Raw genomic sequence first — 55,641 nt, forward strand, 5'->3', positions numbered from 1 at the left:
GCATAGTCGGCGTTGTGGTCTGAGTGGTGATGCGTGACGAAGATCGCTTTCACATCCGCCGGCCGCAGCCCCGCCTCGACCATCCGCAGGATCGTGCCATAGCCGCAATCGACCAGATAGACCGCGCCATCGACGATCACCGCCTGGCTGGCCATCATCCGGCGCGGATCGAGGACCGGCCCGGCCATCGTGCCCAGCAGCAGCAGATGCGTGCCGGTGGCGGGAACCCGAACCGGCTCCGCCGGACCGGCAGGGGCGGGTTGCGCGCGCGCCGCCCCGCCAGCCAGCAGCGCCCCGCCCGCCAGTCCAAGCGCGGCGGTCAGGATCGTGCGTCGTTGCGGTGCCATGACGATGCCCTTCCTCGCGATCAGGCCGATTCCGTGGATTCCGCCAGCGGCACGTTCCACGCGTCATAGCCATAGACCCAGTCGGCGTTGCCCTGACCCTTCATCCAGTCATTGGCCAGCGAACCCGCCTGAATCCTGGCGGTGCGCTCGCGCCGCGTGTCCTCATACCGGCGCAGCGCGGCGGGCACATCAGCGGGGCTAACCCCCTCAAGCGCACGCGACAGAACGACGGCGTCCTCGATCGCCATGCAGGCGCCCTGCGCCATGAACGGCACCATCGGATGCGCCGCATCGCCCAGCAGCGTGGCGTGGTCCGACGACCAGCGCGGCATCGGATCGCGCACATACAGCGCCGATTTGGTCACCGTCTCGCAGGCAGCCAGCAGCGCGCGCACATCGGGGTGAAAGTCGCTATAGACCTCGCGCAGTTCCTCGACATCGCCGGGCATGGTCCAGCTTTCCTCGCGCCAGTCGTCCTGCGGGGTGGTCGCGAAGATGAAGATCTCTTCGCCGCGGGTCAGCGGGAAGACGACCACCTGCACATCGGGCTGCGGCCCCCACCATTTGGTAAAGCTGTCAAGGTTTTCCGCCTCGACCGAGCTGCGCGGCACCACCGCCCGATAGGATACGAGGCCGGTGAAGCGCGGGCTGTCCGGCCCGAAGATCGCCGTCCGCACCGCCGAATGGATGCCGTCCGCGCCGATCACCACGTCATAGGTTTCGGTGCTGCCATCGGCAAAGGTGACGGTGCCGCCGGAAATCGTCTCGGCCTTGCGCCCCAGCTTGATGGACGATTCCGGCACCTGCGCCTCAAGCGCCTGCAGCAGATCGCCCCGGTGGATGGTCAGTTGCGGCGAGCCATAGCGTTCCTCGGCGGTGTCGCCCATCGGCAGGCGAGAGGTTTCCTCGCCGGTGTCCCAGGTCCGGCTGATCCGGAAGGCCGGCCGCGCCGCCGTCTCGCGCAGCGTCTCGCCCACCCCCAGCCGGTCCAGCGCACGCACGGCGTTGGGCGTCAGGTTGACATCCGCCCCGATGCGGGCGAACGCGCGGGCCTGTTCGTTCACGGTGACCTCATGCCCCTGACGCGCAAGGGCAATGGCTGCCGTCAACCCGCCGACGCCGCCGCCGCAGATACCGATTTCAAGGCTCATCTTGATACTCCTGTCATGTATATGCATAGCCATGGGACAGGGGAAACCTGTCGGCGTTAAGGCGCGCACCCTGAACCTGCGCGCCGCGAAGCCAGAGCCGTCCGTGGATCTGGATTCCGGTAAAGTCGGTGTCGGCGGCAGACCGGGTCCGGTCGCACCAGATGCCGCCGGAATGTCCCGCGTCAGGGAAATTCGCCGGCAGTCGGCGATCTTGCGGCACCGGCAGGCGGTCGATCAGACCGACGCGCAGATCGGGCCGCGCCTTCAGCAGTGCCTGCGCCCGGCAGCAGCCCGACGGGCCGGTGCCGACCATGGCGACCGGGGCAGGCATCACGCAGCCCCCCCGGCCCAGGCCAGCGGGCGGCCGGTCAGGTCGGTGTAGATCGACTTCTGCGCCATATAGGCGCGGACGCCGTCGCGGCCCTTTTCGCGGCCCATGCCGCTGTCCTTCTCGCCCCCGAACGGCGTCGAGATGGAAAACTGCTTGTAGGTGTTGATCCAGACGGTGCCGGTGCGGATTGCCCGGCCGACGCGCCATGCCTTGGGGAAATCGCGGGTCCAGATGCCGCAGGCCAGACCGTAATCGTTGTCGTTGCCCTGCGCGATCACGTCGGCCTCGTCCTCGAAGGGCAGCACGACCAGCACCGGGCCGAAGACCTCCTCGCGGCAGATGCGGGCGGTGTTGTCGACGCCGGCCAGGATCGTCGGCAGGTAATAGGCGCCGCGGTCGTAATCCTCGCCCGCGGGCGCGTTGCCGCCGGTCAGCAGTTCCGCGCCTTCGGACAGGGCCGATCTGACGTGACCGGCCACGGCGTCGCGATGGTCGACATGGATCATCGGCGCGACCTGCGTCGCGGCATCGAAGGGGTGCCCCACGCGCAGCCGCTCGGCGGCAGAGACAAGGCGCGACACGAACTCGTCATGGATCGCGCGCTGCACGAACAGCCGCGCACCCGCGATGCAGCTTTGCCCGGTCGAGGAAAACACCCCATACAGCACCCCCGCCACCGCCTGATCCAGATCGGCGTCGGCAAAGACGACGGTCGGGGATTTGCCGCCAAGCTCCAGCGAGATGGGCATCAGCTTTTCCGCCGCCTTGCGCGCCAGCGTGCGGCCGGTCGAGGTGCCACCGGTGAAGCTGACCTTGGCGATGTCGGGATGTTCGACCAGCAGGTTGCCGATCTCGCGCCCCGCGCCGGGCAGGACCGAGAACAGCCCCTTGGGCAGGCCAGACTCCTCGATGATGCGCGCCAGTTCCAGACTGACCAGCGGCGACCACGAGGCGGGCTTGAGCAGCACGGCGTTCCCGGCGGCAAGCGCGGGCGCGACCTTCTGCGCGTCCGAGGCGATGGGCGAGTTCCACGGCGTGATCGCGGCCACGACGCCCAGCGGTTCATGGACCGACGCCGTCAGCGCGTCGCCGCGTTGCGTGGTCAGCGTCTCGTCCAGCGTCTCGACCACGGCGCCGAAATACCGGAACGTGCCCGCCGCCGAGGCGGCCAGTGCACTGGTTTCCCGCAGCGTCTTGCCGGTATCGCGGGTCTGGATCTGCGAGATGCGGTCGATATTCGCCTCGATCCCGTCGGCGATGCGATACAGGAACCGCGCGCGTTCATGCGGGCGCAGGTTCAGCCATGCCGGGTCGGCCTGCGCCTGTTTCGCGCGTTCGATGGCCCGCAGACCGTCGCTTTCCGATGCGCCGTTCAGCACGCGGTTGACAGACCCGTCCGCCGGAAAGATCGAGGCGATCTCGGCCCCGCCGCCCTGCTCCCATTCGCCGGCAACGAACAGCTTGCCCTCTGGCAGATCGGTCATGACGTCTCCCCTCATGGTGAAAGCACCTTCTTCACAGTGCGACCGGGTCGCCATATTGCCAAAGACGATCGGGACCCGGACGCATGGCCTCAGTCCGTTTTGCCGGCGGCACCGGCGGGCGGGCCGGCAAAGGATTCCGCGAAGGGTCCGATGCTGCACATGTCGACCTCGACCAGTTGCGGGCCGTCGGCTGCCAGCGCGGCATCCAGCGCGGCGGCGAATTCGTCGGGCGAGCGGACCACCCGATGCGGCATCCCGATCGAGCGGCAGAACATGTCGAAATCCGGCACCGCGACCTTGGAATAATGCCGGCGGCTGTCGTATTGGGCGTCCTGGATGTTCTGGATCACGCCATACGCCTGATCGTTCATCAGCACATAGACCAGCGGCGCGTTCTCATCGACGGCGGTGATCATCTCGGCCAGTCCCAGCATCGCGCCGCCATCGCCCAGCAGCGTCACCGCCTTCGGCCCCGGCGATCCCAGCGCCGCGCCGATGCCCATGGCGATCCCCTGCCCGATGCCGCCGCCCAGCGCGTGGACACCGTCGCGCGGCGCGGCGATGCGGACATAGCGGTTGCCGAAGGTCGAGTTCGAGATGGTGACGTCGCGCACCCATGGATGTCCGCCGGCGGCCACACGCTCGGTCAGCGCCTCGGCGATGGCGCCATAGGGGCCCAGCAGGTCGCGCATCCCGCCCTCGGCCTGCGCCCTGACGCGGGCGATGTCGAAACGCAGGTTCGGATCGGTGTCCAGCTTCTGGGGCAGCCGGTCCAGCAGCCGTTGCAGCGTGTCGGCGGCATCGCCATGCGCGAACAGATCGACCGGATAGTTGCGCCCGCCCTGCGCCGGGTCGGCGTCGATCTGCGCCACACGCTGCGCCAGCGGCATCTGGTTGTTGCGCGTCTCGTTCCCCCGCAGCCGCGAACCCACGACGATCATCAGGTCGCAGCTTTGGTAAAGCTCGGCCGCTTCGGGCGTCATGTTGAACGCGCCCAGGTTGCCCGGCTCTTCCTCGGACACAACGGCGCGGCCATTGGTCGAGGTGACGACGCCGAAGCCGCGATGCAGCAGTTCGGTCGCCTGGCTGCCCGCGCCGCGCGCGCCGCCGCCCAGCCACAGCAGCGGCCGGCGCGCCTGTTTGACCAGTTCGGCCAGCTCGTCGATCACCGCGTCGGGGGCCAGCGGCCGCACCGGCTGCGGCACATGGATGCGGGCGGGGCCGCGCGCCTGCGAGCGTTGGACATCGACCGGGATTTCCAGGCTGACCGGCCCGGTGGGCGCGGACAGCGCGGCGGACACGGCGGCGGTCAGTGCGCCGATGGCACCGTTGGCGTCCCACATCCGGAACACGGCCTTGGAAACGCCGTGCAGCATCTGGGGCTGGCGCGGCACGTCGTGGATCGCGGCACGGTCGCGGTCGGCAAATTCGCGGTCGACCTGCGTGGTGATGTGCAGGACGGGCGATCCGGCGGTCAGCGCCTCGGCCTGCGCGCCCGCGGCGTTGCCCGCGGCGGTCCCGGTCGAGGTCATGCAGACCCCCAGCGCCCCGGTGACGCGGGCATAGGCATCGGCCATGTTCATCGCCCCGGCCTCGCCCCGCGCGGGGACAAAGCGGATCTTGCCCTGTCGCGCCACGGCATCCAGGATCGGCATGTTGTGGATGGAAATCACGCCGAAGATCGTCTTGACGCCGATCCCGGCAAGATAGCGCGCGATGAAATCGCCCACGGTTTCGGTCTGGGCCGCGGTGTCGTCGATCGGCTGAAGCAGCATGGTCATTGTCCTTCACATATGGCGGGCAAGGCCGCCCGACACGTCGAGCTGGGCACCGGTGATATAGCTGGCGGCCTTCGAGCCGAGAAAGGCGATGGCCGCAGCGGCCTCGGTCGGATCGCCCAGACGGCCAAGCGGGATGTCCTTTTCCGCGGCAAGATTGCCATACCATTCGGCACGGCTCTGGCTCTGGTCCGCGCGTTCGGCGAAGCGGCGGGTCCATTGGCCGGATTCGATCAGGCCCAGAAGGACCGAATTGACCCGAACCTCGGGGGCGAGTTCCCGGCTGAGCGACTTCAGCAGGTTCTGCACCCCTGCCCGCGCCGACGAGGTGCAGACCATGTGCGGTTCGGGCTGATAGGCCAGCAGAGAGTTGACGGCGACGATGGCGCCGTTGCTGTCGCGCAGCAGCGGCAGGAAGGCGCGGATCGGATGGATCTGGCTGAACAGTTTCAGTTCGTATTCCGCGCGCCAGTCCTCGTCGCCGGTGTCGGCGAAGTTCGAGACGCGGCCCTGACCCGCATTGTTGACCAGAAGATCGCAGGATCCCCAACGATCCTTCACGGTCGCGGCAAACCCCTTGACCGCATCCGCGTCCAGCACCGAAAGAGGCGCGGCGAGAACCCGATCCTCGTCGTGGTCGCGCACGAGGACGCGGCGAATATCCTCAAGCCGCCCTTCCTTGCGGGCGCAGAATGCGACCTTGGCGCCCTGCGCCAGCAGCAACCGGACGGTTGCCAGACCGATGCCCGACGTGCCGCCGGTGATGACCGCGACCTTGCCCTGATAGCCGTAATCCATCACTCGCTCCTCAACTCGGGGAAGCCCGGATCGGGGCGGCCCTGCATGACGGCGCGCTGCGCCGGGGTGGGCGGGCCCGCGGTCATCCAGCGGTCCATCGCCTCGGGATCGGCGCGCGACCAGACCTTGGGTTCATGCGTCGCCTCGTCGATCTGCTGCAACTCGGACGTGAACTCGATCACGAAGCCCGAGGGCGACACGAAATAGGCGAACGGGTTGTTGCCGGGTCCGTGCCGGCCCGGACCCCAGGTCGGGACATGGCCCTTTTGCTTCATCCGGCCGATGCCGCGCATGAATTCGTCCAGCGTCGGCATCTCGAAGGCGACGTGATTGACGCTGGCGTAATTGGCTCGGACAAGCGCGATGGAATGGTGGTCCGAATTGCAGCGCAGGAACACCATCTGGTCGGCGGAATAGTCCGACGGACGGAACCCCAGCACGTCTTCATAGAATTTCTGCGTGCCTTCCATGTCGGGCGTGTTCAGCACGACATGGCTGACCTTTTTCGGCTTGGCCCAGTCCTTCTGGTCGTCCAGCACGCGGGCATCGGTGCGGAACCGCAGGCGGCGGTTGTCAGGGTCCAGCGTCTCGAACCCATAGCCGCCGACCCAATCGTCGAACTCGGCCGGCTCGCCCAAGGGGGTGTGGCCGCGGGCGACGATCTGCGCGTGCAGGGCGTCCATCGACTCGCGGTCGGGCATGGCGAAATGGACATATTCGATCCCGTAGACCGGGCCGTCCTTCAGCCCGTACAGGAACGGCTCGGTCCCGGTCCCGCGCAGCAGGGCCAGACCGTCTTCCTGATGGGACAGGCTCAGCCCCCACATATCCTGATAGAACGGCAGCGTGGCGCTGACATCCGGGCCGCGCATCATGATGCCGCGCAGCGATCCGACTCGGACGGGCTCAGTCATGGCGTATGTCCTCCTTGGTTCGGGCCGGTCACTGGACCGGTGTGATCTGGGCCGCCATCGCCTGAGCGAAGGCGAAAGGCGCTTGCGTGGCCAGCGCGTGCCCGGCGGCGGGCACCTGGGTCAGCTGGCCGCGAAAGGGCGCGGGGAGGGCCGCGTGAAGCCGGCGCGCGCCCTCGGGCGGCGTCACGGCATCCTCGGCGCCGACGATGACGTCGGTGGGAACCGCAAGCCGCGCGGCGTCGTCCAGCAGCCGGCCCGAGGCCAGCATCCGCGATGCCTGCGCATAGCCGGGGCTTGTGACCTGCGCCATCCCGGCCTCGACGGCGGCGACGAGGTCGGGGTTGTCCTGCGGACGAAAGACCAGGCGCGGCGCGCGGGCTTTCGCGAATGCCTGCGGGCCAAGCCGCGCCAACTCGTCGATCCGGTCCTGCGCGGCGGGGCTGAGGGTCGCGCCCTGCGCGATGCCATGGCCAAGCGCGGGCGAGGCCAGCACCAGACGGCTGACCCGGTCCGGGTGGCCCACCGCGTAAGCCGTGGCCATCAGCGCCCCCAGCGAATGCCCCGCCAGCGTCACCCGGTCCAGATCCAGCCGATCCAGAAACCCGGCCAGCGCCTGCGCGTAATCGGCAGCAGTGGGCCACTCCACCTCAAGCGGGACCGAACCGAGATAGCCGGGCGCGTTCCACGCGATCACGCGCCAGTCCGCAGGCAGGAACGGCAGCAGGCCGGCGAATGACTCGGCGTTCGATCCGATGCCATGCAGCAGCACCAGCGCCGGGCCGGTCCCGGCCCGTTCGCGATAGTCGATCTGCAAGGAATGGCGCGGCGTGAACATCACAAATCCTCAGGCAAAGACAAAGCCAAGGGGGCGGGCGTTGCCGCCCTGCCCCGCGGTGTCAGGCGGCGTCGGGCTTCTTGTCGCGCTTGATCTTCGAGACCGGGTGATCGGGCGGATAGGTCGGCGTGACCGGCTTGGGGTTGCCGATCAGCACGCACATCAGCGCCTCTTCGATGCCCTCGTTGCGCAGGCCGCGATAGACGCCGGGCGGCACTGAAACCAGATCGCGTTCGGTCAGAACCGTCTCGACCATCTCGCCCTTGTGCTCGATGAAGAAGCGGATCTTGTGGCCCTTGAGGATGAAGAACACCTCTTCGGCGTCGCGGTGGATGTGCAGCGGCCCCTCGCAGCCGGCCGGCAGCACCATGGTCGAGAAGGTGAAGTTCTCGGCCGGGACGACATTCTCGTCATCCGTCACGCCGGTCGCGCCGGTGCCGATATAGCGCATCTGCGCGCGGCGATAGATCGGGTCGTAATCGGCCTGGAACTTCAGCGCGTCCCAGTCCAGCGTCCGGGTTTCATAGCGGGCGGTCCGGCTTTCGACCCATTCGCCCAGGGTCTTGCCCTCGGGGATCACCACGTCGTCGGGTTCGATCGACGGAAACTTCTTTGGCGCGGCAGACATTGACTTCTCCTTCTGATGTGACGGTTGGGGTGGAACGACCGGTCAGACCTGGGCGCGCGGCAGATAGTGCAGCAGGCGCGTTTCGACCCGGACGATGGCGAAATAAAGCAGGATGCCGATGACGGTCAGCAGGATGATCGCGTCGAAGACCATCGCGGCATTGGCCTGCCCCCCGCCATAGGAAATCAGGAAGCCCAGGCCGGTATTGCCGCCGACCAGCTCGCCCACGGTCACGCCGATCACCGCAAGGGTCGAGGCGATGCGCAGGCCGGCCATCAGGTTGGGCAGGGTCGAGGGCATCTCGACCTTCAGGAAGATGCTCCAGCGCGACAGGTTATAGGCGCGGGCAAGGTTGACCAGATCGCGGTCGATGGTCCGCATCGCCTGCAACACGTTCACCAGCACCGGGAAGAACACGATCAGCACCGTGACCAGCAGCTTGGGCATGGCGTTATAGCCGAACCACATGATGAACAGCGGCGCGAAGGCGACCTTGGGCGCGATCTGCAGGGCCAGGATATAGGGCGACAGCACCTTTTCCCAGAACTCGGACATGCCCAGCAGATAGCCCAGCATCGCGCCCAGCGCGCTGCCGATGGCAAAGCCCAGGATCGCGTACAGCGCCGTGGACAGCGTGTGCATCAGCAGGCCCTCGGTCGCCCACATGCGCCTGAACTCGGCGAGGCAGTCAGAGAGGGTCGGGATGATGTATTTCGGGATTTCAAGGACCGGCGGCAGGACCTGCCATGCAACCAGAAGTGCGACCAGAAGCGCCAGACTGACATATGTCGCCGTGCGGGGCTTGCGAGGGCGCACGACAGCCGGAGCGGTGGCGTCCGAGACGGCGGCGCTGCTCATTGCACGAACTCGTTGGTATAGAGATCCTCGACCGGAACGGCGCTCTGCACGATGCCTGCTTCGAGATAGAAGTCCTGCACCGCCTTCATCCGCGCAGGATCGAAGGTGCCCAGGGGATGACCTTCGGCCGGCGGATAGACCAGTGTGGCATAGTCTTCCAGGATCTTTCTGACCTCGTCTTCCCGGTCCTGATATTGCGGCACCACGGCCGCGAACTCCTGCGCCGCCGCTGCCGGATCGGCGGAAATGTCCTCGACCGCACGAAGGACCGCTGCGACAAACGCCCTGATCATTTCGGGTCGTTCAGCAATCGTCTCGCCCGAGGCGATGATTGCCTGCGCCATCGAGGGAAAGAGAGTATCGACAGGGACCTGGTCGATCTCGATCCCGGCTTCCTGAACACCCACGGTCGCGTCGGGTGAATCCGCGATCGCGTCCAGGCGGCCTGCGGCCATCAGCTGGATCAGCCCGCCCGCCCCGACCGACTGGATGCTGACATCGTTCTCGTCCAGCCCTTCCGACGCAAGAGCCCCCCGCAGCGCATAGTAGGTCGATGCCTGATATGAGATCACGCCAACCGTCTTGCCCTCAAGATCGGCAGGTCCGGTTATGCCGGTATCCGTGCGCCAGGCAAGTTGGGTCAGACCATGGCCGCCAAGCAGCGCGACACCGCGCACGTCAAGGCCATTGGGCCGAACGATGATCGGCGTGTCGCCGATGGCGCCGCCGAGGTCGGCATTGCCGGCAGCGACCTGGGTCGCGACATCGGCGCCGCCCTTGCCGATGCGGAACGTCACGTCAAGCCCGGCCTCCTCGAAATAGCCTTTCGACTTGGCAAGTTGCAACGGCGCGAAGGCCGGCAGGAAGTCGGGCGCGGGGAACAGGTAGGTGACGTTTTCGGCTGCCTGGGCAGACATGGCGCCCAATGCGAACGCGGCGGCTGCGGCAGTCATAAGCAGGCGGTTCATATCGTCGTCCTCGGTTGCAAGTGGAAATCTTCAGATGGCTTTTTCTTCAAGTTTCAGATGCCGGAACAGTTGCGCGGCGTAATCCGCAACCTCGGGCATGACCCGCCGCTTCAACGGATGGTCGCGGTTGGGCAGATCGACGCGGATCTCGGCGACGATCTGGCCGGGCCGTTCGGACAGAACGAAGATCCGGTCCGACATCAGCACCGCCTCGGCAAGATCGTGGGTGATCAGCAGCGTGGTCTTGCCGCTTTCCGCGATGGTCTCGGCAAAGCTGTTCTGCAACAGCAGCTTGGTCTGCGCATCCAGCGCCGAGAAAGGCTCGTCCAGCAGGATGATCTCGGGGTCGATGGCCAGGGTCCGGGCCAGGGCCGCGCGCTGGCGCATGCCGCCCGAAAGCTGATAGGGATACTGGTTCTCGAACCCGTCCAGATGGCAGCGGCGCAATTCGAACATCGCCCGCTCGCGCCGCTCGGCCTTCGATCCGGGTCGGGATTCCAGCCCGAACTCGATATTCGACACGATGTTGCGCCAGGGCAGCAGCAGATCCTTTTGCAGCATGAAGCCGACGTGATCGTTGGGACCGTTCACCGGCTCTCCGCTGACCAGCACCTCGCCCGAGGTCGGCTGATACAGACCGGCGGTCATCGACAGCAGGGTGGATTTGCCGCATCCGGACGGCCCCACGACCGACACGAATTCCCCGGCATTCACGGTGAAGGTGACATCGCGGATGGCGGTCAGCGGCGCGCCCGAATTGGTCGCGAACTGCTTGGTCAGGTTCCGGAACTCAAGCGCCATGGCCATGCTCGGCACAGGCCGCCTTAAGCGACGCGTTGATGTCCGCAAGCGCATGGGCCGGCAGCGCCGCGGTCAACGCAGCCTCGGCCGGTTCGATCTCTCGCCCGCAGCACTGATGGGCCAGTGCCGGTTGCGCGGAAACGCAGCCTCGCTGCGCCAGTCGGTCTTTGAAAACGTCCACCCTTGGTCTCCTCCATCCCGCAGGTGTGTTCATATAAGAACACTATGTTCATAAAATGATCGGGGATACAGCGCGACCTGTCAACGAAAAGTTTTTCGTCGGATTTTGCGGCGCTCAAGCCGCTGATATGACTGGATGTATGGACGGGAAGACGGGCACAGCCACCCGGCCCTGCTTGCGCGAATCGGCAGGGCGAGGTGCCTTTCTCGCCGGCACGTCGCAGGCGCTCCCCCGACTCAGCGCACCCGCGATGTCCGTAAGGGCGATGCGGCGCGTGGGGCGGTTTTGGGGCGCACCAGCATCGGACCATAGATCGCCACGAACCCGGCAAACGCCGCGATCCACAGCCCTGCCGACAGGTGCATCATCCATCCAGGCGCCGCCGCCAGCCCGGCCAGCAGGCGCGCCGCGACCGATCCGGTCAGCGCCAGATAGATCGCCGTCGTGCCCGCACCCGCATGCAGCGCGCGCCCCGTGTGGCCCAGCGTGGCGCGCGACATCACCGCCATCGTCATCGTCCCGATCGCCCCGGCCAGCCAGACATGGCGCGCCGCCGCAGGTGACAGCGCGCCCAGGCCCGCCGCCGCCTCGGCCAGAAAGCCCAGTGCCAGCATCGCGTATCCCAGATGCAGCACCCACAGCAAAGGCTCGGCCAGGACGCGGTGCCCGCACCAGCGCGACATGCGCCACAGATGCGCGGCCCCCGTCGCCAGCATCAGCACCGGCAGCACCGCCAGATCGGGCGACAGCACGAACAGCAGCAGAACCAGCCCGGTGCCGATCAGAACCGCGGCGTCAGCGCGGCCGAAGGCCACGGGCAGCGTCGTGCGGTCGCGCGCCGCCAGCCAGTTGCGGGTAAAGCTGGGAACGATGCGCCCGCCGATCAGCGCGATCAGCATCAGCGCCCCGGCCAGCCCAAGCCGCATCCCCGCGCCCTCGAAGGCGATGCCGGCGCGTTCGGCCTGGATGTGGAACATCGCGTTGCCCAGCCCGTACACCGCGACCAGCCCCAGAACCGGCAGGTTGCGCCAGTTCCGGCCCCGCACCACCTCGGGCAGCAGACAGGCCAGCAGCGCGACGATCATCGCCAGATCGGCCAGCATCACGGCCTGCCACGGCAGCAGCGCCGACACCGACACCGCGATCCGGCCCAGCACCCACAGCCCGGCCAGCGCGCCAAGCCCCCAGCCCATGACCGGCAGACGCCCGGTCCAGTTGGGCACGGCGGTCAGGACGAACCCGCCGATGACCGCCGCAAGATAGCCGAACAGGAATTCATGCGCGTGCCAGGTGATCGGATCGAAGCGCATCGGCAGCGGCGCGGCCCCCGCCAGCATCGCGATCCACAGGATCATCGCCAGCGCCGCCCAGATCGCGGCCAGCAGGAAGAAGGGCCGGAACCCGAAGCTGAGCAGCGCCGGCCCCCGATAGCTGCGCATCCGTTCCGCGGTTCCGGCCATCCGATCCCTCCTGTCAGGCGGCAAGCTGTTCGTCGGCGGGGCCGAAGAACTCGTAATGGATGCGGTCGGACGACACGCCCGCCGCCGTCAGATCCGTGACCAGCGCCCGCAGGAACGGCCGGGGGCCGCACAGATAGATGTCGGCCTGCGAAAGCGGCGTGTTCCGGCGCAGCCAGTCGACCGAGACCCGGCCCGGCAGCACGTCCGTCTCGCCGGCGAAATCCTCGTAGAAGGTGGCGATCTCGGTCCGGCCGTGGCGGCCCGCCGCATCGCGCACCTGCGCATCCAGCGCGTGACGCGCGGCGTTGCGGTTGGCGTGGACATACCAGGTCGGCAGATCGGGGTGTTGCGCGGCGATCTGTTCCATCATGCTGACCATCGGCGTCAGCCCGACCCCGCCCGACAACAGCACCACCGGGCGCGCGGGACGGTCGGTCAGGTGGAAATCGCCCGCCGGCGGCGTCGCCTCGATCACCGTTCCGACCGTGGCGCGATCGTGCAGGAACCCAGACGCCTCGCCGCCCGGCTCGCGCTTGACGGTGATGCGATAGTAATCGTGGTTCGGCGCGCACGAGATCGAATAGTTGCGCTTGACGCCCGCCAGCCCGGCCGCATCGAAGCGCAGGGTCAGATACTGCCCCGACCGGTGCGGCACGACCTTACCGCCATCTTCTGGCCGAAGGATGAAGGACATGATGTCCTGCGCCTCGGACCGGCGTTCGGCCACGACGAAACGGCGCCAGTCGGTCCAGCCGCCGGGATGGGCCATGATATCGTCTCGGATCTGCGCCTCGCGTCCTTGAAGGATGCGGGCCAGATGCCAATAGGCCTCGTCCCACGCCGCAAGAATGTCGGGGGTGGCGGCATCGCCCAGAACCTCGGCGATGGCGGCCAGCAGGGCGCGGCCCACATGCGGATAATGTTCGGGCAGGATCGCGTAGCCGACATGTTTCTGCGCCATCCGCTCGACCGCCGGGCCAAGTGCGGCCAGATCGTCGATATGGCGCGCATAGGCCAGCACCGCACTGGCCAGCGCGAAACGCTGCGCGCCGCTTTGCTGGTTGGCCTGGTTGAACAGCGCGGCGATCCGTTCGTCCTGGAACAGGCGGCGATACATGACCTTGGTGATCTCGGCGCCGTGTTCCTGCAGCGCGGGCACGGTGGCTTTCACAAGGGCGACGGTCCTGGGCGACAGCGAGTCGGGCATCAGCTTCTCCTTAACATGCATTCAGTTTGCATCTATACAGGCGCTATATACAACCACCCCGATCCCATCCAGTGTGACAAAATGAAGCTGTCCCGTTATTCCGATTATGCGCTGCGCATCCTGATACATCTGGCCCTTCATCCCGACCGGCTGATCTCGATCCGCCAGATCGCGGACATCTATGGCATCTCGCAGAACCATCTGATGAAGATCGCGCAGGATCTGGGTCATGCAGGCGTGATCCAGACCGTGCGCGGCCGCAATGGCGGTCTGCGGCTGGCCCGACCGGCCGAGGAGATCACCATCGGCGAGGTGGTGCGCCGGACCGAAACCCGTGGCCCGATCGTCGATTGCAGCGGCTGTTTGATTGCACGCGGCTGCGGCCTGCCGCCGATGTTCGCCGAGGCGCAAGAGGCGTTCATGTCCGTGCTGGACCGATACAGCCTGGCGGATGCCGCGATGCGGTCGGACACGCTGCGGCATCTGTTTGCCGTTGCCTGATCTGGCAGGCGGCCGCCCCCTGTGCTAACGCGTGACGCGCCGGAACCGGCAGGCCGGATCGGGCGGCGCGACAGCCCGCGCCGGACCCGCGCTGCGGCCCATCGCCGCGCGTCCGCCCATCGACAGGAATCCCTTGTGATGCGTCAGGCTGCGGCTATGAATGCGTCACGACCAACCGGAGAACGACATTGGGACAGATCGACGACAAGCTCGAGGACGTCTATGACGACGTGATGCGGCGGAATGCCGGCGAGGCGGAGTTTCTGCAAGCGGTCCGCGAAGTGCTGGAAAGCCTGGGTCGCGTGGTCGCGAAACGTCCGGATTATCTGGACAAGGCGCTGATCTCGCGCATCTGCGAACCCGAACGCCAGATCATCTTCCGCGTTCCGTGGATGGATGACGACAATCAGGTGCAGATCAACCGGGGCTTCCGGGTCCAGTTCAACTCGGCCATGGGGCCCTACAAGGGGGGTCTGCGCTTTCACCCGTCGGTGAATGTCGGCATCATCAAGTTTCTGGGGTTCGAGCAGACGTTCAAGAACGCGCTGACCGGCCTGCCCATCGGCGGCGGCAAGGGCGGATCGGATTTCGACCCCAAGGGCCGTTCCAACGCCGAGGTCATGCGATTCTGCCAAAGCTTCATGACCGAACTTTACCGCCATCTTGGCGAATATACCGACGTGCCGGCGGGCGATATCGGCGTCGGCGCGCGCGAGATCGGCTATCTCTTCGGTCAGTACAAGCGGCTGACCAACCGGTACGAGGCCGGGGTGCTGACCGGCAAGGGGCTGTTCTATGGCGGCTCGCTGGCCCGGAAAGAGGCGACCGGTTACGGCAACACCTATTTCACCCGCGCGATGCTGCAGACCGGCGGCGACGATTTCGACGGCAAGGACGTCATCGTCTCGGGCGCCGGAAACGTCGCGATCTACACGGTCGAGAAGGTGCAGGAATTCGGCGGCCGCGTGATCGCCTGTTCCGACAGCAGCGGCTATGTCGTGGACAATGACGGGCTGGACCTGTCCCTGCTGAAGGAGATCAAGGAGGTCAGGCGCGGGCGCATGGCCGAATATGCGCGGCTGAAGGGCGACCAGTCCGGCGCCTATTTCGTCAAGTCCGGCGCCGGCGTGATCTGGGACGTGCCCTGCCAGGTGGCCATGCCCTCGGCCACGCAGAACGAACTGACCGGCAAGGATGCGCGCAAGCTGATCAAGAACGGCGTCGTGGCGGTCGGCGAAGGCGCGAACATGCCCTGCACCCCCGAGGCGATCCGCATGTTCCAGCAGGCCGGCGTCAAGTTCGGTCCCGGAAAGGCGGCCAATGCGGGCGGGGTCGCGACCTCGGCGCTTGAGATGCAGCAGAACGCCTCGCGCGACCGCTGGACCTTCGAGAAGACCGAGACCCGTCTGGCCGAAATCATGAGCGATATTCACGACAGCTGCTATGAAACGGCCGAGGAATACGGCGTGCCGGGGGATTACGTGGCCGGGGCCAATATCGCCGGTTTCGTGCGCGTGGCCGAGGCGATGCTGGCCTTCGGCGTCATCTGACGACGCTGATCGTCTGCATCCGCAAGGCGCCGGTCACGGCGCGGCGTCTTGCGCCGCGTCCTCGGGCGGATAGATCACCTTGCCCGCATCCGTCCTTCGGGCCGAGGGCGTGGGCTTGGCGGGCACGATCTGTCCCGGTCCCATCAGGTGATCGACCGGGTGCCCGTTCAGCAGCAGGTAATCCACGATGATGCGCCGGTGGCAGCGCCACCAGACCGCTTCGGAACACATCAGGCAGACCCGCTGCGCCTCGACCCATCGCGTCAGCGCATCGAACGCTGACGCGAATCCCTCGCCAAGCGCATAATCGGCATAGTTGTGAAAGCTGCGGTTGCGCCATGTTGCGTTCAACGCATCGTCCACGTCATGCTGCACCGTCCGTCTGCCGCCCAGATCGGGACAATGCCGGTAATCTATCCCCGCCCGCGCCAGATCGTCCGGCAGGGTGTCGATGTTGAACTGCGGATTGGTGCGTGATCGCGGAAACGCGCGGACATCGACCAGCAGCCCGACACCCGCACCGGTCAGCATTCCCACCACCTCGTCCAGGCTGCGGTTGGAATGCCCGATCGTGGTGAACTGCGCCGGCATCAGTCGATCTTCGTCAGCGCGTCCTCTTTATGGGCGGCGATATGGTCGGTCTTGTCGCTTTCGATCTCGTATTGCGGTTCGTCCTTCGAGGCGCGGCGGCGATGCCCCTTATAGTCGAAATCGCTGTGATGCACCTTGACGATCTTGCCCGACACGCGGCCCGCCTCGGAATTCCAGCTGACGTGATCGCCGACAGAGAATGTGGACATGAGAAGCCTCCGATCTTTGGGCTGACAACGCCTGTGCTGCGCATCCGTTCCAGACCGCAGACGCGCGCGGCCCGGGCATCCGCCGGGCCGCGCGCATCTTGACGGACTGCAAACCGGATCAGGCCAGAAGCCGGTCGACCTGCTGGCGCACGCGGTCGGCGGCCTTGTGGCGCACCGGGCCATAGCCGCGAATCTCGGTCGGCGCCTCAAGGATCTGGCGGGCCCGGTCGGCGCCCAGACGGTCGAAATCCCGTTCGACCCGGTCCAGAACCCCATCGAACCACGCCAGCAACTCGCGATCCAGCTTGCGATCCTCGGTCCGCGCGAAGATATCCCACCGCGTGCCGCGCAGGCGCTTCATCCGGGCCAGCATCTTCATGCCCTGCCCCATCCACGGCCCGAACGCCTTTTTCAGCGGGCGCCCGCGACCGTCGGTGCCGGTCGGCAGCATCGGCGGAGCCAGGTGATAACGCACGCTATAATCGCCCTCGAACTGCTGCGCGACCGCATCCGAAAAACCTGTCTGGCTGTAAAGGCGGCCGACCTCGTATTCGTCCTTGTAGGCCATCAGCCGGAACAGCGACTTGGCCACGGCCTTGCGGTGATCGTCCGAGGCGGCGGGCACGGCGGCGTCGAACTGCGCGATCCGGTCGCGGTATTTCTGCGCATAGTCGCGATCCTGATATTCGGTCAGGAACGCCGCGCGATGTTCGATCAGCTCGGCCACGCCCTGCGGTTCCGCCGGCCGTCGATCGGCCAGGTGATCGGCCAGCGCGTCGGGATCGGCGGCCATGATCCGGCCCAGATCGAAGGCCATCGCGTTCTTGTCGATGGCGACGCCGTTCAGCAGGATCGCCTGTTTCAACGCAACCTCGCTGACCGGGACCAGCCCCTGTTGCCACGCCGCGCCCAGCAACATGATGTTGGCGAAGACCGCGTCGCCCATCAGCCGCTCGGCCGCCAGATTGGCGTCGAAGCCAAGCAGGTTTTCCGCCCCGACGGTCTTGCCGATCAGCGCCTCCCGGTCGTCGATGCGCAGATCCGCGTCGCGATGCAGGACCAGATCGCCGGTCGGCATCTCGGCCCGGTTCAGCACGATCCGCGTGCCCTGCCGGTAATGGATCGACGCCTTGGGCGAGGAACAGACGACGGCGTCGCAGCCGATCACCGCATCCGCATGACCGCGTTCGATGCGGACCTGATTGATCGCCGCCGGGTCGCGCCCGATGCGGACATAGCCAAGGACCGTGCCGAATTTCTGCGCGAAACCGGTAAAGTCCAGCACGCTGGACCCCTTGCCCTCAAGATGCGCGGCCATGGTGATCAGCGCGCTGACGGTCACGACGCCGGTGCCGCCCACCCCCGCCACCAGCAGATCGAAGGGCTGCGCCAGATCGGACATGCGCGGCTGGTCCAGCCGGGACAGCATGGACGGCAGGTCCAAGCCCACGGGTTTCGGCTTGCGCCGCTGTCCGCCCTCGACGGTGACGAAGCTGGGGCAGAACCCGTTCAGGCAGGAATAATCCTTGTTGCAGCTGGACTGGTTGATCCGGCGCTTGCGCCCGAACGGCGTTTCCACCGGTTCCACGCTGAGGCAGTTCGATTCCAGCGAACAGTCGCCGCAGCCTTCGCAGACCAGTTCGTTGATGACCACGAATTTCGCCGGGTCCTTCATCTTGCCGCGCTTGCGGCGGCGGCGCTTTTCGGTGGCGCAGGTCTGTTCATAGATCAGCACCGTCACGCCCGGAATCTCGCGCAGTTCGCGCTGCACGCTGTCCAGCTCGGCCCGGTCGTGCAGCGTGGTGCCCGACGGAAAATCGCGCAGATCGAATCGCTGCGGCGTGTCCGACACCAGCGCGATCCGCGTCACCCCCTCGGCCCGGCAGCTTTGGGCGATGCCCACGACGCTGACCGGGCCATCGACGGGCTGGCCGCCGGTCATCGCCACGGCATCGTTATACAGGATCTTGTAGGTGATGTTGGCGCCCGCCGCGACCGCCTGCCGGATCGCCATCGAGCCGGAGTGATACCACGTCCCCTCGCCCAGGTTCTGGAACATGTGCTTGCCGCCGTTCCAGCGCTGCGCGACGGCCAGCGTGACCCCCTCGCCGCCCATCTGGGCATAGCCCACGGTGTTGCGGTCCATCCAGCCGGCCATGACGTGACAGCCGATGCCGCTGCCGGCCATGCTGCCCTCGGGCAGCTTGGTCGAGGTGTTGTGCGGACAGCCGGAACAGAAATAGGGGGTGCGGGTGGCGCCCGGCACCTGCAGGACCGGGGCGGGCGTGTCGGTCAGGCTTTGGGCGCGGGCGACCAGATCCTCGTCGGGAAAGAAGGCGTGCAGCCGTTCCGCCAGCACCGGCACCAGCATCAGCGGCGTCAGCTCTCCGGTCCAGGGCAGCAGCGGGTCGCCGGCCGACCGATGCTTGCCCACCATCTTCTGCGGCTTGGCGCCCGGCCAGTCATAGAAATATTCCTTGAACTGGCTTTCGATGATGCCGCGCTTTTCCTCGATCACCAGCACCTCTTCCTTGCCGCTGACAAAGGCCAGCGCGTCGCGGCGCGCCAGGGGCCAGACCATGCCGACCTTGTAGATGTCGATGCCCAGACGGCGGCACGCGGCCTCGTCCAGACCCAACAGGCGCAGCGCCTCCATCGTGTCCAGATGGGCCTTGCCGGTGGTGACGATGCCGAACCGCGCGTCGGGCAGATCGAAGATGCGGCGGTCGATCGGATTGGCCTCGACGAAGGCTTCGACCGCGCGCAGCTTGTGGCCGATGCGGGTCTCGATCTCGGGGCTGGGCAGGTCGGACAGGCGCACATGGATGCCGCCCTGCGGGCCGATGAAATCGGGCTGCACGAAGTCGCGGTCCTTGGGCAGGGTCACCGACTGGCCCGCCTCGACCGTTTCCGAGATGGCCTTGAAGCCGACCCAGGTGCCCGAGAACCGCGACAGGGCGAACCCGTATTCGCCGAATTCCAGGTATTCGGCGATACTGGCCGGGTTCAGCGTCGGCATGAACCACGACATGAACGCCACGTCCGACTGATGCGGCATCGAGGACGAGACGCAGCCGTGATCGTCCCCGGCGACGACCAGAACGCCGCCCTTGGGCGCGCTGCCATAGGCGTTGCCGTGTTTCAGCGCATCGCCCGACCGATCCACGCCCGGACCCTTGCCATACCACAGGGAAAACACGCCCTCGACCTCGCAATGCGGGTCCAGCGACGCCTGCTGCGCGCCCAGAACGGCGGTCGCGGCCAGATCCTCGTTCACGGCGGGCAGAAACTCGATCCGGTCCTGTTCCAGCCGCTTGCCGATGCGCCACAATTCCTGATCCAGCCCGCCAAGCGGCGATCCGCGATACCCCGACACGAAGCCGGCGGTATTGCGCCCCGCCGCGCGGTCGCGCCGCGCCTGATCCAGCATCACCCGCACCAGCGCCTGCGTGCCGGTCAGAAAGACCCGTCCATCGCTGCGGTCATAGCGGTCGTTCAATTGATAGGTGTCGAATTTCGGATCGGGTCTGGTCATCGGCTGCGCCTTTCCGGGGTCGTGGCTTCGACCAGCTTACGCCGTTTCGTTTGAAAAATCTGACCAGATTTGTGGAAATCCTGCCAGAATAGGGATAATATTTCCTCATTTCTGCATCTGGTGGTGAAACATGCCGGACAATGACGAGATCGACCGCAGGATCGTGGCGGCGCTGCGCCGCGACAGCCGCATCTCGAACGCCGATCTGGCGGCGCAGGTCGGGCTGTCGCCGTCATCCTGCTGGCGCCGCACCCGCGCGCTGGAGGAACGCGGCGCGATCCGCCGCTATACGATCGATCTGGACGACGCGGCCATCGGGCTGACCTTCAAGGCCATCGTCCATGTGCAGATGACCCGCCACGATCAGGGTCTGGTGAAGGAATTCATCCGCATGATCGGCACCAAGGACGAGGTGCGGGCCTGCTATGCGACCACCGGCACATCGGATTATCACCTGCACGTCGTCTGCCGCGATCTGGACGCGTATAACCGGTTTCTGGAGGATTTCCTGTTCCGGATTCCCGCCGTCGCCAGCGCGCAGACCAATCTGGTCCTGCGCACGATCAAGGACTGACGGGCAAGGACCAGGGGGCAAGGACTGACGGGCAGGAACTGCCCGCCGCAGCCTATCGCACGCCGGATGCGAACATCGGCCCGCCGGTCCAGCGCGGAAAGCCATAGCCGTGGATTTCCACCAGATCGATGTCCGATGCGCGGCTGGCGATGCCCTCGGACAGGATCTGCTGCCCCTCATCGGCCATCGCGGCGACAAGCCGGTCGGCGATCTGCTGCGACGACAGGCCGCCCGTGCCGCCGACATGCGGGGCCAGCACGGCGCGCGTCTCCTCGGACGGGCGGGGTTTGCGGTCGCCTTCGGCATAGTCATACCAGCCGCCGCCGGTCTTCTGCCCCTTGCGGCCCGCGCGCACCAGACGGTCGCTTAGCGTGTCGGGCACGTCCTGCCCCTCGGCGCGCAGCCCCTCGCGTTGCAGGAAGGCGATGTCCAGCCCGCTCAGATCCTGGGCCTCGAACGGGCCCATGCGGAACCCGTAATCGCGCATCGCGGCATCGACCTCTTCGACCGAATGTCCCTCGACCAGCAGGCGTTCCGCCTCGGCGCGATAGCGTTTGAAGATGCGGTTGCCGATAAAGCCCTCGCAGATGCCGGCGCGCACGGGCATCTTGCCCAGCTTCGCGGCCAGCGAGAACGCGGTGGCCAGAACCTCGGGGGCGGTGTCGGGCGTCGGCACGATTTCCAGCAGCTTCATGATATGGGCGGGGCTGAAGAAATGCAGCCCAAGGCAGCGTTCCGGTCCGGCCACGCCCTCGAAAATACGGCGTGGGTCCAGATACGAGGTGTTGGTGGCCAGAACCGCATCGTCGCGGCAGACGCGCCCGACCTGATCGAACACCGTGCGCTTGACGCCGATTTCCTCGAACACGGCCTCGATCACCAGATCGCAATCGGACAAGGCCGCGTAATCCTGCGTCGCCTCGACCCCGTCCATGCGGTCGTCCAGCTGCGCCTCGGTCAGCTTGCCGCGCCGGACGCTGCCGTCAAGGATGCTGCGGATATTGTCCAGCCCGCGCGCGACCGCCGCCTGGTCGCGTTCGATCATCACCACCGGCAGGCCCGCGTTGCGGCAGGCCACGGCGATGCCCGCGCCCATCGTGCCGCCGCCGATGATGCCGACACGGCCGATGTCGCGCGGCTGGATGCCCTTCAGCTCGGGCGGGCGCGGCGCGGCGCGTTCGGCGAAAAAGACATGGCGCAGCGCGGCGGCCTGATCGCTGTCGCGCAGTTCGGTAAAGATCTCGCGTTCATGCGCCATCGCCGCAGGGAAGGGATTTTCCGTCGCGAACCGCAGCGATTCGACCGCGCGGGCCTGCGCCTGCATCCCCGGCTTCGACACCTTTTCGGCGGCTTTCGACCAGAACGCATCGTCCTGCGGCTCGATCGGCCGTTCCGACACCGGCTGCGGCAGGTCCCGCGACAGCGCGGCGCGGGCAAAGCGCAGCGCGCCTTCGGTCAGATCGCCCTCGACGATCTCGTCGATCAGCCCGGCCTTCAGCGCCTGCGGCGCCTTCCACGGCTTGCCCGAGGTGACCAGATCGACCGCGGCCGGCACGCCCACCAGCCGCGGCGTCCGCACCGTGCCCGACGCGCCCGGAATGATCCCCAGATTGACTTCGGGCAGACCCATCCTTGCATCGGGCACCGCCACGCGGAACCGGCAGCCCATCGCGATCTCAAGCCCGCCGCCCAGGGCGGTGCCGTGGATCGCGGCGATCCAGGGTTTGCCGGCTTGCTCGATCCGGTCCACCAGATCGGGCAGATGCGGTTCCACCGGGGGCTGGCCGAATTCACGCACATCGGCGCCCGCGATAAAGGTGCGGCCGGCGCAGGTCAGCACCACGGCGCGGACGTCCGGATCGGCGTCCAGATCCTCGGCGCTTTGCCACAACTCGCGGCGCATCTGCGCCGAGATCGCGTTCACCGGCGGATTGTTCACGGTCAGAACGGCGATGTCGCCATCCATGCGGCAATCGATCAGATCCATGCTACAGCCCCAGATATGCTTCGCGGATACGCGGATCGGCGATCAGCTCGGCCGCCGCCCCCTCCATCGTGATCCGCCCGGTTTCCATCACGTAACCCCGATCCGCGATCTTCAGCGCGCCAAAGGCGTTCTGTTCGACCAGCAGGACGGTGACGTCCCGTTCGCGCAACCCGGTCACGACCTCGAAGATCTGCGCGACCAGCAGCGGTGCAAGTCCCATCGAAGGCTCGTCCAGCAGCAGGCAGGACGGCCGCCCCATCAGCGCGCGGGCAATGGCCAGCATCTGCTGCTGCCCGCCCGACAGCCCGCCGGCGGCCAGGTTGCGCTTTTCCTTCAGGATCGGGAACAGGGCGAACGCCTCGGCCATGTCGTGATCGACCCGGTCGTCGGTGAACAAAAAGGCGCCAAGCCGCAGGTTTTCCTCGACCGACAGGTTGGTGAAGATCTGACGCCCCTCGGGCGATTGGGCCAGGCCGCGTTTCAGCCGGTCATGGGCGGGCACCACGCCCAGATTCTCGCCGCGAAAGGTGATCTTGCCGTCGCTGACCGGCTGCGTGCCCGACAGGCATTTCAGCAACGTCGTCTTGCCCGCCCCGTTCGCGCCGACGACGGTGACGATCTCGCCCGAGTTCACCTGCACATCGACGCCGTGCAGCACCTCGATCCGGCCATAGCGCGACCGCAGCCCCTCAACCGTCAGCATGGGCGGCCTCCGTTTCCTCGGTCCCCAGATAGGCGGCGATCACCGCCGGGTCGCGGCTGACCGTGGCCGGGTCGCCTTCGGCGATCTTCTCGCCGTGATCCAGAACGACGATATGGTTGGAAATGCGCATCACCAGCTTCATGTCGTGTTCGACCAGCAGGATGGCGATGCCCGACGCGGCCAGTTCCGCGATCAGCCGGTCGATTTCCTCGGTCTCGACCGCGTTGCAGCCCGCCGCCGGTTCGTCCAGCAGCAGGATGCGCGGCTTCAGCGCCAGCGCGCGGGCGATTTCCAGCCGCTTCAGCGCGCCATAAGACAGGCTGCCGGCCTCGTGCCCTGCGGCCTTGTCCAGACGCACGCGGGTCAGCAACTCCATCGCGCCCTCGCGCGCCATCGCGGCGCGCCGGTGCATCCCCGGCAGCGACAGCAAATCGGCCAGAACCGATCCGCGTTCGGTCAGGTGATACCCGGCCAGCACGTTGTCCAGCACGGTCATGTCCTGGAATATCTGAAGGTTCTGGAACGTCCGCGACAGCCCCATCCGCGCCAGCAGATGCGGCTGCGTGCCGGTGACATCGTGGCCGTCCAGTTCGACCGTGCCGCGGCCCGGCAGATAGACGCCCGAGATCATGTTGAACAGCGTCGTCTTGCCGGCGCCGTTCGGGCCGATCACCGACACGATCTCGCCGGGCCGGACGGAAAAGCTGACCTCGTCGACGGCTTTCAGCCCGCCGAAGGTGATGCCCAGCCCCTTGACGTTCAGCAGGCTCATTCTCCCCTCCCCCGGATGCGGCGCGCGATGGATGGCAACAGACCCTGCGGCAGGAAGATCATCACCAGGATCATCACCGCGCCCAGCACCAGTTGTTCGTATTCGGCAAACACCGTCAGCACCTGCGGCAGCAGCGTCAGGATCGCCGCGCCCAACGTGGCCCCCAGGACCGATCCGACGCCGCCCAGAACCGCCATCGTCACCATCTCGATCGAGTGCATGAAGCCTGCGACATCGGGCGTGATATAGCCGTTCTGCAAGGCCAGCATCGACCCCGCGACCGAGGCATAGACGGCCGAGATCACGAAGGCGCGCAGCTTTTGCTGGGCCACGTCCACGCCCACCGTCGCCGCCGCGACCTCGGACCCGTGCAGGGCGCGCATGGCGCGGCCCGTGGGGCTGTCATACAGGTTCAGCGCCAGCCACGCCCCGATCAGCAGCACGATGCCGCTGGCGCCATACCAGAACTCGCCGCCCGACAGGCGCCACCCCAGATCGCGCAGCAGCGCGCGCAGACCCAGATCCTCGACCTGCATGCCGTCGGGGCCGCCGGTCAGGGCGCGTTCGTTGGTCAGCACCATCGACACCAGGATGCCGAAACCCAGCGTGGCCACCGCCAGATAATACCCCTTCAGCCGCAGGATCGGCCGCCCGATCAGCAGCGCCACCACGCCCGAGACGACGGCCCCCAGCACCAGCGCCAGCGACGGGTGCAGGCCCAGATGTTCGGGCGCCAGCGCGCAGGCATAGGCGCCGATCCCGGCAAAGCCCGCATGGCCCAGGCTGATCTGCCCGGCATAGCCGATCAGGATCACCAGCCCGACCACAGCCAGCGCGTTCACGAAGATCAGCGCGCCGACGCGGTAATAGTAACCCGACGGGAAGAACAGCGGCAGCACCGCGATCAGCAGCGCCAGAACCGCAAGCTGAATCCATTTCCTGCGTGCCGCCATCACACCCGCTCCGTCGATTTCTTGCCGAAGATGCCCTGCGGCATGACGAACAGCACGCCCAGGATCACCAGGAAGGCCACCGCGTCCTTGTATTGCGAACTGAGATAGCCCGCCGTCAGCGCCTCCAGCAGGCCCAGAACCAGCCCGCCGACCAGCGCGCCCTTGGGGTTGCCCATCCCGCCCAGCATCGCGGCGGCAAAGCCCTTCAGCGCCAGCGCCACCCCCACGTCATAGCTGACCAGCGTGATCGGCGTGGCCAGCACGCCCGCCAGCGCGCCGATGGCGGCCGACAGGCCGAATGACAGCGTCATCACCCATCCGGTGTTGATGCCCACAAGCTGTGCTGCGACGCGGTTGTTGGCCGTGGCCAGAACCGCCTTGCCGGTCAGCGTGCGGGTAAAGAACAGCCACAGCCCGACGAAGACCAGCACCGCGCCTGCGATGACCCACAGGCTTTGCGGCAGGATCGTGGCCCCCATCACGCGGACCGGATCGTCGCCCGAAAAGGCCGGGAAACGGTGCAGCTGCTTGTCGAAGATCAGCTGCGTCGCCCCCTGGATCAGGATCGAGGCGCCGATGGTGATAATGATCAGCGACACGACGGGCGCGCCGCGCGCCGGCTCGATCGCCAGCTTGTTCAGCGCCACGCCCACCCCCGCCGTGATGACGATGGCCAGCACCGCCGCCAGCGGCAGCGGCAGCCCGGCCTGATGCGCGAAGACGGTGATCATCCCGCCCAGCATCACGAATTCGCCCTGCGCGAAGTTCACGACGTCCGAGGCGTTGTAGATGATGGTGAATCCAAGCGCGACCAGCGCATAGACCGCGCCAACCGTCATGCCGGAAAAGATGAATTGCAGCAGAGAGTCCATGGCGCGGCTCCTCGGGGTCGGGAAGGGTCCGGCCGGAAACCCGGCCGGCGCAGCGTCAGTTCAGCTGTTTCCAGTCGCCATCGCTGATTTCCAGCATGCGGAAGGCGGTCAGGTCCAGCCCAAGGTGATCCTCGGGCGAAAAGCTGTAGGTGCCGGTGGTGCCGACGAAGTTCTGCGTCTCTTCCAGCGCGTCGCGGATCGCATCCGGCTCGGCCTCGCCGGCGCGCTTGATCGCATCGACCACCAGCATCACCGCGTCATGCGCATAGCCGGCGAAGGTCGAGGGTTCCTGATTGTATTTCTCTTTATACGCAGCCGTATAGTCGGTCACGACCTGATATTGCGGATCGCTTTCGTCCAGAAGCTCTGCGATCAGCAGGGCGGTTCCCGGCAGGCGCACGCCTTCGGCCGATTCCGCGCCCGCAAGCTCGATGAACGCGTTCGAGGCGACGCCGTGGCTTTGATACAGCGGAATCTCGAACCCGAGCTGGTCGAAATTGCGGGTGACGATCGCCGGTCCCTGCCCGAATCCGGGATTCAGCACCGCCTGAACACCCTCGCTGTTGCGGATGCGGGTCAGCTGCGGGGTCACGTCGGCGTCCTGGGGCCCGTAGGTTTCGTCGGCCACGATCTCGATCCCGTGATCGCCCGCGACCTCCTTGCACTGCGCCTGCATCGACGCGCCGAAACCGTCGGTGCCGGAAATCAAGCCGATCTTGGTGATTCCCTGCGCCTGCATGTCGGTAAAGATCTTCTCGCAGGCCATGCGGTCGGTGTGGGGCGTCTTGAACACGTATTCGCGCACCGGGTCGATGATCGAGATCGCGCCCGCCAGCGAGACGAACGGAATCCCCTCATCCTCGGCGACGTCCAGAATCGACATGGTGGTGCCGGTGGTCGAGCCGCCGATGATCGCCACGACCTCGTCATCCTCGACAAGGCGGGTGGCGAAGGTGCGGGCCTTGTTCGGGTCGCCGCCATCGTCGTACAGCGACAGGGCGATTTCTTCGCCGTCGATGCCGCCGGATGCGTTGATCTGTTCGACCATCATCTGGATGGTCTTGGCCTCGGGATCGCCCAGAAAGGCCGCGGGGCCAGTCGCCGACACGCTTGCGCCCAGCCTGATTTCGGCCTGCGCGGCCAGTGGAAAGGCAACGCCGGTCGCAAGAACCGCCAGCGTCGTCCGCGTCAAAAGTTTCATGTCCAACCTCCCAAGAATGAAACCGCGATTGCAGGGCGCGGACCGGTTCGCCCGGCTCGTCTCCACCCCCTTTGCCGTTATCATTGACCGACCGGACGGCTTATGCAACAGTAAATCGCATCGCCCCCGCGACGGGGGGTCGCGGAGGATCTTATGACGACATCGCAAACCGTTCTCGCGGCTCTGGAATCGGGCGTTCTGAAACTGACGCTGAACCGGCCGGACAAGCTGAACTCTTTCAACGAAGAGATGCATCAGGCGCTGCGCGCGCAACTGGACCGCGCGCATCAGGACGACGAGGTGCGCGCCCTGCTGCTGACCGGGGCCGGGCGCGGGTTCTGCGCCGGGCAGGATCTGGGCGACCGCGACCCGCGCAAATCGACCGAAAAGCCCGATCTGGGCCGCACGCTGGACAGCTATTACAACCCGGCGATCCGGCTTTTGCGGACGCTGAAAAAACCGGTGATCTGCGCGGTGAACGGCGTCGCGGCCGGTGCCGGCGCGAATATCGCCTTCGCCTGCGACATCGTGATCGCGGCCAGGTCGGCGCGCTTCATCCAGGCGTTTTCCAGGATCGGTCTTGTGCCCGACGCCGGCGGCAGCTGGTCCCTGCCGCGCCTGATCGGCGAGGCGCGGGCCAAGGCGCTGGCGCTGACGGCGGAACCGCTGGACGCGCAGACGGCGGCCGATTGGGGCCTGATCTGGAAGACGGTCGAGGATGAGCAGCTGATGCCGCAGGCCACCGAACTGGCCGAGAAACTGGCGGCGGGACCGACCCTTGGGCTGGGCCTGACCAAGCAGCTGATCCAGGAGGCCGCGACCAGCGACCTGGACAGCCATCTGGACCGCGAACGCGATTGCCAGCGGCAGGCGGGCCGCAGCGACGATTACGCCGAGGGCGTCACCGCCTTTCTGGAAAAGCGCCCGGCGCAGTTCAGGGGGCACTAGAATGCGCGACGCCGCCAGCATGACCCCGCAGGAACTGGCGCAAGCCTGCGCCGAACTGATGTGGAACGACGACAGCGCCTCGCAGCGCCTTGGCATGACGCTGACCCATGTCGCGCCGGGTCAGGCGACGGTGAAGATGACGCTGACCGACCAGATGACCAACGGCCACGGCAACGCGCATGGCGGCTATCTGTTCACCCTGGCCGACAGCGCCTTCGCGTTCGCCTGCAACACCTATAATCAGGTGACCGTCGCCCAGCATTGTTCGATCACCTATCTGACCCCCGGCGCACTGGGGGACCGGCTGACGGCGACCGCGCGCGAGGTGTCGCGCAAGGGTCGCTCGGGCATCTACGATGTGCGCATCACCCGCGAGGACGGCACCGCGATCGCGGAATTCCGCGGCCATTCGCGCACCATCAACCGCACGTTCCTGCCGCATGCCGGCGACAACTGACATCTCAGGGAGGAAACCTGATGAACGACCTGACCCCAAGCCCCGACATTCTGGACCCGATCGAAACCGCCAGCCGCGACGAAATCACCGCGCTGCAACAGCAGCGCCTGGCATGGTCGCTGCGCCACGCCTATGACAACTCGGCCTTCTATCGCAAGCGGTTCGACGAGGCCGGCGTCCATCCCGACGATTTCAAGACGCTGGAAGATCTGGCGAAATTCCCGTTCACGATGAAGCAGGATCTGCGCGACACCTATCCGTTCGGCATGTTCGCCGTGCCGCGCGAACAGCTGGTGCGCATCCACGCCTCGTCGGGGACGACCGGCAAGCCGACGGTGGTGGGCTATACCAGAAACGACATCGACGTGTGGGCCGACATGGTGGCGCGGTCGATCCGGGCCAGCGGCGGGCGCAAGGGCGACATTGCCCATATCGCCTATGGCTATGGGCTGTTCACCGGCGGGCTGGGCGCGCATTACGGGGCCGAACGCCTGGGCTGCACCGTGGTGCCGATCTCGGGCGGGATGACCGAACGGCAGGTGACGCTGATCAACGATTTCAAGCCGCGCATCATCATGGTGACGCCGTCCTACATGCTGTCGATCCTGGACGAGTTCAAACGGCAGGGGCTGGACCCGCGCGAAAGCTCGTTCGAGGTGGGCATCTTCGGCGCCGAACCCTGGACCAACGCCATGCGCGAGGAAATCGAGCAGGCGTTCAACATGAACGCCGTCGACATCTATGGCCTGTCCGAGGTGATGGGACCGGGCGTGGCCAACGAATGCGTCGAGACCAAGGACGGGCTGCATGTCTGGGAAGACCATTTCTATCCCGAGATCATCGACCCGACCACAGGCGAGGTGCTGCCCGACGGCGAAACCGGCGAGCTGGTGTTCACCACGCTGACCAAGGAAGGGCTGCCGATGGTCCGCTATCGCACGCGCGACCTGACGCGGCTGCTGCCGGGCACCGCGCGGTCGATGCGCCGGATGGAGAAGATCACCGGGCGCACCGACGACATGATCATCCTGCGCGGCGTCAACGTCTTCCCGACCCAGATCGAGGAACAGATCCTGAAATGCCGCGGTCTTGCGCCGCATTTCCAGATCGAGCTGATCCGCAAGGACCGCATGGACGCGATGATCGTGCACGTCGAATGCACCGCCACCGAGGCCGCGACCGAGGCGCGCGCCGCCTCGGCCCGCGAACTGGCCCATCACATCAAGTCGATCATCGGCATCTCGACCCGGATCGAGGTGCACGACCCCGACGACGTGGCCCGGTCAGAGGGCAAGGCCCAACGCGTCGTGGATAACCGGCCGGCCTGACCCCGGCCGAACCCCGGCAGGGCTGGCACCGGGCGCGCTTCGGGGATAAGGGAACCGTCCCGACCCCGAAGCACACCCAGAACGAAGGAGCGGCGCTGCCCATGGCACGGACGCGAGCAGAGGATTTCGAGGAAAAGCAGCATCAGCTGTTGCTGACCGCATCGCATGTCTTTGCCCGGCAGGGGATGGACAAGGCGTCGATGTCGCAGATCGCGGCCCAGGCCGGCGTGTCGAAATCGCTGCTGTATCATTACTATCCGTCACGGGACGCGCTGATCTTCGCGATCATCCATACCCATCTGGACGAACTGGATCGAAGGCTGGACGCCGCCATGGACCCCGCGCTTGGCCCGCGCGAACAGCTTGAAGCCTTCGTGCTGGCGGTGCTGGAATCCTATCGCGGGGCGGACGACCGGCACACGGTCCAGCTGAACGCAGGCGCCGCCCTGACCGAGGATCAGCGGTCCCGCATCCGCACGATCGAGCGGCGGATCGTCCGACGCTTTTCCGCCGTGATCCGCGATATGCATCCGGAACTGGATCGCCCTGAACGGCCGCTGCTGATGCCCGTGACCATGTCGCTGTTCGGGATGATGAACTGGGTCTATATGTGGTTCCGCGAGGACGGGCCGATCAGCCGTGCCGATTACGCAAGCGTGGCCACCACGCTGATCCTGGAAGGGATCAAGGGCGTTCGCTGAAGCCGCGCCGTTCCAGCACCAGCGGATCGTATTGCGGCGCCTTGACGCGCCGCCGGTCGGGTTCCGGTTCGGTCAGCGGTCGCGCAGGTGCCAGCTTGGTCCGGGCGTCGATGGCCAGTTGCTGATAGACGCCGGTGCCGCGCCGTTTCCAGTCGATCTCGGCCTCGGTCAGTTCGCGGATCACGCGGGCGGGCGAGCCCACGGCCATGCTGTTTGCCGGAATCTGCGCGCCCGCCTTGACGAAAGCGGCCGCGCCAAGAATCGTGTTTGCGCCGATCACGGCCTCGTCCATGACCACCGCGTTCATCCCGACCATGGCGTTGCGCCCGATATGGCAGCCATGCAATACCGCGCCGTGTCCGATATGGCCCAGCTCCTCGACCAGCACGTCCTTGCCGGGAAAGGCATGGGCGACGCAGGTTTCCTGGAAATTCGATCCTTCGCGCAAGGTGATGCGCCCGAAATCGCCGCGCAGCACGGCGCCCGCCCCGACATAGCAGCCGGCACCCACGATCACGTCGCCGATCAGGACGGCGTCAGGGTGGATGAAGGCCGTCGGATCGACGACCGGCACCACCCCGTCCCAGGACCAGACGCTCAAGCGTCCTCCTCCAACGGCCAGGTCTTGGCCACCATGGTCAGCACGTCATACTGGGCCACGACCTCGTCCTTCTGGTTGGTCACGCGACAATCCCACCGCACCTCGCCATAGATCGCGTTCTCGCGCGGGTTGATGTGGCGGCAGGTCAGCCGGACCTGCAAGGTGTCGCCGAAATAGACCGGCACCAGAAAGCGCAGATTGTCCACGCCGTAATTGGCCAGAACCGGACCCGGATCTGGATGGACGAACAGCCCCGCCGCGAAGGAAGCGATCAGATAGCCGTGCGCCACGCGATCCTCGAAGAACGGGTTGGCCTTGGCGGAATCGCTGTCCATGTGGGCATAGAACGTGTCGCCGGTGAAATGGGCGAAATGTTCGACATCCTCGCGCGTGATCTCGCGCGCCTCGGTGACGATCTGATCGCCGATCCGCAATTCCGCCAGCGACTTGCGGAACGGATGTTCCCCGGTCTGGTGGGGCGCGCCTTCGATCCATGCGCCGGTCACCGCCGACAGCAGGCGGGGCGAGCCCTGGATGGCGGTGCGCTGCATGAAATGCTTGACCCCGCGGATGCCGCCCATCTCTTCGCCGCCGCCCGCGCGGCCCGGCCCGCCATGGACCAGCGGCGCCAAAGGCGATCCGTGCCCGGTCGAGGATTTTGCGCTGTCGCGGTTGCCGATCAGCACGCGACCATGGAACGAGGCCATGCCCAGAACCGTCTGCGCGGCCACGTCCGGATCGTTCGTGAACACGGACGAGACCAGCGACCCCTTGCCCTTGCGCGCCAGTTCCACCGCCTGATCGATATCGTCATAGGCCATGACGGTGGCGACCGGGCCGAACGCCTCGACCTCGTGCGGGGCGATCGCGGACATCGGGTCGGCGCAGCGCAGCAGCACCGGCGACATGAACGCGCCCTTCTCGGCGTCGCCCGAAACCACCTGAACCTGCGACGGATCGCCGAACACGATCTCGGCCTCGCGCGCGATGTCGGCGATCTTGGCGCGCACATCGTCGCGATCCCCGCGCGACGCCAGCGCGCCCATGCGAGCGTTCTTGTCGTCGGGCAGGCCGATGGCGGTGCCGGCCAGCCGGTCCGACAGCGCCTTGATCACCGCATCCTCAAACTGGCTGGGCACCAGAACGCGACGGATCGCGGTGCATTTCTGCCCCGCCTTTGCGGTCATCTCGCGCGCGACCTCTTTCACGAACAGGTCGAATTCGGGCGTGTCCGGCCCTGCATCGGGGCCAAGGATCGTCGCGTTCAGGCTGTCCGCCTCCATCGTGAAGCGGGTCGAGTTGGCGACGATCGCCGGATGGGTGCGCAGCATCTGCCCGGTCGAGGCCGAGCCGGTGAACGTCACCGCGTCCTGGCCGGTGACGTGATCCAGCATGTCGCCGACCCCGCCGCAGATCAGTTGCAACGCGCCTTCGGGCAGGATGTTCATTTCCAGCATCCGGCGCACCACCAGTTCGGTAACATAGGCCGTCTGCGAGGCCGGCTTGACGATGCAGGGCATGCCGGCGATCAGCGCGGGCGAGATCTTTTCCAGCATCCCCCAGACCGGGAAGTTGAAAGCGTTGATGTGGATCGCGATCCCGCGCAGCGGCATCAGGATATGCTGGCCGACAAAGCTGCCATCGCGCGACAGTTGCTCGACCGGGCCTTCGGTCAGCACCCTGGTGTTGAACATTTCGCGCCGCGCCTTGGACGCAAAGGTCAGCATCGTGCCGATCCCGCCGTCGATATCGGGCCACGCATCCTTGGGCGTGGCGCCGGTGGCCAGGCTTTCGGCGTGGAATTCGTCCTTCATCTCCATCAGGCGCAGGCCGATATCCTTCAGCATCAGCGCCCGTTCGTGGATGGTCAGCCGGCGCAGCCCGGTCCCGCCGACCTCGCGGCCCCATTCCAAGGCCGCCTTGAAGTCGATCCCTTCGGACGAGATGATGGCATGGGTTTCGCCGGTGCCGGCATGGGCCAGCTTCTTGCCCTCGCCCTCGCCCGCCCGCCATTCGCCCTCAACAAAGCTTTCCAGCCGCCGCGCGGTGCGTTGCATGTCCAGCATTGCCCGTCCTTTCCTATTTCAGTTCCATCGAGGACAGGATCTCGTCCGCCTCGGCCCGCCATTTCTGGCGCAATGTCTCGTTATCGGTGTGGCGCAGGCCCATTTCCTTCTGCCGGTCGAACCGTTCCGACTGCGCCGGGCCAAAGGTTTCGGCCACGCGCGGCAACCAGTATTCGGCCGAGGCGCGGGCGCCGTCGCGATCGGACCTGGCAAGGCGTTCCAGCCCTTCGATCCCCAACTCGACATGGCGCCGTTCGCGCGGCAGGATCTCGCGCAGGACCTCGGCCAGCGGCTGATACGAGCTGCGCGCCAACTCGCCCACGGCATGCAGCGTGGCGGTGCCCATCAGCACGTTCATCACCACCGCATCCGTCCAGCCCTCCAGCGGATAGTGGAACACCGACAGCCGCTTGTCGCCGCCATGGCGGCGCGGATCGACCGTGGCATCGCGATCCTTGCGCGCCGCCCAGTCATGCGTCTGCTGATAGCGTCTTGTGTCGGTGCCGAACGTGCCCATCAGGTTCAGCACGCGTTCGGCATGGTCGGCCTTTTCCAGCGTGATCCGGCTGGCGGCGATCCGTTCCTTGATCCCCGGCGCCCAGTTGATCGCGGCGGCGAACCCCGCCGACCCGGCCAGTTCGCTGTCCACGAAGGACGACATCAGCCGCAGCAATTCCCCGCGATAGCGTGGCGGCACGTTTTCGGGCGAGGTCAGCTTGCCCCCCTGCGCCAGATAATCGGCAATCGGCATCGTATCCGCATCATTCGTCATAGCTGAGCACCACCTTGTCGGACAACGGGATGCACTGGCAGGACAGGACGTAACCGGCCCGGACCTCGTAATCTTCCAGCGCGTGGTTCACTTCCATCTCGACCTCGCCCTCCAGCACCTTGGCGCGGCAGGTCGAACACACGCCCGCCTTACACGAATAGGGCGCGTCCATGTCGTTATCCAGCGCCGCATCCAGCACCGCGGTGCCGTCCTTGGGCATCTGGAAGGTGCGGGTGGCGCCGTCCAGCGTCACCGACACCTCGCAACTGTTGGCCGAGGTGCCAACTTCCTGCGACACAGCGCGCTTCTTGGCGCGGCCGGGCTGGGACGAGGCGAACAGTTCGAACTTGATCCGATCGTCGGACAGGCCGTGATTGCGCAGGCTTTCGGCGATGGCCAGCATCATCGGCTCGGGGCCGCAGATAAAGGCCGTGTCCACGGTTTCGGCGTCGATCCACAGCCGGAACAGCATCTCCATCTTCTCGGCGTCGATGCGGCCGGTGAACAGGTCGATCTCCTGCCCTTCGCTTTCCAGGATGTGGATGATCGACAGCCGGCCCAGATAGGTGTTCTTCAGATCCTCAAGCTCCTCGCGGAACATGATCGAATTGACCTGCCGGTTGGCATAGACCAGCGTGAAGGTGGAATTCGGCTCTCGGGCCAGGACGGTCTTGACGATGGACAGGACCGGCGTGATCCCAGACCCGCCCGCGAAACCCAGATAGTTCCGGGCCTTGTCCGGTTCCAGCACGGTGAAGAACCGTCCCTGCGGCGGCATCACGTCCAGCACGTCGCCGACCTTCAATTCCTCGTTCGCCCAGGTCGAGAACGCGCCGCCATCCACCCGCTTGATGCCGACGCGCAGACAGCCTTCGTCCAGCCCGGCGCAGATGGAATAGGACCGGCGCAACTCGGTTCCGTCGAAATCGCGGCGGAAGGTCAGATACTGGCCCTGAGTGAACTCGAACGCATCGGCATCGGTGTCGCGCGGTTGCAGGGTCACGACCACCGAATCGCGGGTGTCGCGCCTTATATCCGTCACTTCCAGGGGGTGAAAACGGGGCATCTCTGACCTCCTCCGGGCAGAACCAGGGTCCGCGACCCTAGTGGCATTTGAAATAGTCGAAAGGCTCCAGACAGTCCTTGCAGCGATAGCTGGCCTTGCACGGGGTCGAGCCGAACTGGCTGATCCGTTCGGTATTGCCCGACCCGCAGCGCGGACATTCGATCACCAGATTGGACTGGCCCGACAGCCGCGCCGCGCGCGCCGCCATGCCGCCATCCGAGGCGGTACCATCGACGGGCGGCGCGATGCCATAGGCGCGCAGCTTGTCGCGGCCTTCCTGCGTGACCCAATCGGTCGTCCAGGGTGGGGAAAGCCGGCGTTCCAGCCGCACATCGCCGACGCCGCGATCGCGCAGATGGCTTTCGATCGCCAGATCGATCACCGCCGTCGCGGGACAGCCCGAATAGGTCGGGGTGACGGCAACCACCAGCGTCTCGTCGTCCCACCGGAAATCGCGCACGATTCCCAGATCGACGACCGAGACGACCGGAATCTCGGGGTCCGGCACCTCGGCCAGCCATTCCCAGATCTGCGTATCGGACGGAACGGACATCGCGCTGCCCCTACCAGCTTGCGCCGGGATAGGCGCGCTGAAGAAACTGCATCTCGGCCAGAATGAAGCCCAGATGTTCGGTGTGACGACCCTGCTTGCCGCCCTGATGCACGTCGTTGCGGCCTTCGGGGATCTCCAGCGTGGCTTCGGTCAGGATCTCGGTCACCGTCTCGCGCCATGCCGGTTCCAGTTCGGCCAGCGACGGTGCGATGTCGGCGCGGGCCACGGCCTCGTCCACGCCGTCGGCGGCAAACATTTCGCCAGTATAGGGCCACAGCCGGTCCAACGCCGCCTGCATCCGGTCGTGGCTTTCGGTGGTGCCGTCGCCCAGACGCACCACCAGATCCGAGGACCGTTCTAGGTGATAGCTGACCTCTTTCAGCGCCTTGGCGGCGATTTCCGCGACCCGCGGGCTGGACGACAGCGTCAGCCCGCGCAGCATGTGGAAATGCCATGCGTCGAACAAAAATTCCCGCATCATCGTCACCGCCATGTCGCGATTCGGCAGTTCCACCAGTTGCAGGTTGCGAAACCGCATCGCGTCGCGCAGGAACGCCAGTTCGTCGGCGGTGCGTCCCTCGTCCTCGACCTCGGCGGCCAGACCCAGCCACATCTGCGTGTGCCCGATCAGGTCCAGCGCGGTGTTGGCCAGCGCGATGTCCTCCTCCAGCACCGGGCCGTGGCCGCACCATTCCGAAATGCGGTGCCCCAGGATCAGCGTGTTGTCGCCCATCCGGCACAGCCAGTCGAAAAAGGCAGGCTGAAGATCGACATCCTTCAGATGCGGATCGTGGCTTTGCGACGCGGCGGCGCGTTCGGCCAGCGCGATCACGTCCGGCGTCGTCATGTCAGGCAGCGATGGCATTACATGTGCCCCACTTCATCTGGAATCTCGAAAAATGTCGGGTGGCGATAGACCTTGCTTTCCGCAGGATCGAACAGCGGCCCCTTGTCCGAGGGGGACGAGGCGGTGATGTCGGCGGATTTCACCGCCCAGATCGACACGCCTTCCCGGCGACGGGTATAGACGTCACGGGCGTTGTTGATCGCCATTTCCGCATCGGGCGCGTGCAGGCTGCCCACATGGCGGTGGTTCAGCCCGTGCTGTCCGCGGATGAAGATTTCCCACAGCGGCCATTCCTTCTTGGACATCGGTCGTTCCCTTCCTATTCGGCTGCGACTGCGGCGGCATGGCGGCGCGCGGCGGATTTTTCGGCATAGGCGGTCAGCCCGTCGCGATACCACCTGCCTTCTTCCCAGGCATCGCGGCGGGCCTCCAGCCGTTCGCGGTTGCAGGGGCCGTTGCCCTTGATGACCTCGAAGAATTCTTCCCAGTCGGGCTCGGCGAAATCGTAATGCCCGCGTTCGTCGTTCCAGGTCAGCGTCTCGTCGGGGACGGTCAGGCCCAGATATTCGGCCTGCGGCACGGTTTCGTCGACGAATTTCTGGCGCAGCTCGTCATTGGTGTTCATCTTGATCTTCCACGCCATCGACTGCGCCGAGTGGACCGAGTCCTTGTCGGACGGGCCGAACATCATCAGCGCCGGATACCAGAACCGGTTCAGCGCATCCTGCGCCATCTCTTTCTGTTCGGGCGTGCCGGCGGCCATCTTCATCATGATCGCGTAACCCTGCCGCTGGTGGAACGATTCCTCCTTGCAGATACGGATCATCGCGCGGGAATAGGGACCATAGCTGGTGCGCTGCAACGGCACCTGGTTCATGATCGCCGCGCCATCGACCAGCCAGCCCACCGCGCCCATATCGGCCCAGGTCAGCGTCGGATAGTTGAAGATGGAACTGTATTTCATCGCCCCCGACAGCAGCCTTTCGGTCAGTTCGTCGCGGGTGACGCCCAGGGTTTCGGCCGCGCTGTAAAGATACAGCCCGTGTCCGGCCTCGTCCTGGACCTTGGCCAGCAGGATCGCCTTGCGCTCCAGCGTGGGGGCGCGGGTGATCCAGTTGCCTTCGGGCAGCTGGCCCACGATCTCGCTGTGCGCGTGCTGCCCGATCTGGCGGATCAGCGTCTTGCGATAGCCCGCAGGCATCCATTCCTTCGGTTCGATCTTCTCGTTCCGGTCGATGCGTTCCTGAAAGGCACGTTCTTCGGGCGACATCTCGTCAGCCGATTTCATGCCTTCCGACTTTACCATCTGTGCATACATCGTCGTGTCTCCAATCAGACCCGTTCCAGGATCATGGCGATCCCCTGCCCGACCCCCACGCACATCGTGCAGAGGGCATAGCGACCGCCGCCTTTGTGCAATTGATGCGCGGCGGTCATCACCAGTCGCGCGCCCGTCATGCCAAGCGGATGGCCCATGGCGATTGCGCCGCCGTTCGGGTTCACATGCGGCGCATCGTCCGGCAGACCCAGTTCGCGCATCACCGCAAGGCCCTGCGCGGCAAAAGCCTCGTTCAACTCTATCACATCCATCTGGTCCAGCGTGAGTCCCGCGCGCTCCAGCACCCGGCGGGTCGCAGGCACCGGACCCATGCCCATGATGCGCGGCGGCACGCCGGCCGCAGCCATCGCCACGATCCGCGCCCGCGGCGTCAGCCCGTGCGTCTTCGCCGCCTGTTCCGAGGCGACGATCGCCGCCGCCGCGCCGTCATTCACGCCCGAGGCGTTGCCTGCCGTCACCGACAGGTCCGGCCCGTTGACGCCGCGCAGTTTCGCAAGCTGTTCAACGCCGGTGCCGGGACGCGGATGTTCGTCGGTATCGACCACCACCGGGTCGCCCTTGCGCTGCGGGATGGTGACGGGCACGATCTCGTCCGCGAAGAACCCCGCCTCTTGCGCGTCGGCCCAACGCTGCTGGCTGCGCGCGGCAAAGGCGTCCTGATCCTCGCGGCTGATCTTGTATTGCTCGGCCACGTTGTCGGCGGTTTCGGGCATCGAATCGGTGCCGAACTGCTTTTTCATCTTCGGATTGACGAACCGCCAGCCGATGGTGGTGTCATACATCTCGGCGTTGCGGGAAAAGGCGCTGGTGGCCTTGGCCATCACGAACGGCGCGCGGCTCATGCTTTCGACGCCGCCTGCAACCAGCAGGTCGCCGTCGCCGGCACGGATCGTCCGCGCGGCCAGTCCGATGGCGTCCATGCCCGACCCGCACAGCCGGTTGACCGTGGTGCCCGGCACCTCGATGGGCAGACCAGCCAGCAGGCCGGCCATGCGCGCGACGTTGCGGTTATCCTCGCCCGCCTGGTTGGCGCAGCCCAGGATCACGTCATCGACCCGGTCCCATTCGACCGAGGCGTTGCGCGACACCAGTTCCCGCAACGGGATCGCGGCCAGATCATCCGCGCGCACCGACGACAACGCGCCGCCATATCGCCCGATCGGGGTCCGTAGTGCATCACAGATGAATGCGTCCGTCATATAAGCCTCCTCCGCTCGGTTGGCCGGTATTCACCGACCGCTCGGTCACCAATATACAGATCAACACATCACTGGCAAAGACAAATTTTCAGGAAAACCGTGACGCGTTGGCCTTGAAGGATTTCCCGTTTCAGATCAGCTCCTTGCGCTCTCTCCGCGCCAGATCCTCTACCCGTCGCCGCGATTCTTGGGTGCTTTCCGGCAGCAGACCGACAGAATCGGCAAAGCTGGCCCCGACCCAACGATCCGCGGCGGGCGACAGTTTCACATAGAGATGCCGGAACAAGTCATGCGCCGCGCCGGCGGGCCAGTCGGCGGGCATCGCCTCGGCCGGCAGGCGCGGATCGGCCAGCGCGGCGTGGCGGTATTCGTCGGTCAGGCGCAGGCGCAGGGCCAGCGCCTCGGCATCCTCCAGCCCGGCGGTCTCGATCCCCGACGCGAGGCCCGAAAACCGCGCCAGAAACGCGCGATAGATGCGCGCCACATCCGCCAGCGGCCAATGGCGCGCGGCGAATTCCGGCAGATCGGACACGCCCGCGATGCTGCGGGCGCGCAGGACCGGGCCGGGCGGCAGGACCAGACGCGGTGAATCGGGCGCGATGGCCCCGTCGCCAAGCGCGGCCCAGCCCGGCTGCGGCGGCGCGCTCAGCGCGACGACCCATGCGGTCGGCAGATCGGGGGGCGAAAACAGGATGCGGCCGGCGCGGCGGAATTCGTCCTGCGCGGCGGCCGACAAACGATAAAAGCTGCGCCGTCCGATCCGCTCGCCCTGCAACCTGCCCGCCGCGACCAGCCGCGAGACGGCCGTGCGGACAAGGCTTTCGCTGATCCCCTGCCGCGCGCAGCACGCGATCAGCGTGCCCATCCACAGGACGCCGCCGCGCGGCTCGACCACGTCGCCGTAGAGGGTGACGATAAAGGACGACGCACGGGGCGGGGTCACGAACAGGGTATGACGCGCGGGTTTGTTCACGGCGGACGACTTTGGATGACGGTTCCGCCAAGGATAGGCCGCAGACGCCGCGCGGTCCAGCGTGCTGCCAGTCGCGCCTGCCCGCGCGGCCGGATCAGCCGGATCAGTCGTTCAGAACCGCCATGTGATCGGCGTCCCATCCGATCCAGACCGGATCGCCGCCAAGCGCGCGGCCGGTGTCGGCATCGACATAGGCCCGAAGCTGCGCCTCCTCGGTCTCGCCCACGGCGATCTGCATCGCCATGCGAGAGCCAAGGAAGGTCCGGCCGACCACGCGACCCTGCACGGCATTCTCGGTCTGCGGGCGTTCGTTGTGAAATCCCAGCTTCTCCAGCCGGACCGAGGCGGTGACGGTCTGCCCCGCATCGGGCACCGAGGCGGGCGCCGTGCCCGTCAGCGTCGTGCCCTGCCAGTCCATCACGATCCTGTCGCCGTCGGTGCCGCGCACCCGGCCCGACAGCAGGTTGGTTTCGCCGATGAATTGGGCCACGAAGCGGCTGGCGGGGTGGAAATACAGCTGCTCGGGCGTGCCGTCCTGTTCGACGCGGCCCTTGTTCAGGACCACGATGCGGTCGGACATGGTCAGCGCCTCTTCCTGATCGTGGGTGACGAAGAAGAAGGTCTTGTCGGTGCGGCGCTGGATCGACTTCAGTTCCTGCTGCACCTGCCCGCGCAGCTTGGCGTCCAGCGCGCCAAGCGGCTCGTCCAGCAGCAGCAGCGCCGGATCGGGCGCCAGCGCACGGGCCAGGGCCACGCGCTGACGCTGGCCGCCCGACAACTGCACCGGATAGCGGTCGGCATAGGCCTCAAGTTCCAGAAACGACAGGATCTCGGTCAGGCGGTTGCTGATGGCGGCCTTGCCCATGCCCTTCAGTTCCAGCCCGAAGGACACGTTCTGCGCCACCGTCATGTGCGGAAACAGCGCGTAATCCTGAAACACCATGTTCACATGGCGCTTTTCGGGCGGCTGGTTGGTCACATCGACGCCGTCCAGGATCACGCGCCCCGTCGTCGGACGCTCGAACCCGCCCAGGATGCGCAGCGTGGTGGACTTGCCGCAGCCCGAGGGGCCCAGAAAGGTCACGAACTCGCCCCGCGCGATGTCCAGCGTCAGGCTGTCCAGCGCGACGGTCTGGCCGAAATGCTTGGACAGCCCGTCGATGCGGACAAGCGGTGTCTGGTCGGTCATGGCTCAGCTTTCCTTGTTCAGGCGGCGGGTGAAGCGTTCGGCCCAGATGCCGATGGCGGCGGTCAGGACCAGCGCGACGGTGGCGATGGCATTGATCTCGGGGCTCATGCCCGACCGCAGCTTGGCGAAAATCAGCACCGGCAGCGTCGGGTCGTATCCGCCAAGGAAGAACGAGCGCACGAAATCGTCGAACGACAGCAGCAGGCAGAAGATCGATGCCCCCAGGATCGCCGGGACCAGATACGGCAGGGTGATGCGCACGAAGGAAATCAGCGGATCGGCGCCCAGATCGCGCGCCGCCTCGATCTGGCTTCGGGGCAGGGTCGACAGGCGCGCCATCACCACCAGCGCCACGAACGGCACGTTATGCACCGCATGCGCCCAGACGATGGCGCCCATCCCCGGCTCGATCCCCAGCCAGCGGGCATAGATGCGAAACGCGATGGCCGAGATGATGCCCGGCACCAGCGCCGGCAGCACGGTCAGCCCGAAGATCGCCAGTCGCCCGGCAAAGCGACGCCCCTCCAGCAGGACCGCGATCCAGGTGCCGACCAGCACCGACACCAGCGTCGCCAGAACGGCGATGGCCAGCGAATAGCCGAAAGTGGACAGCACCTCGGCATCGGCGAAGACGCCGGTGTACCAGTCCAGGGTCCAGGACCGGATCGGAAAGCCGATGAACTTGCTGTCCTTGAACCCCATCACCACCATCAGGATCAGCGGCACAAAGACGTAAAGGACGAACGCCCAATAGACGCAGGCTAGAAAGATCCGGTTGCCGCGAAACAATTCGACCCGGTCGTTCATGGTCGTTCTCCTCTGCGCAGCGACCCCATCAGTTTCTGAAATGCCGCGGTGATCAGCAGCGCGGCCATGAACATGATTGTGGCAAAGGCCGCGCCCGTCGGCCATTCGTCGCCCGCCACGTGGAAGAACCCCGCGATGGTCTGGGCAAAGACGGTGGTGGACGGTCCCCCCAGCAGGATCGGCGTGGCGTAAAACCCGGTCGAGATCAGGAAGACCAGCGTGCAGCCCGACGCGATCCCCTCGATCGTCAGGGGCAGGGAGATGCGGCGAAACCGCGTCCACGCCCCCGCGCCCAGATCGGCCGCCGCCTCGTTCATGCTTTTGGGCAGTTTTTCCAGCGCCGAATACAGCGGCAGCAGCATGTAAAGCGCGGTCAGATAGACGATGCCTACGCCCATCGAAAAGCTGGTATACATGAACGGGATCGGCCGGTCGATCAGCCCAAGCGTCTGCAGCACAAGGTTCACAGCACCTGTATTGCCCAGCAGGATCATGATCGCATAGGTGCGCACGATCTCGCCCACCCAGAACGGCACCAGCAGCAGCAGCAGAAACAGCATCTGGTTCTTGCGGCTGACATGGCGGGCCAGGAAATAAGCGACCGGATAGGTGATGATCAGCGTGCAGAAGGTGAACACGCCGGCAAAGGTCAGCGTCCGAAAGAACGGCATCCAGAAGATGCGGTCGCCGAAAAACCGGGCATAGTTGTCCAGCGTGAAATGCTGCTGCACACCCGGCGCGACCGGATAGGCGTCGGTCAGCGACACCCGCAGCATCTGAAGCATCGGGCCCAGATGCTGGGTCACGACCCACAGCACCGGAAAGACGGCAAGGATCACGAATTGCCGCCGCGGCGAGGAGGTGGCCAGCCGCATCAGCGTGCGATACGGGCCCCATCCTGCCAGCCGTCCCCAGAATGTGCGGCCTTCGGCCTTGTCGATCATGGCTCGCCCGTCCTGCCCTGCGGATGCGTGATGCGTCATCGGATCGTCTTTCGCGGTGTCGCCGCCCGCCCCGCGCAGGGCGGGACGGGGTAGTCTGCCGATATCGGGTCAGGCGGCCTTGATCGCCTCGACCGCCGGATCGACAAGGCTGTATTTCAGGTCGTTCGCCTCGGCCCGGAAGAACTGCATTCGTGCCAGCTGATCCTCGGGGAACGAGGTTGCCTTCTTCTCAAGATCGCTGAGATACTGCGTCGCGTCCTTGTAGGTCGAGATGAAGCCCGAAGCCTGTGTCATCGCCGCCCCGATCTCGGGCGAGGACAGGATCGCGTCAAGGAAGGTATAGGCGTTGTCCGCGTTGGGCGCGTTGTTGGCGATGTTGTAGGTGTAGACAAAGCCATACGATCCCTCGCGCGGGATGGTCATGCCCAGCGGGAATCCGTCCTGGATCAGCGCGGCGGCGGGGCCGTTCCACGAATGGCCCAGCAAGATGTCCTGGTTGACCATCATCTGCTGGAATTCCGCGCCGCTGTCGTAGTATTTGCGAACAAGAGGCTTTTTCTGGATCAGGAAGTTCTTGGCTTCCTCGACAATGGCGGCGGCCCGTTCCGGGTCGTTCTTGTAGGCCACCATGTTGCCGTCATAGCCCATCATCAGCATCACGATCGACATCATGTCCTGGACGATATAGGCGGTCTGGCCCTTGTACTCTTCGCTGAACAGCGTGTGCCAGGTCATCGCCTCCTCGGCGCTGACGGCCTCGGTGTTGAAGGCCAGCACCTCCATGCCCGACAGGATCGGCACGCCCCATTTCTCGCCCCGGATCGTGGCCCAGTCGCCGTCCGAGAAGACCGGGTTGATCCGGTCCCAGTTGCTCAGCCGGCCGGTGTCCAGCGGTGCCAGCAGATCGCTGTCGATGAATTGCAGGAACCGGTGGCCCGCGACGGTCATGATGTCCACCGAGGGGTTGGGCTGTTCGGCGGCCAGCAGGTTGAACTGCTTGCCCTGATCGTCGACCAGCCGGATATTGACCTTGATCCCGGTATCGGCCTCGAACTGTTTTCGAAAGCTTTCGGGAACGAAATCGCTGTAGGTCCAGATATTCACCTCTCCGCCGGACTGCGCCATGGCGCGGCGCAGATACACCGGAGAGGTCAGGGCCGCGCCGGTGACGGCGGCGGTGCCCAGGAAACGGCGGCGGTTATAGATCGGTTTGGACACGGTCGGTCTCCTTGTTGATGATGGTCTCTGTTCTTCTTGATTGTCGTGTCAGGCGCCGGCGGGCTGTCGCAACAGTCCGGTTCTGGCCGCCCGTTTCAGGTCGTCCAGCGTGAACCGGTTCAGGTCCAGCGCCGCCAGTATCTCGTTCTCGGCCGCGAAATCGCGCCCATACATGGCGGAAAAGATGCGGATGCCGGCCTCGTGCAGGATCGCCGGCCGCCCGACAAGCCGCCCAAGTTCTGCGGTCAGCACCAGCCCATAGGGCACATCCTCGGTGACATAGCGGCTGTCGGCGGTGGCCGGCCCGGTGCCGCCATTGCCCTGCGCATGCATCTGCTGGTTCATTTCGGAAATCGAGGCGACGGGCACGTGAAAGGACAGATGGAAATGTTCGAAGATCGTCCTGACCTCAAGATCCAGCGCGCGCGCGATGGAAAGTCGTTCCAGATCAAGCCGTTCCAGCAGCCGACCCACCGCCGGCGTGACGTTCTGCCCCTGGCTCCAGGTTTCGCCGCGTTCCATCCGGGTGATGTTGGCCAGCGCGATGCCCATGTGATTCTGCGGGTTCAGGTTCGACAGCGAGATCGCCAGCAATCCGTCGCGCGGCTGGAACCGGTCGCCGAACAGATCGCGGCACAATTCCAGCGCCTCGTCCGACCGCTCGACCGGGACGGTGCAAAGATCGACGCGGCTGCGCACGGTGTTCACCTGCACCTCGGTTCCCGACTGGCGGCGGCCGGTGCAGATCGTGGTGCCCCAGGCGGTGACGGGAACGCTGATGCCGCGTTCGGCCAGAAGCTGCGTCAGATAGACCGCGCCCAACGAGGCGTGGGACGAGATGATGACCTGATGATGCGGCCCGATATGCGGGGCCAGCGCATCCAGCACGGTCTTGTGGCCGTAACCCGGCAGGGCGACGATCAGCACCTCGTTCTCGCGCGCCAGCATCGCCGCGCTGTCGGCGATGCGCGGATGAAATTCGGTCTCCACCGCCCCTTTTGCGGTCAGCGGCGCGCCTGCGGCCAGTTCCGCCGTCCCCGCGCCCGAGGGCGACCACAGCATCGGGTTGTGCCCGGCCTCGTGCAGCAGAGCCGCGGTTCCGAACGCGATCGAGCCTGCGCCGGCCAGTCCTGTCGTCTTGCTCACATCCATCCTTTCGCAGCTTGCAGTTCGGCATCCGGGCCGTTCACCTGAGGGATGAAGCGCGGCCCGGCACGCAATTCAGTTGGCCTGCCCGGCATCGTCCAGACGCACCGGATCGCCCAGCACATGCATCAGCCGGTTGGCCCAGCCAAACAGCGCGGCCGACAGGATCAGGTCCAGCACCTCGGCATCGTCCAGCCCGGCATCCCGCAGCGCCTTCATCTGCGCAGGCGTGGCGCGGGACGGACATTCCGACAGCGCCGCGGCGAAATCGAAGATCGCCCGGTCGCGCGGGGAAAGCTGCGCCTGCGCGCCGTCGCGAAACAGATTGTCGGTGACCTCGGTCGCGTTCTCGATCTGGGCGTGTCGCATCGCGTGGACCGCGGCGCAATAGATGCAGTGATTGACCATCGAGGCCGCAAGCGCGCCCAGTTCCCGCCCGGCGCGCCCCAGCCCGCCCTTGTCATACATGATCGCGTTGAACAGGGGCGATCGCACCTTCAGGCTTTCCACGTCATGCGCCAGCGTCAGCACGTAATCCGACACCTTGGTGTTGGACGGCGTGACCTGCAGCGCGTCCAGCTGTTCCTGACTGGCCTGACGCAGATCGACGGGCTTCAGGCGCGGCTGCCAATGCGGGACGTTGCGGGTGAACTTGCGGACCACGCGCGTCATGCCGGCACCGCCTTCATCAGCCGCAGCCCGGCAATCACCCGGATCTGATAGGCTAGAAACGCGTTCAGCTCGGCCAGCCGGACGATATCGGCGTCGGCCACTCCGGCAGCCTGCAACCCGGCCACGTCGCCGGCCGCGACATGGCGCGTGTCGGCGGCGACCTTGTCCATGAAGGCCGCGACATGGGCCAGGCCCTGCGCCTGCCCGTCCGCCTCCGGATCGGCCAGCGGCGCGAATTCGCCCGCGTCGGCGGCGTAACGCGCGGCCAGCGCGCCCTCATCGTTCAGCCTCGCGATCCGCGCCGCCAGCGCGGCCCGCAGCGGATGCGGCCACGCCCCCGCGTCGCGCGGCCGCAGCACCGCATCCTCGGCGTCCTGCGTCATGCGGAAAACCTGCGCGCGCCCCGCGACGGCCTTGCCCAGGGCGGTGTCCGGCGCGATCCCTGCGCTGTTCAGTGCGGTCGTGTCCAGTGCCATCAGGCCACCTTTCCTTTCCTGTCGTCGCCGGGCAGTTCGGACGGAGTCCATTCGCTGCCATCCAGTTCCGGCTTGTCGTAATCCAGCATCGCCTGCCAGTGGATCGCGACATCCTCGGCATACAGCTTGGCCGCAATCTCGCGCGCCAGCCAGTCCGCGCCTTCGGAGATGCCGGGAATGTCGCCGCTGACCTTGCCCAGACTTGCCGATGCACCATAGTTGAAACAGTAGACTTCCGACAGCCACGGTGCCCGGCCCGGCACCTTCTCGCGAAAGGTGAAATCGCCGTTCAGATAGGGAAAGCGGCCCAGATCGGGCGACGGCTCGTCTGCGGGCGGCGTATAGACGTCCTGCCACAGCAGGATATCGTCCGCCGCCGGACCGAACTCGGTGCGCGACAGCGGGTCGATGGTAAAGCCGGTGCCAAGGATGACGAAATCCGCCTCATAGGCGGTGCCGTCGGCAAAGCCGACCACGACCGCGCGGTCGCGTTCCACGGTCGATTCGACCGCCTTGCCGAAATGAAAATAGGCATTGGCGTGGCGGCTGACCCGCAGGGTCGATCCGTGCGGCGGCGGGGTCTGGGTGGCAAAAGAATACTGCATGAAGCGCCAGCGCCATTCGTCGGGCAGGCTGGCATAGCCGGCGGTGAAGCCGAACGATCCGATCCCCATCATCTTGTTGATCGTCGGCATCGTCTTGCGCCGGATCAGGTGGCGGACTTCGGCTGCGCCGTGTTCCAGCGCCTCGGCGGCGTTGTCCACGGCCGAGGCGCCGACGCCCACCACCGCCACGCGCTTGTCCTTCAGCGCCGCAAAGTCGATCTCGTCAGCGCTGTGCGCCCAGTATTTCCGGTCAAGCCCCCGCACGAAACCGGGGATGTTGGGCTTGCCGGTGCCGTCGCGGCCGGTGGCGAAGACCAGCTTGCGGCACAGGATCGACGCCTCTGCCGCGCCCGACAGATGCAGCCGCAGCAGATCGCCCTCGGGTTCGACCAGATCGACCGAAACGCCGTTCTCGGTCGGGATCTTCAGCACGTGGCGATACCATTGCAGGTATTCCATCCACATCGGACGCGGGATCTTGTCCAGCGCGTCCCAGCTTGCGGTGCCGAACTGCGCCCGATACCACGCCTGAAAGCTGAGCGCGCCGTGACCATAGGCCGGCCCCGTCAGCTCCTTGGGCGAGCGCAGCGTTTCCATCCGCGCATAGGTCAGCCACGGCCCTTCCAGCCCTTCGGGACTGCGATCCAGAATCCGCATGTTGTGGATGCCGCCGGTCTTCAGCGCCATCCACGCCACCATGCCGCACATGCCGCCGCCGATGATGACCACGTCGCTGACGCCCTTGCGCGCGGGGACCCAGTCCTTGCCCGGCCAGTTCAGGAATTTCAGGTCCTCGCGCAGCCGCGCCTCCAGCGCGGGCAGGCCCTGGCCGTCGATCGAAGAGGCGGTGTCGTATGTCATGCGGTCGTTCCTTCTGGTCCTTGCCCGGATCCGGCACGCTCAGCCGGGTTGCGCGGCCGGCCAATCCGGGTGCAGATCGTCGATATGGAAGATATGGGCGTGGCGGTGGCGCGGTCCGTGCGCGGCGATGGCGCGCAGATGCGGGTGATTGTCGGGCAGGTCGGGATGGTCGTGTTCGCGCGTCACCGGATCGCGCGCGGGCCACACCCGCGCGCCCAGCCCCGCCAGAACCAGCGTCATGGCCGACAGCATCAGCAGCGCCGGTTCCAGCCCCGCCAGCCCGGCCAGCAGTCCCGCCAGCGGATAGGCCAGCAGCCAGCCGGCATGGGACAGCGAGAACTGGGCCGCGAAAAGCGCCGGCCGTTCCGCGGCGGCGGCCGAACGCGCGATGACCAGCCCGCCCGGCGTCAGCACCAGCGAGGCGGCCAGCCCGAACCCGGTCCACAAGGCCAGATAGCCCGCATGGCTTGGCGGCAGCGCGATCCCCAGACCCAGGACGGCGTGGATTGCGGCGCCCGCGATCATCACCCGCCTTTCGTCGAACGCTTCGATCAGGCGCGGCACCATGATCGCGCCCACGGCCGCGCCCAGCCCGTAAAATGCCATCAGGATCGGAAAATGCCGTTCCGCATCCCCAAGCCGCGCGCCCGCAAGCACGACCGAGTTCACCAGAACCCACGCCATGCTCAGCGACAGCGCAAGGTTCAGCACGAACAGCCCGCGCAGCCGGGGCGTCTTGCCGTAGATGCGCAGCCCCGTCAGCGCGCGTTGCACGAAAGGCCCCTTGCGCCGATCCGGCATCCGGGCCGGAAACCGCGTCAGCAGAACCGCCAGGATCGACCCCGCAAAGGCCAGCGCCGCGACCCAGAACAGATACTGCGCCGCGATCAGCTGCAGCGCCATGGCCGCGATCACCGGCGACAGCACCGATTCCATCGTATAGGCCAGACGTGACCAGACCAGTGCCCGGCCATAGCTGCGCTCCTGCGGCAGCAGATCGGGGATGACCGACTGAAAGATCGGCGTGAACGCCGACGAGACGGCGAAAAACCCCAGTGCCAGCAGCGCGATCTGCCAAGTCTGGGTGGCATAGGCCATGGGCACAAGCAGCGCCATCCGCGCCAGATCCAGCGCCACCATCACCCGCTTGCGCGACCGCCCGGCCAGCAACGCCTCGGCCAGCGGCGACAGGGCGACATAGGCCACCATCTTCACCGCCAGCAGGAACCCCAGGATCTGCCCCGCCGCCGCCACGCCGCCGATCCGGAACGCCGCCAGCGACATCGCGACGGTCATCAGCCCGATCGCCAGCAGCGAACAGATCTGCGCGGCAAACAGCCGGCGGAAGGACGCATTGGCCAAAGGATTGATCGAGGGCGCGGTCATGAGGCGGGCGGTTCCTTCGCGAAAGGATCGGGCGCAGGGTCGGGCCGCAGACATAACGACGTTGCGGCATCCGGTAAAGGCTGGGCCGATTCGCGCCGCCTTGTCCACCGCTTCGATTGCCGGATCGGCCTTTCGGATCGGTTCAGGTCAGACAAATCCGGATCGCCGGACGGCGAATATCGCCGCCCTGCCCCTCCGCCTCAGCGCCAGTTCAGGACCACCTTGCCGGACTGGCCGGATTTCATCGCCGCGAAACCGTCCTTAAACGCCGACACGTCAAGCCGGTGGGTGATGACCCGGCTGACATCCAGCCCGTTCTGCAACATCGCGATCATCTTGTACCAGGTCTCGAACATCTCGCGCCCATAGACGCCCTTGATGGTGATCGCCTTGAACACGATGCGCGACCAGTCGACCGGCGACTTGCCCGGCGGAATCCCCAGAAGCGCGATCTTGCCGCCCATGATCAGGCTGTCCACCATCTGGTCCAGCGCCTGCTGGCTGCCCGACATCTCAAGCCCGACATCGAAGCCTTGCTTCATGCCCAGATCGTGGATCACGTCGCGCAGATCCTCGCGGCCCACATCGACAGTCCGCACGTTCCGGCAGACCTGCTGCGCCAGCTTCAGGCGGTCGGGATTGATGTCGGTGATGACCACGTGCCGCGCGCTGGCGTGCCGCGCCACCGCCGCCGCCATGATGCCGATGGGTCCGGCGCCGGTGATCAGCACATCCTCGCCCAGCAGATCGAAGCTGAGGGCGGTGTGGACTGCGTTGCCCAGGGGGTCGAGGATCGCTCCGATCTCATCGGGGATATCGTCGGGCAGCGGCACCACGTTGAAGGCCGGCAGCCGAAGATATTCCGCGAACGCGCCCTGCACGTTCACCCCGATGCCGCGCGTACCGGGGTCCAGGTGGAACCTGCCCGACCGGCTTTGGCGGCTTTCGGTGCCCACCACATGCCCCTCGCCGGAACAGCGCTGCCCGACCGAAAGCCCGGTGACGTTGCGCCCGATCTCGACGATCTCGCCGGCGAATTCGTGGCCGGTGATCATCGGCACGGGCACGGTGGCCTGCGCCCAGTCGTCCCAGTTCCAGATATGGATGTCGGTGCCGCAGATGCCGGTGGCGTTCACGCGGATCAGCACCTCGTCCGGCCCGATTTCGGGCACCGGCGCCTGCACCATCCACAACCCCTCTTCGGGCCGCGACTTTTCAAGCGCCTTCATCGTGTTCGGCAGGCTCATCCGATCACCCCCAGATCGCGGCCCACCGTCGCAAAGGCGGCCAGCGCGCGGTCAAGCTGGTCTGTCGTCAGCGCCGCATTCATCTGCGTGCGCAGCCGCGCCCGACCATGCGGCACCACCGGATAGAAGAAGCCCGAGACATAGACCCCCTGTTCGAACAGCCCGGCCGCCATCTTCTGCGCCAGCGGCGCCTCGCCCAGCATCACCGGCACGATGGGATGCTGGCCATCCAGCAGATCGAACCCCAGATCGCCCAGCCCCTTGCGCCAATAACGCGCGTTGTCGAACAGCCGTTCGCGCAGATCCGCGCCCTGTTCCACCAGCCGGATCGCCTCGATCCCGGCGGCGACGATCGAGGGCGGCAGCGCGTTCGAGAACAGATAGGGGCGCGAGCGTTGGCGCAGCAGGTCAATCACCGGCTGCGGCCCGGCGACATAGCCGCCCATCGCCCCGCCAAGCGCCTTGCCCAACGTGCCGGTCAGGATATCCACGTCAACGCCGAAATGATCCGGCGTTCCGGCCCCGCGCGGCCCCATGAAGCCGGTGGCATGGCAGTCATCCACCATCACCGTCGCGTCGTATTCCCGCGCCAGCCGGGTGATCGCCGGCAAATCGGCCAGATAGCCGTCCATGGAAAACACGCCATCGGTGGCGATCATCACGTGACGCGCACCCGCCTCGCGCGCCTCGCGCAGCCTTGCCTCAAGATCGGCCATGTCGTTGTTGGCATAGCGATAGCGTCGGGCCTTGCACAGCCGGATCCCGTCGATGATCGAGGCATGGTTCAGCGCATCCGACACGATGGCGTCCTCGGGGCCCAGAAGCGGCTCGAACAGGCCGCCATTGGCATCGAAACAGGCGGCGTAAAGGATCGCATCGTCCGTGTTCAGGAAATCGGCCAGCTTCTGTTCCAGCGCACGGTGCAGATCCTGCGTGCCGCAGATGAAGCGCACCGAGGCCATGCCGAACCCCTTGCTGTCCATCGCGTCCCGCGCCACCCGGATCAGATCGGGATGATCGGCCAGCCCCAGATAGTTGTTGGCGCACAGATTGATCACCTCGCGGTCGCCGACGGAAATCCGGGTTCCCTGCGGCGACGTGATCAGGCGTTCGCGCTTCATCAGCCCATCGGCGTCGATGGTCTCAAGCGTGGAGCGGACATCTTCAAGAAAACTGGCGGGCATCGGCGGCTCCTGCGATCTTGGCGCAATTTAACTCATGGCAGAATCGGCCGTTTCCGATGATCGGCACCTCATGCGCGCCCGGCACCCGGATCTGGCTGACCTGCTGATATTCCAGCAGACCGGCGAAATCCACCTGCAAGGTGCGGGTCAGGTACCACAGCGAGACGGTGGACGAAGATTGCGCGCGTCCGGTCTGCAGGCCAGGCCCGACGCTGACCGTATTCCAGGCGGAAAACGGCGGCGGTCTCTCTCCACCTTCCGCCGTCAAAGGCAGGCGTCGGCTCTTCGATCACCGTCTGCCTGTCCAGCCCAGAGGTCACCGCCCCCGTCAGTGGGTCCAGGGCGCGCGACGGTCGGTCGCGAAATTCTCGCCATAGCCGCGCGGGCGGACGTTCAGCCCGCGCCGATCGGGGTGCTGCACGACGTAATCCAGCCCGTGGTCGCGGGCATAGTCCTCTGCCTGCTTGCGCGTCTCAAAGCGCAGGCGCACCTGGCTTTGCGTATCGTCGCTGCTGGTCCAGCCCATCAGCGGGTCGATCTTGCGCGGATCGGCATGCGGAAACTCCAGCACCCAGCCCTTGGTCCGCGCCGTTCCCGACTGCATGGCGTTACGGGCCGGCTGATAGATGCGCACACGCATGTCGAAAAAACCTCCTGGGCTGCTGCCCTGCGTTTATCGCCAAAGCCCCGCGCCGGATCAAGCCCTCAAACCGAAGGGGGACCGTGGTGACCCCGGCAGGATTCGAACCTGCAACCTGCCCCTTAGGAGGGGGCTGCTCTATCCAGTTGAGCCACGGGGCCGTTCGTCCGTCCTTTTGAACGCGCCAGCCCGGTTTGGCAAGGTTGTCGCGAGCGGTGGCGTTCGCTAACATCGCGTATCGTTTCCGTCACGTCTGGCCCGTCATGACCGCTTCCCGTCCCCGCCGTCCCCTGACCCTGCGCGACGTGTCCGAAGCCTCGGGGGTGTCCGAGATGACCGTCAGCCGGGTGCTGCGCAATCGCGGCGACGTGTCGGCCGCCACGCGCGAAAAGGTGCTGACGGCGGCCAAGATGCTGGGCTATGTGCCCAACAAGATCGCGGGCGGGCTGGCCAGCCAGCGGGTGAACCTGGTCGCGGTGGTGATCCCGTCCCTGTCGAACCTGGTCTTTCCCGATGTGCTGGGCGGCATCTCGGCCGAGCTGGACGACACCGGGCTGCAACCGGTGATCGGGGTCACCAACTATTCCCCCGCGCGCGAAGAGATGGTGCTGTATGACATGCTGTCCTGGCGACCCTCGGGCGTGATCCTGGCGGGGGTCGAGCACAGCAAGGCGTCGCGCGCGATGCTGACCAATGCCGGCATTCCGGTGGTCGAGATCATGGATATCGACGGCGAAGGGATCGACACGCTGGTCGGTATCTCGCATATCCGCGCGGGCCGCGAGATGGCGGCGCGGATCGTGGCCGCCGGGTATCGCCGCATCGGTTTCGTCGGCACCCACATGCCCGAGGATCATCGCGCCCGCAAACGGCTGGCCGGGTTCGAGACGGGCCTTGGCGAGGCCGGTTTGCAGCTTGAGGCGCGGGAATATTATCAGGGCGGATCGTCGCTGCTGAAGGGCCGGGAACTGACCGGGCGGATCCTGGGCCGCGCGCCCGATCTGGATTTCCTGTATTTCTCGAACGACATGATCGGCGCGGGCGGGCTGCTGCATTGTCTGGACAAGGGCTACGACATTCCCGGCCGGATCGGTCTTGCCGGGTTCAACGGCGTCGATCTTCTGGACGGGTTGCCGGTGCAACTGGCCACCACGGACGCGCGCAGGCTTGATATCGGCCGCCGCGCCGCGCGGCTGGTCGCGGGCAAGGATACGCCGCCGGCCGACCGGATCGTGGCGCTGACGCCCAGCTTCCGGCCCGGCGATACCATTCGCGCGACCTGACCGCTTTGTCTTGTGGCGCGGGCGGTCTGCCCCTATCTGGGACAGCATGGAAATTCCGTATCTGAACCGGCTGATCGGGCGCGGGCCGCATGTCTCGGTCGTGCGGCTGCACGGCGCCATCGGCATGGCCGGGCGCAGCGGTGCGCTGAGCGACGCGGCGCTGGCGCCGCTGATCGAACGCGCGTTCCGCAGGGGCAAGCCGGTCGCGGTGGCGCTGTCGATCAATTCGCCGGGCGGATCGCCGGTGCAATCCTCGCTGATCGCCGCGCGGATCCGGCGACTGGCCGACGAGACCGGCACCCCGGTCCACGCCTTCGTCGAGGACATGGCCGCATCGGGCGGATACTGGCTGGCCTGCGCGGGCGACCGGATCTGGGCGGATGAAAGCTCGGTCTTGGGGTCGATCGGGGTGATCTCGGCCGGGTTCGGGTTTCAGGACCTGATCGCCCGTTGGGGGATCGAGCGGCGGGTCCACACCGCCGGCCAGTCGAAATCGACGCTGGACCCGTTCCGCCCCGAAAAGCCCGAGGATGTGGCGCGGCTGCACAACGTGCTGGAACCGATCCACCAGGCCTTCAAGGATCACGTGCGCACCCGCCGCGGCGACCGGCTGAGCGGGACGCAAGACCTGTTCACCGGCGAGTTCTGGGCCGGACGCGAGGCGGTGCGCCTGGGGCTGGCCGACGGCATCGGCCATCTGGTGCCGCAGATGAAGTCGCTTTACGGCGACCGGACCCGCTTTACCGTCCACCGCCCGCGCCAGTCGCTGTTCCGCCGGCTTGGCCTGTCGGCCCAGTCGCTGATCGACAGCGCCGAGGAACGCGCGGCCTTTGCCCGGTTCGGGGCGCAGGGATGAGCGTTCGTGTCGTCGTCCTGTTCCTGCTGATCATGGTCGCGCTGGCGCTGTTCAGCGGGCCGGGCTTTCGCAGGTTTCTTGCCAAAGTCTTGGGGCTGAAGCGTCGTGATCGTTGATATCGCGCTGGTTCTGGCGGGGCTGGCGCTGCTGGTTCTGGGCGGCGATCTGCTGGTCAAGGGCGCGGTGAACCTGTCGCTGAGGCTGGGCATCACGCCGCTGGTCGTCGGACTGACGGTCGTGGCCTTCGGCACATCGGCACCCGAACTGATCGTCTCGCTGTCGGCCGCGCTGAGGGGGGCGACCGACATCGCTGTGGGCAATGTCGTCGGCTCGAACATCGCCAATGTGCTGATGATCCTTGGCGCGGCGGCGATGATGTCGGGCATCGTCACGCGCGGTCACGATCTGCGCGAAAGCTGGGCGATGATGATCGCGGCCTCGGTTCTGCTGATCGTGCTGGCCTTTCTGGGCCCCATCGGGCGGGTCGAGGGCGCGATCCTGCTGGCCGCGCTTGGGCTGGTGCTGTGGCGGCAACTGTCCAGCGCCCGCGCGCAGGATCAGGACGCCACCGATCTTGAGGGCGTGGCGCTTGGCGCGCGCTGGCGGCGGATCCTGATCTGGCTGGCGGGCGGGCTGATCGCCCTGCCGGTCGGGGCCAATCTGCTGGTCGGCGGCGCCAGCGACATCGCGCTGGCCTTCGGCATCAGCGAGGCGGTGATCGGCCTGACCCTTGTTGCGGTGGGAACCTCGCTGCCGGAACTGGCCGCCTCGGTCGCCGCGGCGATGCGCGGGCGGGCGGACATGGCGCTTGGGAACGTGGTGGGATCGAACATCTTCAACATCCTGTCGATCCTGGGGCTGACGGCCCTGGTCCGGCCGCTGCCCGTCCCGGCCGAGATGATGCGCCTGGATCTGTGGGTCATGCTGGCCAGTTCGCTGCTGCTGGCGCCGTTCCTGTTCCGCGGCATTCCGATCGGCCGGCTGGCCGGGGCCGGGTTCGTGCTGGCATATTGCGCTTATGTGTGGGTGCTGTTGTAGCCGACCCCGAAAACGCCGCGCCGCAGGTCCTGCGGGCTTTTGTCCACCTG

General features: G+C 66.3%; 57 protein-coding genes and 1 tRNA gene (1 of these 58 cut by a window edge). 10 read left to right on the forward strand and 48 right to left on the reverse strand.

The window, feature by feature from the left end:
- From JHW45_RS15825 to hmpA, 15 genes are all read right to left on the reverse strand, one after another.
- A protein-coding gene (locus JHW45_RS15825; RefSeq protein ID WP_272858545.1) for an MBL fold metallo-hydrolase crosses the window boundary here: on the reverse strand, positions 1-347 show its start. Its footprint begins 631 nt before the window's first position; the window shows 347 of its 978 coding nt (coding positions 1-347); the start codon lies at positions 345-347; its stop codon lies off the left edge, out of view.
- 20 nt (positions 348-367) lie between these two features.
- Positions 368-1,498: an FAD-dependent monooxygenase gene (locus tag JHW45_RS15830; protein ID WP_272858546.1), complete on the reverse strand. Its 1,131-nt coding sequence runs from the start codon at positions 1,496-1,498 to the stop codon at positions 368-370.
- A 13-nt stretch (positions 1,499-1,511) separates the two neighbouring features.
- On the reverse strand, positions 1,512-1,829 hold the full coding sequence (locus JHW45_RS15835) for a hypothetical protein (RefSeq protein WP_272858547.1): 318 nt from the start codon (positions 1,827-1,829) through the stop codon (positions 1,512-1,514).
- Positions 1,829-3,313 (reverse strand): aldehyde dehydrogenase, encoded by a 1,485-nt coding sequence (locus tag JHW45_RS15840; protein ID WP_272858548.1) that lies wholly within the window; start codon positions 3,311-3,313, stop codon positions 1,829-1,831. The genes JHW45_RS15835 and JHW45_RS15840 overlap by 1 nt, the downstream gene beginning before the upstream one ends.
- Before the next feature lie 89 nt (positions 3,314-3,402).
- Positions 3,403-5,088: a thiamine pyrophosphate-binding protein gene (locus tag JHW45_RS15845; RefSeq protein WP_272858549.1), complete on the reverse strand. Its 1,686-nt coding sequence runs from the start codon at positions 5,086-5,088 to the stop codon at positions 3,403-3,405.
- 12 nt (positions 5,089-5,100) lie between these two features.
- Positions 5,101-5,889, reverse strand: a complete 789-nt coding sequence (locus tag JHW45_RS15850; protein WP_272858550.1) for an SDR family oxidoreductase — start codon at positions 5,887-5,889, stop codon at positions 5,101-5,103.
- Positions 5,889-6,803 (reverse strand): VOC family protein, encoded by a 915-nt coding sequence (locus JHW45_RS15855; RefSeq protein ID WP_272858551.1) that lies wholly within the window; start codon positions 6,801-6,803, stop codon positions 5,889-5,891. The genes JHW45_RS15850 and JHW45_RS15855 overlap by 1 nt, the downstream gene beginning before the upstream one ends.
- 28 nt (positions 6,804-6,831) lie before the next feature.
- Positions 6,832-7,638: an alpha/beta fold hydrolase gene (locus JHW45_RS15860; protein WP_272858552.1), complete on the reverse strand. Its 807-nt coding sequence runs from the start codon at positions 7,636-7,638 to the stop codon at positions 6,832-6,834.
- Positions 7,639-7,699: 61 nt separating this feature from the next.
- Entirely contained in the window at positions 7,700-8,266 is a 567-nt protein-coding gene (locus tag JHW45_RS15865; RefSeq protein WP_272858553.1) for a cupin domain-containing protein, read from the reverse strand.
- 42 nt (positions 8,267-8,308) lie between these two features.
- A complete protein-coding gene (locus JHW45_RS15870; RefSeq protein ID WP_272858554.1) occupies positions 8,309-9,124 on the reverse strand; it encodes an ABC transporter permease in 816 nt (271 codons plus the stop codon).
- Complete coding sequence (locus JHW45_RS15875) at positions 9,121-10,077, reverse strand: ABC transporter substrate-binding protein (protein WP_272858555.1); 957 nt, start codon at positions 10,075-10,077, stop codon at positions 9,121-9,123. The genes JHW45_RS15870 and JHW45_RS15875 overlap by 4 nt, the downstream gene beginning before the upstream one ends.
- Before the next feature lie 45 nt (positions 10,078-10,122).
- Positions 10,123-10,899: an ABC transporter ATP-binding protein gene (locus JHW45_RS15880; protein ID WP_272858556.1), complete on the reverse strand. Its 777-nt coding sequence runs from the start codon at positions 10,897-10,899 to the stop codon at positions 10,123-10,125.
- Positions 10,883-11,074, reverse strand: coding sequence for a hypothetical protein (locus JHW45_RS15885; RefSeq protein ID WP_272858557.1), 192 nt, complete (start codon positions 11,072-11,074; stop codon positions 10,883-10,885). The genes JHW45_RS15880 and JHW45_RS15885 overlap by 17 nt, the downstream gene beginning before the upstream one ends.
- A 236-nt stretch (positions 11,075-11,310) precedes the next feature.
- Positions 11,311-12,534 carry an NnrS family protein gene (locus JHW45_RS15890; RefSeq protein ID WP_272858558.1) on the reverse strand — a complete coding sequence of 408 codons (1,224 nt, stop codon included), beginning with the start codon at positions 12,532-12,534 and terminating at the stop codon, positions 11,311-11,313.
- 13 nt (positions 12,535-12,547) lie between these two features.
- Positions 12,548-13,741: an NO-inducible flavohemoprotein gene (hmpA, locus tag JHW45_RS15895; protein WP_272858559.1), complete on the reverse strand. Its 1,194-nt coding sequence runs from the start codon at positions 13,739-13,741 to the stop codon at positions 12,548-12,550.
- Between the two features lie 81 nt (positions 13,742-13,822).
- Here hmpA and JHW45_RS15900 point away from each other — a divergent pair, with 81 nt between their 5' ends.
- On the forward strand, positions 13,823-14,242 hold the full coding sequence (locus JHW45_RS15900) for an RrF2 family transcriptional regulator (RefSeq protein WP_272858560.1): 420 nt from the start codon (positions 13,823-13,825) through the stop codon (positions 14,240-14,242).
- Between the two features lie 188 nt (positions 14,243-14,430).
- On the forward strand, positions 14,431-15,792 hold the full coding sequence (gene gdhA, locus JHW45_RS15905) for an NADP-specific glutamate dehydrogenase (RefSeq protein ID WP_336385794.1): 1,362 nt from the start codon (positions 14,431-14,433) through the stop codon (positions 15,790-15,792).
- Between the two features lie 33 nt (positions 15,793-15,825).
- Here gdhA and JHW45_RS15910 read toward each other — a convergent pair whose 3' ends face one another.
- From JHW45_RS15910 to JHW45_RS15920, 3 genes are all read right to left on the reverse strand, one after another.
- Positions 15,826-16,383: a DUF488 domain-containing protein gene (locus JHW45_RS15910; RefSeq protein ID WP_272858561.1), complete on the reverse strand. Its 558-nt coding sequence runs from the start codon at positions 16,381-16,383 to the stop codon at positions 15,826-15,828.
- A complete protein-coding gene (locus JHW45_RS15915) occupies positions 16,383-16,592 on the reverse strand; it encodes a hypervirulence associated TUDOR domain-containing protein (RefSeq protein ID WP_272858562.1) in 210 nt (69 codons plus the stop codon). The genes JHW45_RS15910 and JHW45_RS15915 overlap by 1 nt, the downstream gene beginning before the upstream one ends.
- 118 nt (positions 16,593-16,710) lie before the next feature.
- On the reverse strand, positions 16,711-20,127 hold the full coding sequence (locus tag JHW45_RS15920; protein ID WP_272858563.1) for an indolepyruvate ferredoxin oxidoreductase family protein: 3,417 nt from the start codon (positions 20,125-20,127) through the stop codon (positions 16,711-16,713).
- A gap of 130 nt (positions 20,128-20,257) precedes the next feature.
- On the opposite strand from JHW45_RS15920, the gene JHW45_RS15925 reads away from it, so the two are divergent.
- A complete protein-coding gene (locus tag JHW45_RS15925; protein WP_272858564.1) occupies positions 20,258-20,701 on the forward strand; it encodes an Lrp/AsnC family transcriptional regulator in 444 nt (147 codons plus the stop codon).
- A 52-nt stretch (positions 20,702-20,753) separates the two neighbouring features.
- Here JHW45_RS15925 and JHW45_RS15930 read toward each other — a convergent pair whose 3' ends face one another.
- From JHW45_RS15930 to JHW45_RS15955, 6 genes are read right to left on the reverse strand one after another with little or no spacing between them, the layout of a single operon-like run.
- A complete protein-coding gene (locus JHW45_RS15930) occupies positions 20,754-22,688 on the reverse strand; it encodes a 3-hydroxyacyl-CoA dehydrogenase NAD-binding domain-containing protein (RefSeq protein WP_272858565.1) in 1,935 nt (644 codons plus the stop codon).
- A 1-nt stretch (position 22,689) separates the two neighbouring features.
- Positions 22,690-23,391 carry an ABC transporter ATP-binding protein gene (locus tag JHW45_RS15935; protein WP_272858566.1) on the reverse strand — a complete coding sequence of 234 codons (702 nt, stop codon included), beginning with the start codon at positions 23,389-23,391 and terminating at the stop codon, positions 22,690-22,692.
- Positions 23,378-24,163, reverse strand: a complete 786-nt coding sequence (locus JHW45_RS15940; protein WP_272858567.1) for an ABC transporter ATP-binding protein — start codon at positions 24,161-24,163, stop codon at positions 23,378-23,380. Before JHW45_RS15940 ends, JHW45_RS15935 begins: the two co-directional genes overlap by 14 nt.
- Positions 24,160-25,116: a branched-chain amino acid ABC transporter permease gene (locus JHW45_RS15945; protein ID WP_272858568.1), complete on the reverse strand. Its 957-nt coding sequence runs from the start codon at positions 25,114-25,116 to the stop codon at positions 24,160-24,162. The genes JHW45_RS15940 and JHW45_RS15945 overlap by 4 nt, the downstream gene beginning before the upstream one ends.
- The gene (locus tag JHW45_RS15950; protein ID WP_272858569.1) at positions 25,116-25,988 is read right to left on the reverse strand and encodes a branched-chain amino acid ABC transporter permease; all 873 of its coding nucleotides are present in this window, start codon (positions 25,986-25,988) and stop codon (positions 25,116-25,118) included. Before JHW45_RS15950 ends, JHW45_RS15945 begins: the two co-directional genes overlap by 1 nt.
- Positions 25,989-26,043: 55 nt before the next feature.
- Positions 26,044-27,189, reverse strand: coding sequence for an ABC transporter substrate-binding protein (locus JHW45_RS15955; RefSeq protein ID WP_272858570.1), 1,146 nt, complete (start codon positions 27,187-27,189; stop codon positions 26,044-26,046).
- A 153-nt stretch (positions 27,190-27,342) separates the two neighbouring features.
- On the opposite strand from JHW45_RS15955, the gene paaG reads away from it, so the two are divergent.
- The 4 genes from paaG (at position 27,343) to JHW45_RS15975 (ending at position 30,623) form a co-directional block, all read left to right on the forward strand.
- Positions 27,343-28,137, forward strand: coding sequence for a 2-(1,2-epoxy-1,2-dihydrophenyl)acetyl-CoA isomerase PaaG (gene paaG / locus JHW45_RS15960; protein ID WP_272858571.1), 795 nt, complete (start codon positions 27,343-27,345; stop codon positions 28,135-28,137).
- Between the two features lie 19 nt (positions 28,138-28,156).
- Positions 28,157-28,594, forward strand: coding sequence for a hydroxyphenylacetyl-CoA thioesterase PaaI (gene paaI, locus JHW45_RS15965; protein ID WP_272860641.1), 438 nt, complete (start codon positions 28,157-28,159; stop codon positions 28,592-28,594).
- A 20-nt stretch (positions 28,595-28,614) separates the two neighbouring features.
- Entirely contained in the window at positions 28,615-29,922 is a 1,308-nt protein-coding gene (gene paaK, locus JHW45_RS15970; protein WP_272858572.1) for a phenylacetate--CoA ligase PaaK, read from the forward strand.
- Positions 29,923-30,023: 101 nt separating this feature from the next.
- Positions 30,024-30,623: a TetR/AcrR family transcriptional regulator gene (locus JHW45_RS15975; protein ID WP_272858573.1), complete on the forward strand. Its 600-nt coding sequence runs from the start codon at positions 30,024-30,026 to the stop codon at positions 30,621-30,623.
- Here JHW45_RS15975 and JHW45_RS15980 read toward each other — a convergent pair.
- From JHW45_RS15980 to JHW45_RS16095, 24 genes are all read right to left on the reverse strand, one after another.
- Complete coding sequence (locus JHW45_RS15980) at positions 30,607-31,224, reverse strand: acyltransferase (protein WP_272858574.1); 618 nt, start codon at positions 31,222-31,224, stop codon at positions 30,607-30,609. The two genes, JHW45_RS15975 and JHW45_RS15980, sit on opposite strands and share 17 nt — an antisense overlap.
- Positions 31,221-33,290, reverse strand: a complete 2,070-nt coding sequence (paaZ, locus tag JHW45_RS15985) for a phenylacetic acid degradation bifunctional protein PaaZ (RefSeq protein ID WP_272858575.1) — start codon at positions 33,288-33,290, stop codon at positions 31,221-31,223. Before paaZ ends, JHW45_RS15980 begins: the two co-directional genes overlap by 4 nt.
- A 13-nt stretch (positions 33,291-33,303) precedes the next feature.
- The gene (locus JHW45_RS15990; protein ID WP_272858576.1) at positions 33,304-34,062 is read right to left on the reverse strand and encodes a Phenylacetic acid catabolic protein; all 759 of its coding nucleotides are present in this window, start codon (positions 34,060-34,062) and stop codon (positions 33,304-33,306) included.
- On the reverse strand, positions 34,052-35,128 hold the full coding sequence (paaE, locus tag JHW45_RS15995; protein ID WP_272858577.1) for a 1,2-phenylacetyl-CoA epoxidase subunit PaaE: 1,077 nt from the start codon (positions 35,126-35,128) through the stop codon (positions 34,052-34,054). The genes JHW45_RS15990 and paaE overlap by 11 nt, the downstream gene beginning before the upstream one ends.
- A 37-nt stretch (positions 35,129-35,165) precedes the next feature.
- Positions 35,166-35,681, reverse strand: a complete 516-nt coding sequence (gene paaD / locus JHW45_RS16000) for a 1,2-phenylacetyl-CoA epoxidase subunit PaaD (protein ID WP_272858578.1) — start codon at positions 35,679-35,681, stop codon at positions 35,166-35,168.
- Between the two features lie 10 nt (positions 35,682-35,691).
- Positions 35,692-36,546 (reverse strand): 1,2-phenylacetyl-CoA epoxidase subunit PaaC, encoded by an 855-nt coding sequence (gene paaC, locus JHW45_RS16005; protein ID WP_272858579.1) that lies wholly within the window; start codon positions 36,544-36,546, stop codon positions 35,692-35,694.
- Positions 36,546-36,833, reverse strand: a complete 288-nt coding sequence (paaB, locus tag JHW45_RS16010) for a 1,2-phenylacetyl-CoA epoxidase subunit PaaB (protein WP_272858580.1) — start codon at positions 36,831-36,833, stop codon at positions 36,546-36,548. The genes paaC and paaB overlap by 1 nt, the downstream gene beginning before the upstream one ends.
- 14 nt (positions 36,834-36,847) lie before the next feature.
- Positions 36,848-37,846 (reverse strand): 1,2-phenylacetyl-CoA epoxidase subunit PaaA, encoded by a 999-nt coding sequence (paaA, locus tag JHW45_RS16015; RefSeq protein WP_272858581.1) that lies wholly within the window; start codon positions 37,844-37,846, stop codon positions 36,848-36,850.
- 14 nt (positions 37,847-37,860) lie between these two features.
- Positions 37,861-39,066, reverse strand: coding sequence for a 3-oxoadipyl-CoA thiolase (gene pcaF / locus JHW45_RS16020; protein ID WP_272858582.1), 1,206 nt, complete (start codon positions 39,064-39,066; stop codon positions 37,861-37,863).
- Between the two features lie 130 nt (positions 39,067-39,196).
- Entirely contained in the window at positions 39,197-40,039 is an 843-nt protein-coding gene (locus tag JHW45_RS16025; RefSeq protein WP_272858583.1) for a PaaX family transcriptional regulator C-terminal domain-containing protein, read from the reverse strand.
- A 103-nt stretch (positions 40,040-40,142) separates the two neighbouring features.
- Complete coding sequence (locus JHW45_RS16030; RefSeq protein WP_272858584.1) at positions 40,143-41,228, reverse strand: ABC transporter ATP-binding protein; 1,086 nt, start codon at positions 41,226-41,228, stop codon at positions 40,143-40,145.
- Between the two features lie 3 nt (positions 41,229-41,231).
- Positions 41,232-42,017, reverse strand: coding sequence for an ABC transporter permease (locus tag JHW45_RS16035; RefSeq protein WP_272860642.1), 786 nt, complete (start codon positions 42,015-42,017; stop codon positions 41,232-41,234).
- A gap of 14 nt (positions 42,018-42,031) precedes the next feature.
- A complete protein-coding gene (locus JHW45_RS16040) occupies positions 42,032-43,018 on the reverse strand; it encodes an ABC transporter permease (protein WP_272858585.1) in 987 nt (328 codons plus the stop codon).
- 69 nt (positions 43,019-43,087) lie between these two features.
- A complete protein-coding gene (locus JHW45_RS16045) occupies positions 43,088-44,197 on the reverse strand; it encodes an ABC transporter substrate-binding protein (RefSeq protein WP_272858586.1) in 1,110 nt (369 codons plus the stop codon).
- Between the two features lie 48 nt (positions 44,198-44,245).
- Positions 44,246-45,349, reverse strand: a complete 1,104-nt coding sequence (locus JHW45_RS16050; protein ID WP_272858587.1) for an NAD/NADP octopine/nopaline dehydrogenase family protein — start codon at positions 45,347-45,349, stop codon at positions 44,246-44,248.
- 69 nt (positions 45,350-45,418) lie between these two features.
- The gene (locus JHW45_RS16055) at positions 45,419-46,015 is read right to left on the reverse strand and encodes a peroxidase-related enzyme (RefSeq protein ID WP_272858588.1); all 597 of its coding nucleotides are present in this window, start codon (positions 46,013-46,015) and stop codon (positions 45,419-45,421) included.
- The gene (locus tag JHW45_RS16060) at positions 46,012-46,491 is read right to left on the reverse strand and encodes a hypothetical protein (RefSeq protein WP_336385795.1); all 480 of its coding nucleotides are present in this window, start codon (positions 46,489-46,491) and stop codon (positions 46,012-46,014) included. The genes JHW45_RS16055 and JHW45_RS16060 overlap by 4 nt, the downstream gene beginning before the upstream one ends.
- Entirely contained in the window at positions 46,491-47,957 is a 1,467-nt protein-coding gene (locus tag JHW45_RS16065; protein ID WP_272858589.1) for an NAD(P)-binding domain-containing protein, read from the reverse strand. The genes JHW45_RS16060 and JHW45_RS16065 overlap by 1 nt, the downstream gene beginning before the upstream one ends.
- 39 nt (positions 47,958-47,996) lie before the next feature.
- Complete coding sequence (locus tag JHW45_RS16070; protein ID WP_272858590.1) at positions 47,997-49,343, reverse strand: MFS transporter; 1,347 nt, start codon at positions 49,341-49,343, stop codon at positions 47,997-47,999.
- 200 nt (positions 49,344-49,543) lie between these two features.
- Positions 49,544-50,572: an L-threonine 3-dehydrogenase gene (gene tdh, locus JHW45_RS16075; RefSeq protein ID WP_272860644.1), complete on the reverse strand. Its 1,029-nt coding sequence runs from the start codon at positions 50,570-50,572 to the stop codon at positions 49,544-49,546.
- A gap of 14 nt (positions 50,573-50,586) precedes the next feature.
- Positions 50,587-51,774: a glycine C-acetyltransferase gene (locus JHW45_RS16080; RefSeq protein ID WP_272858591.1), complete on the reverse strand. Its 1,188-nt coding sequence runs from the start codon at positions 51,772-51,774 to the stop codon at positions 50,587-50,589.
- Positions 51,755-52,042 carry a hypothetical protein gene (locus JHW45_RS16085; RefSeq protein ID WP_272858592.1) on the reverse strand — a complete coding sequence of 96 codons (288 nt, stop codon included), beginning with the start codon at positions 52,040-52,042 and terminating at the stop codon, positions 51,755-51,757. The genes JHW45_RS16080 and JHW45_RS16085 overlap by 20 nt, the downstream gene beginning before the upstream one ends.
- A gap of 60 nt (positions 52,043-52,102) precedes the next feature.
- Positions 52,103-52,414: an ETC complex I subunit gene (locus tag JHW45_RS16090; RefSeq protein ID WP_272858593.1), complete on the reverse strand. Its 312-nt coding sequence runs from the start codon at positions 52,412-52,414 to the stop codon at positions 52,103-52,105.
- A gap of 84 nt (positions 52,415-52,498) precedes the next feature.
- A tRNA-Arg gene (locus tag JHW45_RS16095) sits at positions 52,499-52,575 on the reverse strand.
- 102 nt (positions 52,576-52,677) lie between these two features.
- Between JHW45_RS16095 and JHW45_RS16100 the strand changes: the two genes are divergently transcribed.
- From JHW45_RS16100 to JHW45_RS16110, 3 genes are all read left to right on the forward strand, one after another.
- Entirely contained in the window at positions 52,678-53,697 is a 1,020-nt protein-coding gene (locus tag JHW45_RS16100) for a LacI family DNA-binding transcriptional regulator (protein ID WP_272858594.1), read from the forward strand.
- Positions 53,698-53,743: 46 nt separating this feature from the next.
- Complete coding sequence (locus JHW45_RS16105; RefSeq protein ID WP_272858595.1) at positions 53,744-54,553, forward strand: S49 family peptidase; 810 nt, start codon at positions 53,744-53,746, stop codon at positions 54,551-54,553.
- Between the two features lie 105 nt (positions 54,554-54,658).
- Positions 54,659-55,591, forward strand: coding sequence for a calcium/sodium antiporter (locus JHW45_RS16110; protein WP_272858596.1), 933 nt, complete (start codon positions 54,659-54,661; stop codon positions 55,589-55,591).
- Positions 55,592-55,641 lie beyond the last annotated feature (50 nt).

This window comes from Paracoccus stylophorae (assembly GCF_028553765.1).
Lineage (GTDB): Bacteria > Pseudomonadota > Alphaproteobacteria > Rhodobacterales > Rhodobacteraceae > Paracoccus > Paracoccus stylophorae.

What these genes read in the sequence shown, in the direction of transcription:
- paaA (WP_272858581.1), bottom strand. Translation starts at nt 37,846, where the DNA reads ATGTATGCACAGATGGTAAAGTCGGAAGGCATGAAATCGGCTGACGAG.
- paaD (WP_272858578.1), bottom strand. Translation starts at nt 35,681, where the DNA reads ATGTCCGTTCCGTCCGATACGCAGATCTGGGAATGGCTGGCCGAGGTG.
- JHW45_RS15845 (WP_272858549.1), bottom strand. Translation starts at nt 5,088, where the DNA reads ATGCTGCTTCAGCCGATCGACGACACCGCGGCCCAGACCGAAACCGTG.
- paaI (WP_272860641.1), top strand. Translation starts at nt 28,157, where the DNA reads ATGACCCCGCAGGAACTGGCGCAAGCCTGCGCCGAACTGATGTGGAAC.
- paaG (WP_272858571.1), top strand. Translation starts at nt 27,343, where the DNA reads ATGACGACATCGCAAACCGTTCTCGCGGCTCTGGAATCGGGCGTTCTG.
- JHW45_RS15945 (WP_272858568.1), bottom strand. Translation starts at nt 25,116, where the DNA reads ATGGCGGCACGCAGGAAATGGATTCAGCTTGCGGTTCTGGCGCTGCTG.
- JHW45_RS15930 (WP_272858565.1), bottom strand. Translation starts at nt 22,688, where the DNA reads ATGGATCTGATCGATTGCCGCATGGATGGCGACATCGCCGTTCTGACC.
- JHW45_RS16090 (WP_272858593.1), bottom strand. Translation starts at nt 52,414, where the DNA reads ATGCGTGTGCGCATCTATCAGCCGGCCCGTAACGCCATGCAGTCGGGA.
- JHW45_RS15840 (WP_272858548.1), bottom strand. Translation starts at nt 3,313, where the DNA reads ATGACCGATCTGCCAGAGGGCAAGCTGTTCGTTGCCGGCGAATGGGAG.
- JHW45_RS15925 (WP_272858564.1), top strand. Translation starts at nt 20,258, where the DNA reads ATGCCGGACAATGACGAGATCGACCGCAGGATCGTGGCGGCGCTGCGC.
- JHW45_RS15860 (WP_272858552.1), bottom strand. Translation starts at nt 7,638, where the DNA reads ATGTTCACGCCGCGCCATTCCTTGCAGATCGACTATCGCGAACGGGCC.
- pcaF (WP_272858582.1), bottom strand. Translation starts at nt 39,066, where the DNA reads ATGACGGACGCATTCATCTGTGATGCACTACGGACCCCGATCGGGCGA.
- JHW45_RS16105 (WP_272858595.1), top strand. Translation starts at nt 53,744, where the DNA reads ATGGAAATTCCGTATCTGAACCGGCTGATCGGGCGCGGGCCGCATGTC.
- JHW45_RS15875 (WP_272858555.1), bottom strand. Translation starts at nt 10,077, where the DNA reads ATGACTGCCGCAGCCGCCGCGTTCGCATTGGGCGCCATGTCTGCCCAG.
- JHW45_RS16070 (WP_272858590.1), bottom strand. Translation starts at nt 49,343, where the DNA reads ATGACCGCGCCCTCGATCAATCCTTTGGCCAATGCGTCCTTCCGCCGG.
- JHW45_RS15850 (WP_272858550.1), bottom strand. Translation starts at nt 5,889, where the DNA reads ATGGATTACGGCTATCAGGGCAAGGTCGCGGTCATCACCGGCGGCACG.
- paaB (WP_272858580.1), bottom strand. Translation starts at nt 36,833, where the DNA reads ATGTCCAAGAAGGAATGGCCGCTGTGGGAAATCTTCATCCGCGGACAG.
- tdh (WP_272860644.1), bottom strand. Translation starts at nt 50,572, where the DNA reads ATGAAGGCGCTTGAAAAGTCGCGGCCCGAAGAGGGGTTGTGGATGGTG.
- JHW45_RS15865 (WP_272858553.1), bottom strand. Translation starts at nt 8,266, where the DNA reads ATGTCTGCCGCGCCAAAGAAGTTTCCGTCGATCGAACCCGACGACGTG.
- JHW45_RS15915 (WP_272858562.1), bottom strand. Translation starts at nt 16,592, where the DNA reads ATGTCCACATTCTCTGTCGGCGATCACGTCAGCTGGAATTCCGAGGCG.
- JHW45_RS15920 (WP_272858563.1), bottom strand. Translation starts at nt 20,127, where the DNA reads ATGACCAGACCCGATCCGAAATTCGACACCTATCAATTGAACGACCGC.
- JHW45_RS16060 (WP_336385795.1), bottom strand. Translation starts at nt 46,491, where the DNA reads ATGGCACTGGACACGACCGCACTGAACAGCGCAGGGATCGCGCCGGAC.
- hmpA (WP_272858559.1), bottom strand. Translation starts at nt 13,741, where the DNA reads ATGCCCGACTCGCTGTCGCCCAGGACCGTCGCCCTTGTGAAAGCCACC.
- JHW45_RS16030 (WP_272858584.1), bottom strand. Translation starts at nt 41,228, where the DNA reads ATGACCGACCAGACACCGCTTGTCCGCATCGACGGGCTGTCCAAGCAT.
- JHW45_RS16050 (WP_272858587.1), bottom strand. Translation starts at nt 45,349, where the DNA reads ATGGATGTGAGCAAGACGACAGGACTGGCCGGCGCAGGCTCGATCGCG.
- JHW45_RS15955 (WP_272858570.1), bottom strand. Translation starts at nt 27,189, where the DNA reads ATGAAACTTTTGACGCGGACGACGCTGGCGGTTCTTGCGACCGGCGTT.
- JHW45_RS16040 (WP_272858585.1), bottom strand. Translation starts at nt 43,018, where the DNA reads ATGACGCATCACGCATCCGCAGGGCAGGACGGGCGAGCCATGATCGAC.
- JHW45_RS15890 (WP_272858558.1), bottom strand. Translation starts at nt 12,534, where the DNA reads ATGGCCGGAACCGCGGAACGGATGCGCAGCTATCGGGGGCCGGCGCTG.
- JHW45_RS15950 (WP_272858569.1), bottom strand. Translation starts at nt 25,988, where the DNA reads ATGGACTCTCTGCTGCAATTCATCTTTTCCGGCATGACGGTTGGCGCG.
- JHW45_RS15830 (WP_272858546.1), bottom strand. Translation starts at nt 1,498, where the DNA reads ATGAGCCTTGAAATCGGTATCTGCGGCGGCGGCGTCGGCGGGTTGACG.
- JHW45_RS16080 (WP_272858591.1), bottom strand. Translation starts at nt 51,774, where the DNA reads ATGCCCGCCAGTTTTCTTGAAGATGTCCGCTCCACGCTTGAGACCATC.
- JHW45_RS15935 (WP_272858566.1), bottom strand. Translation starts at nt 23,391, where the DNA reads ATGCTGACGGTTGAGGGGCTGCGGTCGCGCTATGGCCGGATCGAGGTG.
- JHW45_RS15940 (WP_272858567.1), bottom strand. Translation starts at nt 24,163, where the DNA reads ATGAGCCTGCTGAACGTCAAGGGGCTGGGCATCACCTTCGGCGGGCTG.
- JHW45_RS15870 (WP_272858554.1), bottom strand. Translation starts at nt 9,124, where the DNA reads ATGAGCAGCGCCGCCGTCTCGGACGCCACCGCTCCGGCTGTCGTGCGC.
- JHW45_RS15910 (WP_272858561.1), bottom strand. Translation starts at nt 16,383, where the DNA reads ATGCCGGCGCAGTTCACCACGATCGGGCATTCCAACCGCAGCCTGGAC.
- paaC (WP_272858579.1), bottom strand. Translation starts at nt 36,546, where the DNA reads ATGCCATCGCTGCCTGACATGACGACGCCGGACGTGATCGCGCTGGCC.
- paaE (WP_272858577.1), bottom strand. Translation starts at nt 35,128, where the DNA reads ATGCCCCGTTTTCACCCCCTGGAAGTGACGGATATAAGGCGCGACACC.
- JHW45_RS16055 (WP_272858588.1), bottom strand. Translation starts at nt 46,015, where the DNA reads ATGACGCGCGTGGTCCGCAAGTTCACCCGCAACGTCCCGCATTGGCAG.
- JHW45_RS16065 (WP_272858589.1), bottom strand. Translation starts at nt 47,957, where the DNA reads ATGACATACGACACCGCCTCTTCGATCGACGGCCAGGGCCTGCCCGCG.
- JHW45_RS15880 (WP_272858556.1), bottom strand. Translation starts at nt 10,899, where the DNA reads ATGGCCATGGCGCTTGAGTTCCGGAACCTGACCAAGCAGTTCGCGACC.
- JHW45_RS15975 (WP_272858573.1), top strand. Translation starts at nt 30,024, where the DNA reads ATGGCACGGACGCGAGCAGAGGATTTCGAGGAAAAGCAGCATCAGCTG.
- paaK (WP_272858572.1), top strand. Translation starts at nt 28,615, where the DNA reads ATGAACGACCTGACCCCAAGCCCCGACATTCTGGACCCGATCGAAACC.
- JHW45_RS15855 (WP_272858551.1), bottom strand. Translation starts at nt 6,803, where the DNA reads ATGACTGAGCCCGTCCGAGTCGGATCGCTGCGCGGCATCATGATGCGC.
- JHW45_RS15990 (WP_272858576.1), bottom strand. Translation starts at nt 34,062, where the DNA reads ATGACGAATGATGCGGATACGATGCCGATTGCCGATTATCTGGCGCAG.
- JHW45_RS15835 (WP_272858547.1), bottom strand. Translation starts at nt 1,829, where the DNA reads ATGCCTGCCCCGGTCGCCATGGTCGGCACCGGCCCGTCGGGCTGCTGC.
- paaZ (WP_272858575.1), bottom strand. Translation starts at nt 33,290, where the DNA reads ATGCTGGACATGCAACGCACCGCGCGGCGGCTGGAAAGCTTTGTTGAG.
- JHW45_RS15900 (WP_272858560.1), top strand. Translation starts at nt 13,823, where the DNA reads ATGAAGCTGTCCCGTTATTCCGATTATGCGCTGCGCATCCTGATACAT.
- JHW45_RS16100 (WP_272858594.1), top strand. Translation starts at nt 52,678, where the DNA reads ATGACCGCTTCCCGTCCCCGCCGTCCCCTGACCCTGCGCGACGTGTCC.